General features: G+C 64.8%; 50 protein-coding genes, 12 pseudogenes and 3 riboswitches (1 of these 65 cut by a window edge). Of the genes and pseudogenes, 29 read left to right on the top strand and 33 right to left on the bottom strand.

The features are described from left to right. On the top strand, positions 1-873 hold the 3' portion of the coding sequence (locus tag ACG10_RS21580; protein WP_089169985.1) for an OprD family porin. It extends 402 nt beyond the left edge of the window; 873 of the gene's 1,275 nt are visible here — the last part of the coding sequence; the start codon falls outside the window, past its left edge; the stop codon is at positions 871-873. Between the two features lie 89 nt (positions 874-962). Here the strand turns inward: ACG10_RS21580 and ACG10_RS21575 are convergent, their stop codons facing one another. The 5 genes and pseudogenes from ACG10_RS21575 to ACG10_RS21555 form a co-directional block, all read right to left on the bottom strand. After that, positions 963-1,571, bottom strand: a complete 609-nt coding sequence (locus tag ACG10_RS21575) for a cupin domain-containing protein (RefSeq protein WP_089169984.1) — start codon at positions 1,569-1,571, stop codon at positions 963-965. Positions 1,572-1,848: 277 nt separating this feature from the next. After that, positions 1,849-2,118, bottom strand: a complete 270-nt coding sequence (locus tag ACG10_RS21570) for a hypothetical protein (RefSeq protein ID WP_227028919.1) — start codon at positions 2,116-2,118, stop codon at positions 1,849-1,851. A 115-nt stretch (positions 2,119-2,233) separates the two neighbouring features. After that, entirely contained in the window at positions 2,234-2,638 is a 405-nt protein-coding gene (locus tag ACG10_RS21565) for a type II toxin-antitoxin system HicB family antitoxin (protein WP_040107336.1), read from the bottom strand. 31 nt (positions 2,639-2,669) lie between these two features. Next, positions 2,670-2,853: pseudogene (locus ACG10_RS21560) on the bottom strand (type II toxin-antitoxin system HicA family toxin). A 113-nt stretch (positions 2,854-2,966) separates the two neighbouring features. Then, positions 2,967-3,353 (bottom strand): annotated as a pseudogene (locus ACG10_RS21555) (IS4 family transposase); the annotation flags it as partial. Between the two features lie 324 nt (positions 3,354-3,677). Here ACG10_RS21555 and tnpA point away from each other — a divergent pair. Both tnpA and ACG10_RS21545 read left to right on the top strand, forming a co-directional pair. Next, a complete protein-coding gene (gene tnpA / locus ACG10_RS21550) occupies positions 3,678-3,935 on the top strand; it encodes an IS66-like element accessory protein TnpA (protein WP_082045657.1) in 258 nt (85 codons plus the stop codon). 61 nt (positions 3,936-3,996) lie between these two features. Then, positions 3,997-4,134 (top strand): transposase, encoded by a 138-nt coding sequence (locus ACG10_RS21545; protein ID WP_052264081.1) that lies wholly within the window; start codon positions 3,997-3,999, stop codon positions 4,132-4,134. Between the two features lie 35 nt (positions 4,135-4,169). On the opposite strand, the gene ACG10_RS21540 is transcribed toward ACG10_RS21545, so the two are convergent. Next, on the bottom strand, positions 4,170-5,105 hold the full coding sequence (locus ACG10_RS21540) for a LysR family transcriptional regulator (RefSeq protein ID WP_040107334.1): 936 nt from the start codon (positions 5,103-5,105) through the stop codon (positions 4,170-4,172). Between the two features lie 98 nt (positions 5,106-5,203). Between ACG10_RS21540 and ACG10_RS21535 the strand changes: the two genes are divergently transcribed. The 7 genes and pseudogenes from ACG10_RS21535 to ACG10_RS21505 all read left to right on the top strand — a co-directional run bounded on the left by ACG10_RS21535 (position 5,204) and on the right by ACG10_RS21505 (position 10,704). Further along, complete coding sequence (locus ACG10_RS21535) at positions 5,204-5,917, top strand: type 1 glutamine amidotransferase domain-containing protein (protein WP_040107333.1); 714 nt, start codon at positions 5,204-5,206, stop codon at positions 5,915-5,917. Between the two features lie 87 nt (positions 5,918-6,004). Beyond that, a complete protein-coding gene (locus tag ACG10_RS21530; protein WP_089169983.1) occupies positions 6,005-6,799 on the top strand; it encodes an SDR family NAD(P)-dependent oxidoreductase in 795 nt (264 codons plus the stop codon). A gap of 13 nt (positions 6,800-6,812) precedes the next feature. After that, entirely contained in the window at positions 6,813-7,106 is a 294-nt protein-coding gene (locus tag ACG10_RS21525; RefSeq protein WP_040107331.1) for a putative quinol monooxygenase, read from the top strand. Positions 7,107-7,142: 36 nt separating this feature from the next. Continuing rightward, positions 7,143-8,357, top strand: coding sequence for an L-dopachrome tautomerase-related protein (locus ACG10_RS21520; RefSeq protein ID WP_040107330.1), 1,215 nt, complete (start codon positions 7,143-7,145; stop codon positions 8,355-8,357). Between the two features lie 29 nt (positions 8,358-8,386). Further along, positions 8,387-8,576, top strand: a pseudogene (locus ACG10_RS21515) (oxidoreductase); the annotation flags it as partial. Then, positions 8,569-8,928, top strand: a pseudogene (locus tag ACG10_RS21510) (MFS transporter); the annotation flags it as partial. The pseudogenes ACG10_RS21515 and ACG10_RS21510, both read left to right, overlap by 8 nt. Before the next feature lie 579 nt (positions 8,929-9,507). Beyond that, entirely contained in the window at positions 9,508-10,704 is a 1,197-nt protein-coding gene (locus ACG10_RS21505) for a Fic family protein (protein WP_232487291.1), read from the top strand. 50 nt (positions 10,705-10,754) lie between these two features. Here the strand turns inward: ACG10_RS21505 and ACG10_RS21500 are convergent, their stop codons facing one another. The 4 genes and pseudogenes from ACG10_RS21500 to cbiE form a co-directional block, all read right to left on the bottom strand. After that, complete coding sequence (locus ACG10_RS21500; RefSeq protein WP_040107329.1) at positions 10,755-10,994, bottom strand: hypothetical protein; 240 nt, start codon at positions 10,992-10,994, stop codon at positions 10,755-10,757. Positions 10,995-11,233: 239 nt separating this feature from the next. Next, a pseudogene (locus ACG10_RS21495) lies at positions 11,234-11,942 on the bottom strand (IS701 family transposase); the annotation flags it as partial. Positions 11,943-12,014: 72 nt separating this feature from the next. Beyond that, positions 12,015-12,740 carry a cobalt-precorrin-6A reductase gene (locus ACG10_RS21490; RefSeq protein WP_040107328.1) on the bottom strand — a complete coding sequence of 242 codons (726 nt, stop codon included), beginning with the start codon at positions 12,738-12,740 and terminating at the stop codon, positions 12,015-12,017. Next, a complete protein-coding gene (cbiE, locus tag ACG10_RS21485; protein WP_089169981.1) occupies positions 12,737-13,960 on the bottom strand; it encodes a precorrin-6y C5,15-methyltransferase (decarboxylating) subunit CbiE in 1,224 nt (407 codons plus the stop codon). The genes ACG10_RS21490 and cbiE overlap by 4 nt, the downstream gene beginning before the upstream one ends. An 83-nt stretch (positions 13,961-14,043) precedes the next feature. Next, a riboswitch (cobalamin riboswitch) is annotated at positions 14,044-14,257 on the top strand. A gap of 107 nt (positions 14,258-14,364) precedes the next feature. Here cbiE and cobG point away from each other — a divergent pair. Genes cobG through cobJ form a run of 4 tightly spaced genes read left to right on the top strand, consistent with a single transcriptional unit; the run spans position 14,365 to position 18,727 of the window. Beyond that, on the top strand, positions 14,365-15,681 hold the full coding sequence (cobG, locus tag ACG10_RS21480) for a precorrin-3B synthase (protein WP_232487290.1): 1,317 nt from the start codon (positions 14,365-14,367) through the stop codon (positions 15,679-15,681). A 9-nt stretch (positions 15,682-15,690) separates the two neighbouring features. Continuing rightward, positions 15,691-16,317: a precorrin-8X methylmutase gene (locus ACG10_RS21475; RefSeq protein WP_040107325.1), complete on the top strand. Its 627-nt coding sequence runs from the start codon at positions 15,691-15,693 to the stop codon at positions 16,315-16,317. After that, positions 16,317-17,063 carry a precorrin-2 C(20)-methyltransferase gene (locus tag ACG10_RS21470; protein ID WP_089169979.1) on the top strand — a complete coding sequence of 249 codons (747 nt, stop codon included), beginning with the start codon at positions 16,317-16,319 and terminating at the stop codon, positions 17,061-17,063. Before ACG10_RS21475 ends, ACG10_RS21470 begins: the two co-directional genes overlap by 1 nt. Further along, positions 17,063-18,727: a precorrin-3B C(17)-methyltransferase gene (gene cobJ / locus ACG10_RS21465; protein ID WP_082045653.1), complete on the top strand. Its 1,665-nt coding sequence runs from the start codon at positions 17,063-17,065 to the stop codon at positions 18,725-18,727. The genes ACG10_RS21470 and cobJ overlap by 1 nt, the downstream gene beginning before the upstream one ends. A gap of 115 nt (positions 18,728-18,842) precedes the next feature. Here the strand turns inward: cobJ and cobF are convergent, their stop codons facing one another. From cobF to cobW, 5 genes are all read right to left on the bottom strand, one after another. Continuing rightward, complete coding sequence (gene cobF, locus ACG10_RS21460) at positions 18,843-19,607, bottom strand: precorrin-6A synthase (deacetylating) (protein ID WP_040107322.1); 765 nt, start codon at positions 19,605-19,607, stop codon at positions 18,843-18,845. Positions 19,608-19,640: 33 nt separating this feature from the next. Continuing rightward, positions 19,641-20,324 (bottom strand): vWA domain-containing protein, encoded by a 684-nt coding sequence (locus ACG10_RS21455; protein ID WP_089169978.1) that lies wholly within the window; start codon positions 20,322-20,324, stop codon positions 19,641-19,643. After that, complete coding sequence (locus tag ACG10_RS21450) at positions 20,306-21,334, bottom strand: ATP-binding protein (protein WP_052264080.1); 1,029 nt, start codon at positions 21,332-21,334, stop codon at positions 20,306-20,308. The genes ACG10_RS21455 and ACG10_RS21450 overlap by 19 nt, the downstream gene beginning before the upstream one ends. A 1-nt stretch (position 21,335) precedes the next feature. Continuing rightward, positions 21,336-25,079 carry a cobaltochelatase subunit CobN gene (cobN, locus tag ACG10_RS21445; protein ID WP_089169977.1) on the bottom strand — a complete coding sequence of 1,248 codons (3,744 nt, stop codon included), beginning with the start codon at positions 25,077-25,079 and terminating at the stop codon, positions 21,336-21,338. A gap of 101 nt (positions 25,080-25,180) precedes the next feature. Beyond that, a complete protein-coding gene (gene cobW, locus ACG10_RS21440; protein WP_040107319.1) occupies positions 25,181-26,230 on the bottom strand; it encodes a cobalamin biosynthesis protein CobW in 1,050 nt (349 codons plus the stop codon). A 98-nt stretch (positions 26,231-26,328) separates the two neighbouring features. Continuing rightward, positions 26,329-26,520, bottom strand: a riboswitch (cobalamin riboswitch). A gap of 58 nt (positions 26,521-26,578) precedes the next feature. Beyond that, positions 26,579-26,822: riboswitch (cobalamin riboswitch) on the top strand. Between the two features lie 101 nt (positions 26,823-26,923). Here cobW and ACG10_RS21435 point away from each other — a divergent pair. The 4 genes from ACG10_RS21435 to cobM are packed head-to-tail and all read left to right on the top strand — an operon-like array spanning position 26,924 to position 28,982. Then, positions 26,924-27,106 carry a CbtB domain-containing protein gene (locus ACG10_RS21435; RefSeq protein ID WP_040107318.1) on the top strand — a complete coding sequence of 61 codons (183 nt, stop codon included), beginning with the start codon at positions 26,924-26,926 and terminating at the stop codon, positions 27,104-27,106. Between the two features lie 7 nt (positions 27,107-27,113). Further along, the gene (locus tag ACG10_RS21430) at positions 27,114-27,797 is read left to right on the top strand and encodes a CbtA family protein (protein WP_040107317.1); all 684 of its coding nucleotides are present in this window, start codon (positions 27,114-27,116) and stop codon (positions 27,795-27,797) included. Continuing rightward, a complete protein-coding gene (locus ACG10_RS21425) occupies positions 27,790-28,230 on the top strand; it encodes a cobalamin biosynthesis protein (protein ID WP_082045651.1) in 441 nt (146 codons plus the stop codon). The genes ACG10_RS21430 and ACG10_RS21425 overlap by 8 nt, the downstream gene beginning before the upstream one ends. Next, entirely contained in the window at positions 28,227-28,982 is a 756-nt protein-coding gene (cobM, locus tag ACG10_RS21420) for a precorrin-4 C(11)-methyltransferase (RefSeq protein ID WP_040107315.1), read from the top strand. The genes ACG10_RS21425 and cobM overlap by 4 nt, the downstream gene beginning before the upstream one ends. Before the next feature lie 185 nt (positions 28,983-29,167). Here the strand turns inward: cobM and ACG10_RS21415 are convergent, their stop codons facing one another. The 7 genes from ACG10_RS21415 to ACG10_RS21385 form a co-directional block, all read right to left on the bottom strand. After that, positions 29,168-29,467 (bottom strand): hypothetical protein, encoded by a 300-nt coding sequence (locus ACG10_RS21415; protein ID WP_040107314.1) that lies wholly within the window; start codon positions 29,465-29,467, stop codon positions 29,168-29,170. Positions 29,468-29,553: 86 nt separating this feature from the next. After that, positions 29,554-29,895 (bottom strand): type II toxin-antitoxin system RelE/ParE family toxin, encoded by a 342-nt coding sequence (locus ACG10_RS21410; RefSeq protein ID WP_157731506.1) that lies wholly within the window; start codon positions 29,893-29,895, stop codon positions 29,554-29,556. Then, the gene (locus ACG10_RS21405) at positions 29,892-30,152 is read right to left on the bottom strand and encodes a type II toxin-antitoxin system Phd/YefM family antitoxin (protein ID WP_040107312.1); all 261 of its coding nucleotides are present in this window, start codon (positions 30,150-30,152) and stop codon (positions 29,892-29,894) included. Before ACG10_RS21405 ends, ACG10_RS21410 begins: the two co-directional genes overlap by 4 nt. 381 nt (positions 30,153-30,533) lie before the next feature. After that, positions 30,534-32,726, bottom strand: coding sequence for a catalase/peroxidase HPI (gene katG / locus ACG10_RS21400; RefSeq protein ID WP_089169975.1), 2,193 nt, complete (start codon positions 32,724-32,726; stop codon positions 30,534-30,536). 499 nt (positions 32,727-33,225) lie between these two features. Then, positions 33,226-35,067 (bottom strand): amidohydrolase, encoded by a 1,842-nt coding sequence (locus tag ACG10_RS21395; protein WP_089169974.1) that lies wholly within the window; start codon positions 35,065-35,067, stop codon positions 33,226-33,228. Next, the gene (locus ACG10_RS21390) at positions 35,064-35,897 is read right to left on the bottom strand and encodes an alpha/beta fold hydrolase (RefSeq protein WP_040107309.1); all 834 of its coding nucleotides are present in this window, start codon (positions 35,895-35,897) and stop codon (positions 35,064-35,066) included. Before ACG10_RS21390 ends, ACG10_RS21395 begins: the two co-directional genes overlap by 4 nt. A 69-nt stretch (positions 35,898-35,966) precedes the next feature. Beyond that, positions 35,967-36,536, bottom strand: a complete 570-nt coding sequence (locus ACG10_RS21385) for an antibiotic biosynthesis monooxygenase (protein WP_040107308.1) — start codon at positions 36,534-36,536, stop codon at positions 35,967-35,969. 170 nt (positions 36,537-36,706) lie between these two features. On the opposite strand from ACG10_RS21385, the gene ACG10_RS21380 reads away from it, so the two are divergent. After that, entirely contained in the window at positions 36,707-37,069 is a 363-nt protein-coding gene (locus tag ACG10_RS21380; protein ID WP_089169973.1) for a helix-turn-helix domain-containing protein, read from the top strand. Here the strand turns inward: ACG10_RS21380 and ACG10_RS21375 are convergent. After that, positions 37,035-38,414, bottom strand: coding sequence for an ATP-binding protein (locus tag ACG10_RS21375; protein ID WP_089169972.1), 1,380 nt, complete (start codon positions 38,412-38,414; stop codon positions 37,035-37,037). The two genes, ACG10_RS21380 and ACG10_RS21375, sit on opposite strands and share 35 nt — an antisense overlap. A gap of 192 nt (positions 38,415-38,606) precedes the next feature. Continuing rightward, the gene (locus ACG10_RS21370; protein ID WP_040107487.1) at positions 38,607-39,548 is read right to left on the bottom strand and encodes a GlxA family transcriptional regulator; all 942 of its coding nucleotides are present in this window, start codon (positions 39,546-39,548) and stop codon (positions 38,607-38,609) included. Between the two features lie 266 nt (positions 39,549-39,814). On the opposite strand from ACG10_RS21370, the gene ACG10_RS21365 reads away from it, so the two are divergent. Continuing rightward, entirely contained in the window at positions 39,815-40,468 is a 654-nt protein-coding gene (locus tag ACG10_RS21365) for a hydrolase (protein ID WP_040107307.1), read from the top strand. 55 nt (positions 40,469-40,523) lie between these two features. Further along, positions 40,524-40,736: pseudogene (locus tag ACG10_RS21360) on the top strand (DoxX family protein); the annotation flags it as partial. A 462-nt stretch (positions 40,737-41,198) separates the two neighbouring features. Here the strand turns inward: ACG10_RS21360 and ACG10_RS21355 are convergent. The 6 genes and pseudogenes from ACG10_RS21355 to ACG10_RS21335 all read right to left on the bottom strand — a co-directional run bounded on the left by ACG10_RS21355 (position 41,199) and on the right by ACG10_RS21335 (position 45,415). Next, a complete protein-coding gene (locus ACG10_RS21355) occupies positions 41,199-42,104 on the bottom strand; it encodes a cyclase family protein (RefSeq protein WP_242672642.1) in 906 nt (301 codons plus the stop codon). Positions 42,105-42,488: 384 nt separating this feature from the next. Further along, positions 42,489-42,587, bottom strand: a pseudogene (locus ACG10_RS23910) (integrase core domain-containing protein); the annotation flags it as partial. A gap of 64 nt (positions 42,588-42,651) precedes the next feature. Next, positions 42,652-43,080 (bottom strand): annotated as a pseudogene (locus ACG10_RS21350) (oxidoreductase); the annotation flags it as partial. Beyond that, positions 43,077-43,520: an SRPBCC family protein gene (locus tag ACG10_RS21345; protein ID WP_227028917.1), complete on the bottom strand. Its 444-nt coding sequence runs from the start codon at positions 43,518-43,520 to the stop codon at positions 43,077-43,079. The gene ACG10_RS21345 and the pseudogene ACG10_RS21350, both read right to left, overlap by 4 nt. A gap of 82 nt (positions 43,521-43,602) precedes the next feature. Further along, a complete protein-coding gene (locus ACG10_RS21340) occupies positions 43,603-44,391 on the bottom strand; it encodes an SDR family oxidoreductase (protein WP_040107305.1) in 789 nt (262 codons plus the stop codon). Between the two features lie 13 nt (positions 44,392-44,404). Then, on the bottom strand, positions 44,405-45,415 hold the full coding sequence (locus ACG10_RS21335) for a zinc-binding dehydrogenase (protein ID WP_040107483.1): 1,011 nt from the start codon (positions 45,413-45,415) through the stop codon (positions 44,405-44,407). Between the two features lie 471 nt (positions 45,416-45,886). On the opposite strand from ACG10_RS21335, the gene ACG10_RS21330 reads away from it, so the two are divergent. The 4 genes from ACG10_RS21330 (at position 45,887) to ACG10_RS21315 (ending at position 50,690) form a co-directional block, all read left to right on the top strand. Further along, positions 45,887-47,248 (top strand): IS701 family transposase, encoded by a 1,362-nt coding sequence (locus ACG10_RS21330; RefSeq protein WP_089166638.1) that lies wholly within the window; start codon positions 45,887-45,889, stop codon positions 47,246-47,248. 289 nt (positions 47,249-47,537) lie between these two features. Further along, positions 47,538-48,725 carry an MFS transporter gene (locus ACG10_RS21325; RefSeq protein ID WP_040107304.1) on the top strand — a complete coding sequence of 396 codons (1,188 nt, stop codon included), beginning with the start codon at positions 47,538-47,540 and terminating at the stop codon, positions 48,723-48,725. Between the two features lie 83 nt (positions 48,726-48,808). Then, positions 48,809-49,603 carry an SDR family NAD(P)-dependent oxidoreductase gene (locus ACG10_RS21320; RefSeq protein WP_040107303.1) on the top strand — a complete coding sequence of 265 codons (795 nt, stop codon included), beginning with the start codon at positions 48,809-48,811 and terminating at the stop codon, positions 49,601-49,603. A 220-nt stretch (positions 49,604-49,823) separates the two neighbouring features. Beyond that, positions 49,824-50,690: a glycine betaine ABC transporter substrate-binding protein gene (locus tag ACG10_RS21315; protein ID WP_040107302.1), complete on the top strand. Its 867-nt coding sequence runs from the start codon at positions 49,824-49,826 to the stop codon at positions 50,688-50,690. Between the two features lie 12 nt (positions 50,691-50,702). Here the strand turns inward: ACG10_RS21315 and ACG10_RS21310 are convergent. Together ACG10_RS21310 and ACG10_RS24595 are read right to left on the bottom strand one after the other, a co-directional pair. Further along, positions 50,703-52,015, bottom strand: a pseudogene (locus ACG10_RS21310) (IS4 family transposase). A gap of 115 nt (positions 52,016-52,130) precedes the next feature. Then, a pseudogene (locus ACG10_RS24595) lies at positions 52,131-52,259 on the bottom strand (ISL3 family transposase); the annotation flags it as partial. A 205-nt stretch (positions 52,260-52,464) separates the two neighbouring features. Here ACG10_RS24595 and ACG10_RS21300 point away from each other — a divergent pair. The 3 genes and pseudogenes from ACG10_RS21300 to ACG10_RS21290 all read left to right on the top strand — a co-directional run bounded on the left by ACG10_RS21300 (position 52,465) and on the right by ACG10_RS21290 (position 54,833). Continuing rightward, positions 52,465-53,584: pseudogene (locus ACG10_RS21300) on the top strand (ISAs1 family transposase). A gap of 149 nt (positions 53,585-53,733) precedes the next feature. Beyond that, positions 53,734-54,252: a helix-turn-helix domain-containing protein gene (locus ACG10_RS21295; RefSeq protein WP_089168266.1), complete on the top strand. Its 519-nt coding sequence runs from the start codon at positions 53,734-53,736 to the stop codon at positions 54,250-54,252. A 29-nt stretch (positions 54,253-54,281) separates the two neighbouring features. Continuing rightward, on the top strand, positions 54,282-54,833 hold the full coding sequence (locus ACG10_RS21290; RefSeq protein ID WP_089168265.1) for a transposase: 552 nt from the start codon (positions 54,282-54,284) through the stop codon (positions 54,831-54,833). Positions 54,834-54,941: 108 nt separating this feature from the next. Here ACG10_RS21290 and ACG10_RS21285 read toward each other — a convergent pair. Further along, a pseudogene (locus ACG10_RS21285) lies at positions 54,942-55,388 on the bottom strand (TraV family lipoprotein); the annotation flags it as partial. Here ACG10_RS21285 and ACG10_RS24590 point away from each other — a divergent pair. Beyond that, the coding region (locus ACG10_RS24590; protein WP_232487313.1) for a hypothetical protein at positions 55,336-55,519 on the top strand (184 nt) is incomplete at its 3' end. The pseudogene ACG10_RS21285 and the gene ACG10_RS24590 sit on opposite strands and share 53 nt — an antisense overlap.

Here is a 55,519-nt window from a genome sequence, read left to right as displayed (position 1 = left end):
AGGACCGAGGTGAAGGCCGGCGAGTGGTCGCCGGCGCTGCCGATCCTGCGCTCCGACGACGGCCGCTCGCTGCCGCAGACCTTCCAGGGCGGCATGCTCACCTCGAAGGAGGTCAGGAACCTGACGGTCTACGGCGGACGCTTTCGCGGCAACAGCCCGCGCGACGACAGCAGCCTGAATGACATGAGCTGGGTCGGCAATTCCAGCGTCACCTCCGACCGCTTCAGCTTCGCCGGCGCCGAATACGCCTTCAACGACAACCGCACGCTGGTCGGTGCCTGGTTCGGCCAGCTCGAAGACATCTACAAGCAGCGCTACTTCCAGCTCACCCACACCCAGCCGCTGGGCAAGGACTGGAGCCTCGGCGCGAACCTTGGCTACTTCGACGGCGAGGAAGACGGCAGCGCCCAGGCCGGCGAGCTGGACAACAAGCTGCTCTCCGGGCTGTTCTCGCTGAAGCACGGCGCGCACGTCCTCTACCTCGGCCTGCAGCGGGTCACCGGCGACGACAAGTGGCTGCGGGTCAACGGCACCAGCGGCGGCACGGCGGCCAACGACACCTACAACGGCAGCTTCGACAACGCCCGCGAGCGCTCCTGGCAGCTGCGCTACGACTACGACTTCGCCACCCTGGGCATCCCTGGGCTGACGCTGATGACCCGCTACCTCAAGGGCACCAACGTGCACGTCGGCAACATCGACGACGGCGAGGAATGGAACCGCGAGACCCAGCTCAGCTACGTGGTGCAGAGCGGCCCGCTGAAGGCCCTGAGCCTGCGCTGGCGGAACTCGACAGTGCGCCGCGACTGGGGCGCCAACAACAAGTTCGACGACAACCGGCTGATCGTCAGCTATCCGCTCTCGCTGTTCTGAGATCGCGAAACAAGAGCTCTGCCTGCAGGCTCGGGCGAGTACCTGTCACCGAAAGAGTGGCGACTGCCAAGCACCTGTGTTGTATCACCTCAAGCCTGCTGCCAGAGGTGTGTCAGCGGGCCGTTTCTGCCGGCGACCGGATCGCTGTCCGGAAATGGCAGCTGGCGGATTTGTTGCAGGACCGCCGGCGAAGGCGCCTTGCGGCAGTTGTCCACCCGCTGATCCGGCGGGTAGCCACCGACGACCAGGAAATCGTCGGTCGAGGCGAGTTCGCAGTGCCCGGTGCCGGCAGGCAAGAGCACGACATCCCCGGCACTGATCTGCACAGTACGGCCTTCAGGACCGCCGAGCATCAGCTGCGCCGAGCCACTGGCGATGCCCAGTACCTCATGGGCGGTCGAATGGTAATGGTGATAGGCGTAGAGGCCAGCGTGCCAGCGCGGCGGCCAGCCTGTCCGCTCGAATAGCGCTTCGAAGTCCGCCGCCAGATCGCTACTGTTCGCGGCGAATACGCCACGGTACACCAGCACTGGCAGACGATCGTTGTTGGGGATCCAGTCATTGCGCGATAGCAGCAAGGTCTCGGGGGGCGTGCCGCCTGCGTGGCTGGTGGCGGCCGCGAACAGCGCTTGGCCGGGAATCATCAGGCCAAGACCGGAAAGCATTCGATTGAAATGTCGACGGGATAGGAAGGCCATGGGATTGCCTGCTTTTGATGAAAACGGTTTCAAAAAAACATAGACTCCAATGTCCGAAAAACAAACCAATGGAGCCATAGTTTCTGCTTGCCTGCGTTTAATGAGAAGCGGAGTCGAACCGCGTTCGAGGTCTTAGCCGAGCTTCGGCACCGGCGCGTTCTGCGCGATCAGCCGGCATCTTCTTAACCTTGTGATGCTTCGCAAATAGCGCCACGAGAAGTCAGGAAAACATGCGGAACTGTGCAGCCTGGGCCCGGCAAAGCCAACCTGCGTCCCGCTATCCCTTCGCAATATCCCTCAACCTGGCCCGTAGCCACTCTCTTTCCTGCTCGGCGTGCCGCACCAGCACCCTCCGCTGATACATGCTCAGGCGTCTCGTGCGCTCAGATGGCGAGAGCTCGTCCCAGCCAGAAAACAGGCCATTGTCGTCGACGGCATCCAGGCTGGCCTCAAGATCCTGCCGCCTCGAATCATCCCCCGGCCGCAGCAGAAACACCACAAGACAGCATGCTAGCACCACGACCACAGCAACGATCTCCATAACCATCGGCGCCCTCCTTGGCGTCTCGTTTTCTCGAAGGTAGCAGGCGCTCGGCACTATGGAATGGCCGCTCAAAGTGCAGTCTGGTTCACCCTCACTCCCTCGCTGGCGAGCTTTTCCTTCAAGCGTGCTGCAACACCCGCAGCGCCGCCTCAGCCAGAAATCCAGAGCGGCTCTTCTGCTCCGGATGGGCCTTCACGTAGGCATCGATCCGCGCCAGCAGGTGCTCCGGCAGCGTGGCGTTGAAGCGCACTGCCTTCCCCAGATAGGGCATCACATCGAAGTCGACCAGCGCCCACACGCCGCCGGCATAGTCCGGGTTCGCCGCGTGCACATCGATCTCCTGCGGCTGCGGCAGCGGCTCGCCATCGGCCAGCAGCCCCTCGAAATGCAACTCCAGCGCCTCACGGACATTCTCCAGCGCTTCGGTCATCGTCTCGCCGGCCGAGAAGCAGCCTGGCACGTCCGGTACGGTCACGCCGTAGTCGCTGCTCTGCTCTTTGTGGATGACGACGGGATATTTCATATGCGCCCCCTCTTGGGTGGTGTAATCGGCCTCACTTGAGGCCGGCTTGTTTCAGGATGCTCTGCCAGGTGCCTTTCGGCAGATCCGATTTCGGGTGCGGAACCGTCACCCTCCCCGGCTTGGTCGGATGCTTGAACTGGTGGTGGACTACCTTTCACCGCCACTTCGTACCAACCATCCGCCTCCAGCAGCTCGATCACTTCCCGACTTCGCATCATCGCCTCCTCGCGCTGCATAGTGTGCATTATACACACCGGCGCACGACGGGCACACACAATACACACCAAAGCACAGCTAACCACCGTGCGGGGCTTAAATGGCACCCCTTTCAAGGTCTTTTGCTTTTCGAGGCCTTGATGAGGCGGTCGGTGGAGACATGAGCGCGAGCCGTCGCGGCATCGACCCAGGTCTTGGGCTTATCCACCTTGGGGCCGCACTTGCTGGTGGCCACCTGGCTGGGCTTGATATGTCGTGCCAATTCCAACAGGCGCTGTGCCAGTGTGTTGGCCGAATCGTCGGCCCAGGCGGGCCAGTGCTCCACCGGCAGCGCGATGAGCATCCCCTCGTAACGGCTTCTGACCTGGACCGCCAGGTGGTAGGGAGAAGCCTCCCAGCCCTCGGGAAGCTGTTCACGATGTGCCTGTTCCACGCTGCGCTTGAGCACCGCCAAGATGTTGTAGGCCAGCACCGCCACGGCAAACCCCAGCAGCGCCGCCGGGAGCAACTGGGCAGCGGGCGTTTCCTGCCGGAGCACTGGGGCACCTTCAACCTGGCGATGCACTCATGGTCCCAGCCAGCGGACGTGCTGCTGGCGCACGCCTCGGGGGGCTGGTGATGCCACAGCCGGTCGAGCCGGCCCGGATCGAGGCGGTGGAGCCGTGGTGGCGTGGGGGGACCGAGGGCGACTGGCAAGACGCTGCGCCGCAGGAGACCGGGCGTAACCGTCCGGGCATCCCATCTGGCGTGACTCCGCGGGGCTAAGAGATGGTGCCCACCTATTTATGGTGGATACCATTTCAAGGCTTTCAAGCGGGGAATCATGCAGCGACGTTCTTATTCCAAGGCCTTCAAGGCGCAGGTCGTGCAGGAGTGCAGCCTGCCCGGCACCTCCGTCGCCAGCGTGGCATTGAGCCACGGCATCAACACCAATATTGTCCATAAATGGATACGCACGGCACGCAGCCAGGTTGAGACCCTGCCGGCGTTCATCCCGCTTGCACTGGATGCGCCCGTGCGGGCCGGATATGCCTCCCGCGCGGACATTCGCATCGATATCCCCATCGGCGCACAACCTTGACCGTTCACTGGCCTGCGGGCGATGCAGAGGGGTATGCCCGGTTCGTGCGCGAGATAGTGCAATGATCCGTGTTGATGCCATCTGGCTCGCCAGCGAACCGCTGGACATGCGGGCCGGTACGGAAACGGCGCTGGCCAGGGTGGTGGCCGTCTTTGGTGCGGCGAAGCCGCACAACGCCTACCTGTTCGCCAAGGCGTGAAATGGACTCATAGCGAGTCTTCCCGCAGGGGCTACCTATGAAAACATGCTTCCAGCACTATTCTCATCCGAAATCGCATTCGTCGTCAGCAGGTCGATCAAGGCCCGAGTCGCAGCGGATTGGCGACGATGTGGCGCATACACCACGGAGAAGGGTCGCGTACGTCCGCGTAGCTGCGGCAGCAGTTCCACCAGGCGACCGCGCTCCATCCGCTCGCGGACGATGAAGTCGTAGCTCTGGCAAATGCCGAGGCTCTGTTCGGCCAGCGAAACCACGCCCAGCACATCGTCCGAAATCTCGATGGACGAACTGGGCAGCCAGTCGATGTCCCGCTCGCCATCGCGGAATACCCAGGGGGCGAGGCGGCCGGTCCGCGGCATCACGAATGGCAGGCACACGTGCTGCCGCAATTCCTCCAGTGTCTGCGGCGTGCCGGCTCGCCGGACGTATTCGGGCGATGCGATTAGGAGCAGTGCCGCATCCTCCAACTTGCGCGCCACCAGACCGCTGTCGGGCAGATGACCGAGGCGGATGGCGAGATCGAAGCCTTCCGCAACCAGGTCAACATTGCGGTTGGTGATGTTCAGCTCCACCTGGACGCGCGGGTATTGCCGGGCGAAGCGCGCCAGCAACGGCGGCAGACGGTAGTGCCCGTAGGTGGTCGGCACGCTCAACCGCACGCGTCCGGCCAACTCGCCCTCCTGGCCCTGCACCTCGCGCTCGGCATCGTCGAGCAGGGTGAAGGCCGAACGCGCCTGCTCCAGGTACAGCCGCCCGGCCTCAGTCAGGCCAAGGCGGCGCGTGGTCCGTTGCAGCAATTGCCGTCCCAGGCGCGTTTCCAGGCGCGTGATGGCCCGGCTCAATACAGAGGGCGTGGTCGAGAGCGCCACGGCGCCGGCGGTGAAAGAGCCGTGTTCGACCACGGCAATGAAGGCTTCCACGTCCCCCAGGTAATCGAATTTTCGGCCCATCTTGTCCTCAAAAGAACAGAATTTTTTCTGCTCTGGCAGTTTATCGCCTGAAAAGTGCCGAATAAAGTAGCCACACTCCTCTCCACAGGGTTACTGCCATGAGCCAGACCTCCACTCATCACCCCGCGAAGCCCGTGCTGTTCGTGTTGACAAGCCACGGCACCAAGGGCAGCACTGGTCAGCCGACCGGCTATTATCTCGGGGAAGTCACCCACCCCCTGGCTGTACTGCAAGCCGCCGGCATCCCGGTCGAGTTCGCCTCGATCCAGGGCGGCGAACCGCCGGTCGACGGCCTGAACCTGGACGACACAATCAACGCGCGCTACTGGAACGACAGCGCCTTCCGCGACGCCATCCGCCACACCCAGCGCTTGGGCGAGGTCGATCCGTCGAAGTACTCGGCCATCTTCTTCGCCGGCGGCCACGGCGCGATGTGGGACTTCCCCGACAGCCCCGATGTAGCGCGGGTGACCCGCGAGATCTACGAAGCCGGCGGCGTGGTCGGGGCGGTGTGCCACGGCCCCGCGGCCCTGGTCAACGTCACCCTGAGCAACGGCGCCTACCTGGTGGCCGGCAAGAACCTCAGTGCCTTCACAGACGATGAGGAACGCGCGGTCAAGCTCGACCAGGTCGTACCCTTCCTGCTCACCAGCACCCTGACCCAGCGCGGCGCGCAGCACCACCCGGCCGCGGACTGGACGGCCAAAGTCGTCGTCGATGGCCGCCTGGTCACCGGCCAGAACCCGCAGTCGGCCTCCGGCGTCGGCGCGGCGATCCGCGACCTGCTGCTCGGCCAGCCGGCGCAGGCTTGATCCGGCACCAAAGCCCCTGACCTGAAGCAACGCCACGACAGCGCCCGCACCGAGGGCGCTTGGGCAAACACATCCCGAGGAAATCCCATGGACCTGCAACTGAACGGCAAAACCGCCATCGTCACCGGCGCCACCGCCGGCATAGGCCTGGCCATTGCCCGCACTCTGGCCAGCGAAGGCGCAGCGGTCACCATTACCGGACGCAGCCGCGACAAGCTGGATGCCGCCGTGGCGGAAATCGCCGCGGCCGCCCCTGGCAGCCGCATCACCGCTATCGTGTCCGACCAGAGCAACGTCCAGGGCGCGGCCCAACTGATCGCAGCGCAGCCGGACACCGACATCCTCATCAACAACCTCGGCTATTACGAGGCCAAGCCCTTCGCCGAAATCAGCGACGAAGACTGGCTGCGCATGCTCGACGTCAACGTGATGTCGGGCGTGCGCCTGTCGCGCCACTACTTCCCGCGCATGCTGGAGAAGAACTGGGGCCGGGTGATCTTCGTCTCCAGCGAAGTCGGCGCGTTCACGCCGCCGGACATGGTGCATTACGGCGTCAGCAAGTCGGCGCAGCTGGCCGTCTCGCGCGGCATGGCCGAGCTGACCAAGGGCACCGGCGTCACCGTCAACAGCGTGCTGCCGGCCGCCACCCGCTCCGAGGGCATCGTCGAGTACCTGCGCCAGACGGCGCCGCGCCCGGGCATGAGCGATGCGGAAATCGAGTCGCACTTCTTCCAGACCTACCGCCCCAGTTCGCTGATCGCCCGGATGATCGAGTCCGACGAGATCGCGGCGATGGTCGCGCTGCTGGCCAGCCCGCTCGGCGCCGCCTCCAACGGTGCGGCGGTGCGCGTCGAAGGCGGCACCTTCCGCTCCATCCTCTGATCCGGAGAACGCCATGTCGTCACCTCTCGTCGTCGTTGCGCTCGTGCAGGCCAAGCCCGGCCACGAAACCGCCCTAGTCAAGGCCCAGGCGGAACTGGTCGCCATCGCCCGCGTACAGCCCGGCTGCCTCAGCTACGAACTGCATGAATCGATCAGCGAGCCGGGCAAGGTCGTGTTCTTTGAACGCTGGCGCGACCGCGTCTCCTGGGAGCGCCACATGCGAAGCCCGCACATGGACGCCTTCCGCGCCAACGCGGGGCATTTGATCGGCGCCTTCGAACTGCTGCACCTGCATCAGGTGGCCTGAGCGCGCCCCCCTTCATCCATGACATCGGACACCATCATGTTCAATCGCAGCCATCGATTCGCCGCCCTCGCGCTGGCGACCCTCGTCACCCTGTCGAACAGCGCAAGCGCCGCGGACACCCTGCCGCTGCAACGCTGGCGCAGCTATGCCGGCGTGAGCTGGGATGCGCCGAACAACGGCGCGGACCCGGCGCCGTTCGCCGCATCGGTGAGCGCGCCGATCGCCGGCCTGCACTTCGACGCCCAGGGCACGGCCTACGTGAGCACGCCGCGCCTGGTCTCCGCTGGTGCGCCGGCGACGCTGAGCATCCTCGACACCAGCGCCAAGACCGGCCCGGCGCGACTGACCGCGTTCCCGTCCACGCAGGGCAACGCCGTGACGGCCGCGCCGGAGCAGAGCCTGCGCAACGTGCTCGGCTTCCACGTGGACCGCAGGAACGGCTGGCTGTGGGCGCTGGACATGGGCGTCGTCGCCGGCGAAGCCGAGGCGCCGGCCGGTTCGCAGAAGGTGCTGGTGCTGGACCTGAAGTCCGGACGCACGGTCAAGCGCATCGCGCTGGACGGCGTGGCCGACCGCAAGGGCAGCTTCCTCAACGACATCGTCGTCGATGAGCGCCGCCGCGTGGCCTACATCTCCGACAGCGGTTCGCGCAGCGCCCCGAACAACCGGGTGGGCCTGATCGTGGCGGATTTCGCTTCGGGCAAGACCCGGCGCGTGCTGGACCGGCATCCGAGCCTGCAAGTCGAACCCGGCGTGAAAGTCGTTTCCCACGGCGCCGAGGTGTGGCCGGGCAAACCTCTGCTGATCGGCATCAACGGCATCGGCCTGTCGCCGGACGGCAGCACCCTGTACTGGACAGTGACGACCGGAACGCGCGCCCATTCGCTGCCGACCGCGATCCTGCGCAAGGCCGATGCCAGCGACGCGCAGATCGCCGAAGCCGTGCAGGATCTCGGTGCCGTGGGCGGCAATACTGACGGCATCGTCACCGACGCCCAGGGCGGGCTCTACATCACCGACGTCACCCGCAACGGCATCGTCAAGTACGAACCGCGCACCAAGACGATGTCGCTGATCGCCTCAGACGAGGGCGTGCACTGGCCGGATACGCCCGCGTTTCTACCCGATGGCGACCTGGTCTTCACCTCCAGCAGCCTGAACCAGCACTTCGCCGGCGCGGTCAAGCGCGGCGAGGAGCGTTACGAGTTGTGGCGCCTGTCGTTGAGCGGCCATCCGGCGAAGACCCCCTGACGGCTATTGAACAGGAACCTGTGCATCCCATGAGCATCTTGTTCGATACCCTACGACCTCGGCCCGTTGCGCCTGCGTAATCGCATCGTGATGGCGCCGATGACCCGTGCGCGCAATCCGGACGGCATTCCGAATGCGCTGAATGTCCTCTACCACAGCCAGCGCGCCAGTGCCGGGCTCATTGTCACCGAGGGCACGCCGATCTCCCGCACTGCTCGTCACTCTGGTCGCACTGGCGTTGCTGATGCCCTATAAGCTGCCGATGGTGGCGCTGCTGTTCGTCTGGGGCGCGCTCGCCTTCGGCATGTCACCGGGCTTCCAGGCCGGCATGCTCGCCACCGCCGAGCGCGACGCACCCCGGGCGGTGGACTTCGCCTCGGCGCTGAACATCTCGGCGTTCAACCTGGGCATTACTCTGGGCGAGACGCTGGGCAGCGCCATGGTGGCACGTGACCACATGGCGCTGACGCCCTGGGCAGGCGTCGCGCTGGTGGTACTCGCACAAGCACCGCTGGCATGGCTGGTTCGCAGGAGCAGTCGGCGGAGCATACCCGTGCCTGCGGCCGGGTGATGGGGACACGTCATGGGATCGCACTTCAGGCGTTCGCCAACCATGAATGCCCGTGGGCCAAGGATTCGTTCGAGCATTTGAGACGGTGGATCGCTTGCAACCCGGCCTACTTCGTAGAGCCGCGCGCCAGGCCGGGTTCGTCTAGCCGGCGACTGCAAGCAGGAGAAGCCCGCCCCGTGCGGGCCTTTTGCGAACTACGCTCGAGCAGGCCCGGTGGGCGGGCCGCCGGGGAGGATCTTTTCTCCCGTGGTTCCCAGCAGCTCGATAGTTCCTCCATCAGGGAGATCCTCCGTGAGGAGGCGGAACAGGCCTGGACCTCTGTAGGAAGGGTACCTGTGGTGGCCTTTCCTTTCCCTCTCCCTACCCGCTGCGGCAGCACTGAGCCGCCTGATCCCTGCAAGGAAGGCCACTCAGCCCATCCCCCAAAAAACGGGCCAAAACTTCGCAGAAATATCCGCAATAATTTCCGCATACAGCAGTAATCTTCCGACCCATTATTTGTAAATAAATGCTTAAATTACACGTCTTTTAGAGCTTTTTAATTTCTGCAAAAATATCCGCAAAAAGAGGTGCCATATCATGCAGCTGGTGACCGGGACGCATTGGCTTGAGCCGCTGCTGCCGTCCGATTTCCCGTCCGAGATCCTGAGCATGGCCGAGCATCTTCCCTACCAAGCGGGCAAGCTGGCAGGGATGCTTCCTCCTGAGACCACTACCTGCGTGGGTGGCCTGCTGCGGGTGACCAGCAGCTTCTACAGCAACCTAATCGAGGGCCAATTCACCGAGCCGGTCAGCCTGGCGCCTCACGCGCCAAAGCGCAGTCGCAAAGAGCTGACGGAGCTGGCGGTGGCACACATCGGAGCCCAGGAGGCATTCGAACGCGCCATCTCACGGCACAGCACAGTACCGTGGAGAGAGTTTTTCTCCCCCAGTTTCGCAGCTCGAATACACCGCCGGCTGTTCGAGTCGGCCACCGAGGAACAGCTACGCCTTGCCGATGGTGACCGCCTCGTCCCCGGCCAACTGCGCGATGCCGCCGAGCGGGATGTGATGGTCGGCCAGCATGCGGCTCCGGCCTGGGCGGCGGTCACGCCGATGCTCAACCGGATGCAGCAGGTCTATGGCAGCCCGGCGGACGCTCGCACACGTCTCCTGGCGGCCATGGCGTATCACCACCGGCTGGCATGGGTTCACCCCTTCGCCGACGGCAACGGGCGCGTGGTGCGCCTCCTGACGTATCTCCAGTTGCACAAGCTGAATCTCTCCTCGCCGCTATGGTCGCTCTCCCGCGGCTTGGCCCGCCAGCAGGAGCAGTATTACGCCCGACTCGCCAATGCCGATCAGCCGCGCCGGGGCGATCTGGATGGGCGAGGCCAGCTCACCCAGGCCGGCCTGTTCGAGTTCGTGGGTTTCATGTTGGACACTTGCCTCGATCAGATGCGCTACATCGAGGCCGCGATGCGGGTCGGCCAGATGCGCGAACGCCTGGAGAAGATTTTCGCCTGGGAACCCCGGATCAGCTCGGCGGGAGTCAAGCCGGAGGTCGCCCGTGCGCTGCATGTCCTGCTCACCCAAGGCAAGGTCGGCCGAGCCGACTTCAAGGTTTTCACCGGCCTTGGCGAGCGGACGGCGACCGATCAGCTCAGGAAACTCGTCGAGCTGGGGCTGGTCGACAGCCCTACGCCCAAAGCGAGGGAGATTTTTCCCGCTCTGCCGGTATGGTTCGCACAGCAACTTTTCCCCGACCTGCACCAGAGGCTTGGGCCGGCATTGTAGATGCCCTCTGCCCCTCGACTTGGGATTCTCGGGGTGCCCGGGCTTCAGGCTTATTCGGAAACCTGGCGCACATCCAGCACGGCCCAGACTTCCCAGCCCTTCTTGCGCACGATCTTTTCGGCCTCGAGCTGGGCCTCCAGCGTGCTGAGCGAGCGGGACTTGTGCTCGAAACGAAAGGCAGGACCGCCGTTGCGCTTGCGAACGCTCAGCTCCACCCAGATGTAGGACGGGCACTGTTTGGATTTTTCGGGAGCTGGTTTTGCGGGCGCAAGCCCCAAGGCTTCGCGCATTTCGGCTTCGAGAAGCTGTTCGTATCCAAGCGGGCGTATCCGTTACGGCTTCCTTGAAGGCATGCATTATCCCGCAGGCCATCTCGGACGCCAAGGCGTCTCGGCAGCGGATTTGCACGAACCCCGGCGCGATTATCGCCGGAAAAATGCCCCGCAGGAATCATCCTCACGTATCTCTATTTCCCCAGACCAACTTAGCACTACAGTTGCATTTTTGAAGTGAGATGAGCCCACCTGGCCCAGGCCTTGACGGTATGGGCGCCCTTGACACCCAGCACGTAGCCTCTCCCGGCACATCGCAGGGCGGTCTCGAGATGACTCACGCCATAGACGCTGTCGGCAGCCACCCAGGCAAAAGGCGTGTTCGCCTCGATGGCCCGCTCGATCATGTCCTGGGCCATCCGGGGTTTGGTTAAAAATCCGATGCCCTCCGGTACATGGGCGGCTGCCAGGCGCTCAGGGTCATCCGTCCAGACCTTGGGCAGATACAGCGCCCGGTCGATGAAGGCATGCCCGTGACGCGAGACATAGGCCGCGAAGACACCGATCTGGCAGTTGGTGATCTTGCCGACCGACCCGGTGTACTGGCGGGCCACGCCGCAGGAGGCGTGGCCCTGCTTGAGAAAGCCGGTCTCGTCCAGAACCAGGACGGCCTCGTCGTCGGCCAGATGCTCCAGCACGTAGTCACGCACCAGATCACGCAAGGCATCGGCCTCCCAGCGGCCGCGGCCGAGAATGGCCTGCTGACGCCAGGGGCCCGGATCACCGGGCGGCCTCGGCACGCATCCAGCCGGTCTTGCGGGGCTCGTTGCCCAGCAGGCCATCGAGGAACAAGCCGACAGAGGCCGCCACTCGCTCCTGGGTAAACAGAGGGCGCATACGCGCCTTGACTTCGCGTAGCGATGAAGCCCATAGCTCCAGGGTTGTCTCGATCGATGCACTGGTCATCCGCTCTCTCCCAGGCAAGGGAATACATCAAGCAAGGCATATGAAGGCTAAATATGCAACTGTAGTGCTAAGTCAAAGTAGCAACGGTGCAAGTGCCTTCCACAAGGCCTCGGCGGAATCAAACTGTCGCTCCACCTCCGGCAGGCTCGGCCGGGCCAACAACAGTACTGGAAGGCCGTACTCGCGAGCCACCTGCAGCTTGGGCTCGGTAGCGATGCTCCCGCTATTCTTGCTGATCAGTACGTCGAAACTTTCAGCGGCGAACAGCGCGCGCTCCTCTTCCAGAAGGAATGGCCCGCGTGCGCCGATGACCCGGGCACGAGGAGCGTCGGGATACGCGTCGAGTACACGCACCGTCCAGAACTGTCCGTCCGGTACCGCGTCCAGATGCGCCAGCACCTCGCGCCCCAGGGTGAAGAAGGGACGGCGGAATCCGCTCAGGGCAACCATCAACCCAGCCCAGTCTGTCACTTCGCGCCAGTCGTCTCCCGGACCCGCTTGCCATCCGGGCCGTCTTAGAGCCCAGCAGGGAATACCGGCAATGCGTGCAGCCAGGGCGGCATTGTGGCTGATCTGCGCGGCATAGGGATGGGTCATGTCCAGCAGCCGGTCGATGCGCTCCTGACGCAGGAAGTCGGCCAGCCCCTCGGCACCACCGAAACCACCGACACGCACCTGACAGGTGAGATCCTGCGGAACCTTGCCGAGACCCGCCAGGCTGTAGATGTGGGACGAGCCAAGCCGACGGGCGATGGCCAGCGCCTCGCCGATGCCGCCAAGCAGCAGCAGGCGGGTCATAGCGCACCCTCTTGCACCAATGGTTTCACCGCGTCCAACAGCGTGACCGGCAATGCCGAACGCCAGGTGTCGAAGTTGCCGAGCGGCTTTGCCTGGGCAATGACGATGCGAGTCAGCTCGCCGCCGTGCCGTTCGCGCCAGCCGACCAGCAGCGCTTCGCTCTGAATCGTCACGGCATTGGCCACCAGCCGACCGCCGGGCTTGAGCCGTTCCCAGCATTGCTCCAGTACACCGGGAACAGTCACCCCACCACCGATGAAGATTGCATCCGGACTTTCCAGGCCGTCCAACGCTTGGGGAGCAGCGCCAGCGACCAGATGCAGCGCCGGCACGCCGAGAGCTTCGCGGTTGTGTAGGATCATCTCTTGGCGCCCCTCATCCGCCTCGATGGCAATGGCGCGGCAGTTCGGGTGAGCGCGCATCCACTCGATGCCGATGGAACCGCAACCGGCGCCGACATCCCATAGCAGTTGTCCTGGTAAGGGGGCTAGGCGCGCCAAGGTGATGGCGCGCATGTCGCGCTTGGTCAGTTGGCCATCGTGCCGGTAAGTATCGTCTGGCAGACCAGAGGTTTGTGGCAGATGACGCGGCTGCTTACCTGGAACGCATTCCACCGCGACCAGGTTGAGCGCAGCGGTTTCCTCGACCGACCAGCTCCCGGCCAGCCCATCGATACGTCGCTCGGATTCGCTGCCCAAATGCTCCAGCACGCTCAGGCGGCTGGCCTCGAAGCCTCGCTCGCGGAGCAGCGCGGCAATGGCCGCCGGGCTCTTGCCATCATTGCTCAGGATCAGCAGTCGTGCGCCAGCATGCACATGGTGGTTCAGCACCGCGACCGGACGGGCCACCACTGACAGCTGGGTCAGCTCCTGCAAGGCCCAGCCGAGCCTGGCTGCCGCCAGCGAACAGGACGAGGGCGCCGGCAACACGCACATCTCGGCGGGGTCGAGCACGCGCGCCAAACTCGCACCGACACCGAATAGCATGGGGTCGCCGCTGGCCAGCACGCACAGCGGCGTGCCGCGCCGTTCCAGCACCGGGACCAGGGAGAACGGTCGTGGCCATTCCAGCCGGTCGGCGCGGATACACGGCGGCAGCAGCGCCAGCTGGCGTGGCGCGCCGACGATCAGGCCGGTCTCCAGCAGGGCCCGGCGGGCACGCTTGCCGAGCCCGGCGTAGCCGTCCTCACCGATGCCGATCACGGCTAGCCAGGGCGTCATGGATGTTTCCTCGCAATGAAAGGCCGCTGCGCCTCCTGCCGGAAGCTTGTCATCGAGCCGGACAAAACCGGCATAATACCGCCTTCGTCGGTGCCCTGACGGGTGCTTCGAGTTGCAGGCGGCCGCCTCGAACCGAACTCCCCCAACGGGCCATTGAGGGAACACGGAAGGACAAAGCGTCCCAACCGTGGCTGCCCCCGCAACTGTAAGCAGCGAGTCCGTCGCGCCGAAGCCACTGGGATGACCGGGAAGGCAGCGCCAGACCCTGACCTGCAAGCCAGGAGACCTGCCGACGAACGCTGGTCGCGAGTGCCAACATCGGGCGGGGTGTACCGATGCCATAGTGTCTTCAAGGGAGGATGCTAGAGGTCTGGTCACCGCGTCTTTTTGCAAGGTGTGACCTCGTGGACGATACCCTTGGCAGTGTTCTTTCCCCTGCCCCGCGCCCTTCAGCATGCCCTGGGCTTTTGCGCATCGTGCCGGCGCTAGACGGCGGCATCTGCCGCATCAAGCTGGCCTGCGGATGCCTCGAGGCCGATCAGGCCCACGCCATCGGCGAGGCCGCCAGCCGCCATGCCAGCGGCGTGATCGAACTGACCAATCGAAGCAATCTGCAGCTGCGAGGCGTCCGTACTGGGCATGAAGCGCCGCTGATCGCCGCCCTGCTCGCCGCCGGCCTCGGCCCCTCCACGCCGGGCGCCGACGACGTGCGCAACCTGCTGGTGAGCCCTGCCATGGGTCTCGACGCGAACAGCGAGGCGGACGTTGCAGCGGTGGCCAAGGCGATCCTCGAACTGCTGCAGGCACGTCCCGCTTTCCATTCCCTGTCGCCGAAGTTCGCCTTGCAACTGGACGGTGGAGAACGCTTGGCGATGCTCGACCACCCCCATGATCTCTGGCTCGCGCTGATGCCCGGCGGCACGAGGCTGGCCTTCGGCTTGGCAGGCTGCCCGACCGATGCACCTCTGGCCGCCGTGCCGTTGGAGCAGGCGCCTGCGCTGGTGGAAGCCGCGTTGGCGCTGTTCCTGGAGCTGGCGCAACCGGAGCAGACCCGCATGCGCCATCTACTGGCGAATCTACCAAAGGAGACCTTTCTAGACTGCCTCCAGTCCCAGCTGGCCTTTGCACTGCCCCGCGACCCGGCGGTGCTGAACTGGCGCCGCGCCCGGACGATGACAACCGCGCCGCTGGGCATCCTGGCGCAGCACCAGCCCGGCCTTTTCCTACTCGGCGCCATGCCCACACTCAGCCGCCTGGATTCTTCGCAGTTGCACGCACTCGCTGAGCTAGCCCGCAGCCGGGGCGACGGCACCCTGCGCTTCACGCCCTGGCAAAGCCTGATGCTGCCGAACGTGGCCCAAGCGCATGCCGCCAAAGCCTTGCGACAACTCGGTATGATCGGTCTGCATATCGACGACAGCGAGCCCCTGACCGGCCTGATCGCCTGCACTGGCTCCGCAGGCTGCGCCAAGGGCCTGGCCGACACCAAGGCCGATGCGCTGCGCCTGGCCCATCGACTGCATCAGGGCACAGCAAGGCCACAGGTACATCTGAGCGGTTGCCCGCGCTCCTGCGCCGCCGCTCATGTCGCGCCCCTTACCCTGCTGGCCCGGCCCGGCGGGCGCTACCAGCTCTATCAACGTACTGCCAGCGGAGCTGGTCTCGGCCGGCTGCTGGCTGACTCACTCAGCATCGACGAAGCCGCCGACCGGCTTACCTAAGGACAAGCGATGATCGATTACATCCGCGATGGCCAGGAAATCTATCGCAACTCCTTTGCCATCATCCGCGCCGAAGCGCGGCTCGACGCCATTCCGGCAGATTTGGAAAAGCTCGCCGTGCGGGTGATCCATGCCTGCGGCATGGTCGATGTCGTCGACGAGCTACGTTTCTCCCTCGGTGCCGGTGCCTCCGGAAGGGCCGCACTGGCCACCGGAGCGCCGATCCTCTGCGACGCGCGCATGGTCGCAGAAGGTATCACCCGCGCGCGCCTACCGGCGAACAACCAAGTGATCTGCACCCTGCACGACGAAGGCGTGCCAGAGCTGGCTCGCGAACGGGGCAACACCCGCTCGGCGATAGCCCTGGAGCGCTGGCGCCCACACCTCGCCGGTAGCGTGGTGGTGATCGGCAACGCACCAACTGCACTGTTCTACTTATTGGAAATGCTCGACGCTGGCGCACCGAAGCCGGCACTGATCATTGGCATGCCAGTCGGCTTCGTCGGCGCCGCGGAGTCCAAGGACCTGCTCGCCGCTGACAGCCGTGGCGTGCCTTATGTGATCGTGCGCGGCCGGCGCGGCGGCAGCGCTATGGCCGCCGCCGCGGTCAATGCACTGGCCACGGAGGTGGAGTGATGGACAGGAAAGGCCGATTGTACGGGCTTGGTGTCGGTCCAGGCGATCCCGAGCTGATTACCCTGAAGGCGCTGCGCCTGCTGCGCGCCGCCCCGGTGGTGGGCTACTTCGTGGCCAAGGCCAAGGCCAGCAAGGGCCTCGGCGGCAATGCCTTCGGCATCATCGAGGAACACCTGCACGAGTCTCAGCTTCGCATGCCACTGGTCTACCCGGTCACCACCGAGAGGCTGGAACCACCCTTGTCCTACGAGACGGTGATCAGCGACTTCTACGACACGGCGGCCGTGCAAATCGCCGAGCATCTGGACGCCGGTCGTGACGTGGCGGTGATCTGCGAGGGCGACCCCTTCTTCTACGGCTCCTACATGTATCTGCACGACCGCTTGGCCGAGCGTTACGAGGCGGAGGTGATACCCGGGGTGTGCTCCATGCTCGGCGGCGTCTCGGCGCTGGGCGTGCCGCTGGTGTACCGCAACCAGAGCCTGATGGTGCTCTCCGGCGTGCTGCCGGAAGAGGAGCTGAAGCGGCGCCTGGGCGATGCCGAGGCGGCAGTAGTGATGAAGCTCGGGCGCAACTTCGACAAGGTGCGTCGCGTGCTCGACGAGCTGGACCTGGCCAAGTGCGCTCTATACATCGAGCGAGCTACCATGGCCAACCAGCGCATCGTGCCGCTGGACGAGGTCGAGCCAATGGCCTCGCCATACTTTTCCCTGATCGTGGTACCTGGACGGAAATGGTCAGCCTGATGCAAAAGCCCCCGGCCCTGGTCATCCTCAACGCCGCCAGCCTGGAAACCGCACGCCGGGTCCAAACCTGTTACCCCGGCTCGCGGATTCACGGCCTGAGCGGCCGCGTCGAGGACGCCGACCAGCCTTATGAGGCCTTTGGCGAGACCCTGCGCGAGCTCTACGCCAGCGATACCCCGATCATTGCCTTCTGCGCCGCCGGCATCGTCATTCGTACCCTGGCGCCGCTGCTGGTGGCCAAGGGTGCGGAGCCACCGGTATTGGCGCTGGCCGAAGACGGCAGCGCCGTGGTGCCGCTGCTCGGCGGCCTGGGCGGTGTCAACCGAATGGCCCGCGAGATCGCCGAGGCGCTGGATGTGGCCCCGGCGATCACCACCAGCGGCGAATTGCGCTTCGGCACCTGCCTCCTCAACCCGCCGCCTGGTTATGTACTGGCCGATCTGGAGCAGGGCAAACGCTTCGTCAGCGACCTGCTGGGCGGCGAGCCGGTGACCATCGAAGGCGACGCACCCTGGCTGGACGAGGCGCAGCTGCCTTTGGACGAGCAGGCCCGTCGACGCATTCGCGTCACGCCGGAGCGTGCCAGCGGCGACGCGGCCGAGCTGCTGATTCATCCGCGCCTGCTCTTGGTTCATGTCCAGGGCGAGGCATCGGCCGATCTGGCGGAAAGGATCCGAGCCCTGCTGGCCGAGGCGGGACTGGCTGAGCGCGCGCTGGCTGCTGTACTGGCCGGACGTGGCCGGACAGGCGATGCGGCGCTGGCCGAGGCCGCTAAGGTGCTGGGTATGCCCCTGCGCTTCATCGATGACCGTTTACTGCTCCCTGAACCGCAGGTGCGACACGAAGGCCTGAGCCTGTACCGCTGCGCCACGCCCCGGGAAGCCGCGCGTCTCGGGCAACCGCGCGGACGCCTGACGGTGGTCGGCCTCGGCCCCGGCGCTGCCGATCTGATGGTGCCAGCGGTACGCCGCGCGCTGGACGAGGCCGAGGACGTACTCGGCTACGAGACCTATGTCAGCATGGCCGGGCCGTTCCACGCAGAACAACGACTGCATTGCAGCGACAACCGCGAGGAGTTGCAGCGCGCTGCCCATGCCTTCGACCTGGCCGCGCAGGGCCGGCGCGTGGTGGTGGTGTCCTCCGGCGATCCCGGCGTATTCGCCATGGCCGCCGCCGTTCTGGAAGCGCTGGAAGCTTCCCGCGATCCACACTGGCATGCCGTCGAGCTGGAGGTGCTGCCGGGCGTCTCCGCCGCCCTCGCCACCGCCGCCCGTGCCGGCGCACCGCTGGGCCATGACTTCTGCATGTTGTCGCTGTCGGACAACCTCAAGCCTTGGCGCGTGATCGAAAAGCGCCTGGATCAGGCGAGCGCCGCCGACCTGGCCATGGCCTTCTACAACCCGATCTCCAAGGCGCGCCCTTGGCAGCTCGGCCGCGCGCTGGAAATCGTCGCCCGCCATCGCGCCCCGGAAACCGTCGTGGTCCTCGGACGCGACATCGGACGACCGGCGGAACGCCTGCGCGTCACGACTCTCGGCGAGCTGACGCCCGAGCAGGTGGACATGCGGACCCTGGTGATCATCGGCTCGTCCACCACGCGGCGTTTCCCCCGTGGGGATGGTGGAGAATGGGTGTATACGCCGCGGTGGTATCCCGGCTCGTAGCATCCGGAGCGTACCTCCCGTCGCCAGGTGGATAACGGCGAAGCCTTATCCACCAATCCAAAGGAAGGCTCCACGGCACGCTGGAGGGAAACGCTGCGCGGTTTTCCTCCCTGGCCTACTCCCCCACTCGCCTGCGCAACAGATACGTATCCATGATCCACCCATGGCGGCTGCGTGCCTCGGCACGGACCTGTTCGATCTCGTCGGCCACCTCGGCGAGCCGGCCGCCGATCAGGATCTCGTCCGGCGTGCCGACGTAGGCGCCCCAGAAGATGTCCATGTCCTCGCCGACGAAGCGCTTGTAGGTGTTCTTCGCGTCCAGCATCACCAGCACGCTGTCCAGGCGCTCCGGAAAGCCTTCGGCAAGGCGGCGGGCCGGAGTGATTTCCAACGCCTGACCGATGCTGTTCAGCGTGGTCCGGTGCTTCGCCACCAGCGCCTGGATGCTGCTGATGCCGGGAATTACCTCGAAATCCAACACATGCCGCCCACTCCGCGCGATGGCCTCGACAATGCGGATGGTGCTGTCGTACAGAGCCGGATCGCCCCAAACCAGAAAAGCCCCGCATTCGCCGTCGGCCAGTTCCTCGGCGATCAGCCGCTCGAACACGGCCTGCTTGTCGGCGTTCAGGTCGTCGACGCTGGCGCGGTAGTCGGACACATCCCTGACCCGCTCCGGGCAGGTGGCCTCGACGATGCGGTAATCGTCGTCCTCGATGTAGCGACGGCAGATTTCCTTGCGCAGTGCCACCAGCTTCTCCTTGGCCGGCCCCTTGTCCATGACGAAGAACACATCGGCCCGGTTGAGGGCCTTGATGGCCTGCACGGTGAGGTAGTCGGGATCGCCCGCACCGATACCGATGATCAGGATGTGCTTCACGAGATACGACTCCGTATTGGGTTACGCGATGCCTCACAGGCTCGCCAGTTGTTCGATATGCCGATATTCGGCGCTCAGCTGCTCGGCCAGCAAGCAGGCTCGGCCGAGCCGGATAGGCGTGCATTCGATGTCCACCAGCAGTGCCGGGCAGGCACTGGCGGCCAGCGGGGGCCAGTCGCGTAGGCGGCCGTCGGTGACCACCAGCAACCATCGTCGCTCGGCCGGATGCAAGCGCTGCCGCCGCGCCAGCCAGCTGGCCGCTTCGCCCAGTGCCTCGATCAGGGGGGTGCCGCCGCCCGCGCCGAGCCCTTCGAGCCACTTTCGCGCAGCTCTAGAAGCCTTGCGTCCCTGCCACACCCATTGCGGTCGGGTGCCGTTAGCATGCAACAGCGCCAGGCGCGCACGCTGACGGTAAGCCTGCTCGAACAGCTGCGCCAGCAGACCCTTGGCCTGCGACAAGGCGCCTTGGCGGCGAGTCGAGGCGGAAGCGTCCACCACCACCAGCCACAGCTCGCCAGGCCTGGCACTGCGGGGCTTGCGATGCAGCTCCCGAGGCTGGCGCGGCCGCCCGCGCCGCAAGCTGGCGGGCCAATCGACGGGCCCTCCCTCCCCACCACGGCGGGCACCACTGCGCCCACCCGCGAGATTGCCTGCTCCCGGTCTGGCATCCGCGCTCCCGGCACCGGCCGGGCGGATGCTCAGGGCTTTTTTGGCCAGCGCGGGAGCTCCCGCCTCGCCCCCATGGTTTGTGGCTGTGCCGGCAGCTCACCCCACTGGCCTTCGCCCTGTTCGACTTTCGATGAAGCGGATCCACCCTGCGAAGGCCTTGCTGAAGATTGGGGGGGCATCAAATGACGGCGATGGCGCAGGACGAAGGGCTCCACCCGGTCGATGTCCCCTGCCTCGATGGCGAAGCTGCCTCGCCAGGCGGCATGCGCACGGGCGGCCCGTAGCCAGACCAGGTCGGCGCGCATGCCGTCCACGCCCGCTTCGAAGCAGCGGCGGGTGATCGCCTCCAGGCTCGCCTCGTCCAGTTCGATCGCGGCCAGACGCTCTCGGGCGACCCGGCACCGCTCGTGGAGGGCGCTCTGCGCCGCAGCCCAGCGCTGGGTGAAAGCCACCGGGTCGCTATCGAAGGCCAGGCGGCGGCGAACGATCTCGGCGCGCTCTGCCGGTTGCGGCTGGCCTTCCAGCGCCAGGTTGAAGCCGAAGCGGTCGAGCAGCTGCGGGCGCAGTTCTCCTTCCTCCGGATTCATGGTGCCGACCAGCACGAAGCGCGCCCGGTGGCGGTGGGAAATGCCGTCCCGCTCCACGTGGTTGACCCCGCTGGCGGCGGCATCCAACAGCAGGTCCACCAGGTGGTCCGGCAGCAGGTTGACCTCGTCCACATAAAGCACGCCGCCATCGGCCCGGGCCAGAAGCCCCGGCGAGAAGCGCGTGCGGCCTTCGCCCAGCGCGGCATCAAGGTCCAGCGTGCCGACGATGCGCTCCTCGCTGGCCCCCAGCGGCAGGTCGACGAAGGCACCGCCAGGCAGCAGCTCGGCGACGCCACGCGCCAGGGTCGACTTGGCCATGCCGCGCGGTCCCTCGATCAGCACCCCGCCGATGGCCGGGTCGATGACCAGCAGGCAGAGCGCGAGCTTGAGATCGTCGGCGCTGACCACGGCGGCCAGGGGAAAGGACTGGCGGGGCGCTCGCCTGGGAAAGTCGGGTTTCGGCGTGTCCATCTCAGGATTCCTCGTTGTCCAGCAGCAGGTTTTCCAGCAGCTCGCGGTATTCGCCGGGCGACTGCCAGAGGCCGCGCTGCTGGGCTTCCAGCAAGCGCTCGACGATGTCCTGCAAGGCGCCCGGGTTGTGCTGCTGGATGAAGTCGCGGGTATCGCGATCCAGCAGGTAGGCATCGGTGAGCAGGGCGTACTGGTGATCGTCGATCAGCTCGCTGGTGGCATCGAAGCCGAACAGGTAGTCGACCGTGGCGGCCAGTTCGAAGGCGCCCTTGTAGCCGTGGCGCTTCATTCCGGCGATCCACTTGGGATTGGCGGCACGGGCGCGGACCACGCGGTTGAGTTCCTGCTTCAGGGTGCGGATGCGCGGGGTGTCCGGCTGGCTGTTGTCGCCGTGGTAGCTGGCGATGCGCTCCCCGCGCAGGGTTTCCACGGCGGCCAGCATGCCGCCCTGGAACTGGTAGTAGTCGTTGGAGTCCAGCAGATCGTGCTCGCGGTTGTCCTGGTTGTGCAACACCGCCTGCAAGCGCTCCAGGCGTTCGGCGAAGCGCTCGCGGGCCGGTGCGCCCTCGCTGCCGGCGCCATAGGCGTAGCCGCCCCAGTTCAGGTACACCTCGGCCAGATCGGCGCGACTCTCCCAGGCACGCTCCTCGATGGCATTCTGGATGCCCGCACCATAGGCGCCAGGCTTGGCGCCGAAGATCCGCCAGCCGGCCTGGCGACGGGCCTCGGCCTCGCTCATGCCGCTGTCCTGCAGGATCAGCACCTCTTGCCAGACCCGTGCCGACAGGGGATTCCAGGCCTCCTCCTCGTCCAACTCGGCCACCACCTGCACGGCGTCGTCGAACAGGCGAATCAGGTTGGCGAAGGCATCGCGAAAGAAACCGGATACCCGCAGGGTGACGTCCACCCGAGGCCTGCCCAACTGCTCCAGGGAGAGCACCTCGAAGCACTCGACGCGCTGGCTGCCGGGCTGCCAGACTGGACGCACGCCAAGCAGCGCCAGGGCCTGGGCGATGTCGTCGCCGCCGGTGCGCATGGTCGCCGTGCCCCATACCGAGAGGCCGAGCTGACGCAGGTGGTCGCCGTGGTCCTGGAGATGCCGCTCCAGCAGGCGGTCGGCCGATTGCACGCCGATGCGCCAGGCGGTGGGCGTGGGTAGGTTGCGCACATCCACCGTGAAGAAGTTGCGGCCGGTGGGCAGCACATCGAGACGACCACGGCTGGGCGCGCCACTTGGACCGGCCGGCACGAAGCGGCCCTCCAGCGCGGCGAGCAGGCCGGCTATTTCCGCCGGTCCGCAGCCATCCAGCAACGGCGCCAGATGCTCGCGCAAACCATTCAGGACGGGCTCGGCCTCGCCCCTCACCTTGATCGCCTCCCCGCTCAGGCAGGACTCGATCAACCGCAGAGCGAAGTGCTCCAGCCGTTCGCGAGTATCGCCCGTCGTGCGCCAGGGATCGCTGCCGCAGACCAGCAGTTCGGTCGGACGCGCTCCCTTCCAGAGTTCAGCCATGTCGCAGTCCAGCGGATCGAAGCCCAGCGCCAGGTCCCGCGCCAAGGCGCGCAACAGGCTGGCATTCGCGCCCTGCCCGTCGCCACGGGGAATGCGCAGCAAGGCCAGCAGCGTGTCGCGGCGCAGCGTGCCGCTCGGCGACTGGCCGAACACATGCAGACCGTCGCGGATCTGCGACTCCTTCAGGTCACAGAGGTAAGCGTCCAGCTGTGGCAGCCAGCTGTCCGGGTCGCCGTTGAGTTGCAGGCCGAGTTCGCTGTCAAGCCGGGTCGCGCGCACCAGCGCGAGGATCTCGCCACGCAGCTCGATGGCGCGGCGCACGTCCAACTGGCTGGCGTCATAGTACTCGTCGGCCAGGCGCTCCAGATCACGTAGCGGCCCGTAGCTTTCGGCGCGGGTCAGCGGTGGCATTAGGTGGTCGATGATCACCGCCTGGGTGCGACGCTTGGCTTGGGCACCCTCGCCGGGATCGTTGACGATGAAGGGATAGATGTTCGGCAGCGGGCCGAGCAGTGCGGTGGGCCAGCAGGATGGCGACAGGCCCACGCTCTTGCCCGGCAGCCATTCCAGGTTGCCGTGCTTGCCGACATGGATGACGGCGTCGGCCGCATAGACCCGCCGCAGCCAGAAGTAGAACGCCAGGTAGCCATGGGGGGGCACCAAGTCCGGATCGTGGTACACGGCGCTGGGGTCGATGCCATAGCCGCGTGCCGGCTGGATACCGACGAAGGTCAGCCCGAAGCGCAATCCGGCGATCATCATCCGCCCGGAGCGGGACATCGGGTCCTGTTCGGGCGCGCCCCAGCGCGCCAGCACGGCCGTGCGATTGGCCTCGGGCAGCTCCGCGAAACAACGCCAGTAATCGTCCAGCGCCAGGCTCTGGGCGCAGGGGCGCAGATCCAGGGTGTCGAGATCGTTGGTCACGCCGCCGAGCAACTGGTGGATTAGTGCCGTGCCATTCTCCGGTAGATTTTCGATCGGATAACCCTGCCGCTGCAAGGCTTGCAGGATATTCAGAGCCGCCGCCGGAGTGTCCAGACCGACGCCGTTGCCGATACGACCGTCGCGGGTCGGATAGTTGGCCAGCACCAGAGCGATGCGCTTGTCGCCATTCGGCTTGCGGGCCAGCTCGCACCAACGGTGCGCCAGTTCGGCGACGAAATCCATCCCAGGCAGATGCGGGCGATAGCAGACCACATCGCTCTGGCTGCGTTCGCTGTGCCAGGCCAGCCCCTTGAAACTGATCGGCCTGGTGACCAGGCGCCCGTCCAGCTCCGGCAGCGCGATATGCATGGCCAGATCGCGTGATCCGAGGCCTTGGGCGCTATCCTGCCATTGCTCTTCGCTGTCCACTGCGCAAAGCGCCTGGAGCACTGGCACATCGCGGCGGAACGGCCGGAGACTGGGCGCCTCTGGGTTGGATTGGGCGAAGCCGGTAGTGTTGAGAATGACCGCCGCCACGCTCTCGTCCAGCCAGTGTTCGACCTGCGCCAGACAAGCCGATTCCTTCAGGCTGGCCACAGCGATCGGCAGCGGGTTCAACCCCTGGGCCTGCAGGCGCTCGCAGAAGACGTCGACAAAGGCGGTGTTCGCCGCCTGAACATGGGTGCGGTAGAACAGCAGCGCCGCCACCGGCCGCCCCGGTTGCCAGCGGGCCTGCCACTGCGCCAGCGTGGCTTCGCCCTGCGTCGGGTGATAGAGCACGGTACGCGGCAGAGCCCTGGGCTCGTCCCAGCGGTAGTCGCGGTCCAGCCAGCGACTGGCGATGCAGTGGAACAGCTGCCGCGCATTGTCGCGGCCGCCTTGGCGCAGGTACTGCCAGAGCCGTTCGCTGTCCCCGGCGGAGACGTTGCCCAGGCCGCTCAGCTCCGGATCGGGGCTGTCGTCGCCGGGCACCAGGATCAGCCGGGCGCCGTTTTCGGCCAGCTCGACCAGACGCTCGATTCCATAGCGCCAGTAGCTCACGCCGCCGTGCACCGAGATCAGGATCACCCGGGCGTGGCGCAGCACCTGCTCGACGTAGAAATCCACCGAGGCATGGTTGGGCAGTTGCGCCGGACTGGCCAGGCGCAGGCTGGGATAGTCGTCCGGCAACGTGCGGGCCACCTCGGCAAGCAGCGACAGGTGCGAGTCGCCGGTGCAGAGGATCACCAGCTCGGCGGGCGTCTGCTCGAGGTCGGCGATGCTGTCGGCCGGCAGCTGGACGCCGGGCTGGGCGCGGAGCAGGTGCATCAGTCAGCACCTGCCCGTTCGTAGGAGCGAGCTTGCTCGCGAAGCTTTTAGTGCTCTGTTGTCCGCGAGCAAGCTCGCTCCTACAGGGTGGGTTCTCATCCTCACATCAGCGCCGCCCGAAGCTCGCCAATGATCGCGGCCCGGTCCAGCTGCTGGCCGATCATCACCAACCGTGTAGCCCGCGCCTCGCCGGGCTGCCAGGCACGATCGAAATGCCTGTCGAAGCGCTGCCCCACGCCTTGCACCACCAGCCGCATCGGCTTGCCGGGAATGGCGGCGAAGCCCTTGATCCGCAATATCCCATACCGCGCCACCGTATTCCTCAGCGTGGCGAGCAGATGCTCCTCCGCCACTTCCGGCAGGGAAAGGTCGAAAGAGTCGAATTCGTCGTGGTCGTGATCCTCGTCTTCCAGGTCATGGTGGGTCTGGCGGCCGTCGATGTGCAGCTCAGTCTCGCTGCTCAGTCCCAGCAGCACGTTCAAGGGCAGCTCGCCGCCATGGGCCTCGATCACCTTGACTGCTGGCGGCAGTTCCTCGGCGACCTCGGCGCGTACCCTTTCCAGCGCGGCGGCATCGAGCAGGTCGGTCTTGTTCAGCACCACCAGGTCGGCGCTGGCCAGTTGGTCGGCGAACAGTTCGTGCAGCGGAGACTCGTGATCCAGGTTCGGGTCCTGCCGGCGCTGCGCGTCCACCTGCTCGGGGAAGGCGGCGAAGGTGTCGGCCGCCACGGCCGGGCTGTCGACCACGGTGATCACCGCGTCCACGGTGCAGGCATTGCGGATTTCCGGCCAGTTGAAGGCCTGCACCAGCGGCTTGGGCAGGGCCAGACCGCTGGTCTCGATCAGGATGTGGTCAAAGTCGCCGCGACGGGCCACCAGTTCACGCATCACCGGGAAGAACTCTTCCTGCACCGTGCAGCACAGGCAGCCGTTGGCCAGTTCGAAGACACGCCCGTTGGCCTCTTCCTCAGTACAGCCGATGGAGCATTGCCGGAGAATTTCGCCGTCGATGCCGAGTTCGCCGAACTCGTTGACGATCACAGCGATACGCCGGCCCTCGGCATGCGCCAGCATATGCCGCAGCAGGGTGGTCTTTCCGGCGCCGAGAAAGCCGGTGACGATAGTTACGGGAAGCTTGGCGAGCGATTTCATGGTTGGCCCTGCGTGGATCGTTGCGGATCAGCGGGCAGGCGAGAACGGACAGGCGCATGGAAAAGCACCGGCCAGCACCACCGGATCACCCCGCCCAGTTGTCATGGATGTTCGAGGCAGGTCTCCTGGCTGACGGCCTGCGCAATGCGCATACCTCTTCGCCTTCCCGCTTGGCGCAGTGGCATATCGAAGGGTTTGAGGCCGTATACAGTTGCGGGGGCAGCCACGGCTCGACCGTGTTCCCTCTTAGCTCCGCGCAATGGCGGAGAACCTCGAAGCCGGAAAGGCTACGCAGAGTCTCCGGGCGGGTCAATCGCCACGGTTGACGCTCGCGCCGGCCCGTGCTCAGCTAGAAAGACGGTTTCAGGTGTCTCATGCCGCCGAGCGCGAGGTGAAACGGGAAGCCGGTTCAAGTCCGGCGCTGCCCCCGCAACGGTAAGTGTACGAAGGGTCGATGTAGCCACTGTGCCGTCGGTTCGCCGAAGATCAGCTGCGCAAGATCTCGCGGACCGGGAGGCATGGGAAGGCCGTCCCGACCGTCTCCATGACGGACGTCACAAGCCCGGAGACCGGCCTGAGGCCCTGTTGGCAACCCGCGGAGGGCGGGCGTAGGCCGGAACCCAGGCGCTTCAGTGGCCCGGACCCATGTCGCGCACTCCTTCCGCCTCACTCACAGTCACGGAAGGTCATACCATGTCCGCTACCCTCTCCTCCTCCGCCTCAGCGGCGCTCTCCCGGCCGAAACGTATCACCCTCGCTCTGGGCAGTTGCCTGCTCGGTGCGGTGTTGATCTTCTTTGCCGGCTTTTCGCCCATAGAGGCGCTGCACAATGCGGCCCACGACACCCGCCACAGCGCAGCCTTCCCCTGCCACTGAGGACTCCATGATCAAGCGCATCGCACGAACCGCAGGGTTTGCCGGGCTGCTCGCCGCCCTCCTGCTGACCCTGCTGCAGAGCCTCTGGGTGACGCCCCTGATCCTCGAGGCGGAAACCTACGAAAACGGCGTCGAACACAGCCATGCCGAAGAGCACGACTATGCGGACGGGCATGTCCATGAAAGCTGGGCACCCGAGGATGGCTGGCAGCGGACCCTGGCCACGGGGCTGAGCAATCTCGTCGTAGCGGTTGGTTTCGCCCTGATGCTGGCCGGCCTGTTCACCCTCCACGCACCGGGAAAAACCTGGAATGGGTTGTTATGGGGACTCGGTGGCTTCACCACCTTCAGTCTGGCGCCTTCGCTCGGCCTGCCGCCGGAACTGCCAGGTACCGAGGCGGCCGATCTGCTACTGCGCCAGTACTGGTGGATCGGCACCGCCGTAGCCACCTCCATCGGCCTGGTTCTCATTGCCTTCGCACGATCCTGGAGCCTGCGCATCTCTGGTGCTGTGCTGCTGGCGATTCCGCACCTGATTGGCGCACCGCAACCAGAAGTGCATACGAATCTGGCCCCCGAGACGCTGGCCAACCAGTTCATCCTCGCCTCGCTGGTAACCAACGCGCTGTTCTGGGCAGCACTGGGACTCTCGGCAGCTTGGCTGTTCGGTCGCAACAGCCGCAATGCCTGAGCCCGATAAAGCAGCATGGATGCATATCGCCGGACTCGGCTGCCGCCGGGGCTGCCCGCTGGAATCACTTTTGGCGCTGCTGCATGCAGCGCTGGACGAAGCAGGCCTGCGGCCCGGCGATCTCGCCGGACTGGCCAGCAGCGTGCACAAGCGTGACGAGCCCGGGCTGCTGCGCCTGGCCGATCATCTGCGCCTGCCACTGGCCTTTTTATCCGCCGAACGTCTGAGCGCTTACCACGACCGCCTGACCCGGAAATCGCCGCTGGCCCTCAGCATCACCGGCAGCTCCGGCGTCGCGGAAGCCAGCGCCATGGCCCAGGCTGAAATCCTAGGGGCCGGACCGGCACGCCTGCTACTGCCCAAGCGTACCAACACCGTGGCCAGCCTCGCGCTGGCCACGGCGCCCCTTCACACCCTTCTGGATCATCCATGACCATCTATTTCATTGGTGCCGGCCCCGGCGATCCGGAGCTGATCACCGTCAAGGGCCAGCGTCTGCTACGGGCCTGCCCGGTCATCCTGTACGCTGGGTCGCTGGTGCCCGAGGCAGTGCTCGAAGGCCATTGTGCGGAGCGTGTGATCAACACCGCCGAGCTGCGTCTGGAACAGATCATCACACTGATCCGCGAAGCTCATGCCAAGGGGCAGGACGTGGCCCGCGTGCATTCCGGCGACCCCTCTCTGTACGGCGCCATCGGCGAGCAGATCCGCCACCTGCGCGCACTGGACATTCCCTTCAAGATCATCCCTGGGGTAACCGCCACCTCTGCCTGTGCCGCCCTGCTGGAAGCCGAGCTGACCCTGCCTGGTGTGTCGCAGACGGTGATTTTGACGCGCTACGCTAGCAGCTCGGAAATGCCCGAGGGCGAAGCCCTTGAAGACTTGGCGCGGCATCATGCGACTCTGGCCATCCACTTGGCGGTGAAACACCTGGAACGCATCGTCGAAACGCTGCTGCCGCATTACGGCAGCGACTGCCCCATCGCAGTGGTCCATCGTGCCAGTTGGCCCGACCAGGAACAGGTCAGTGGTACCTTGGCGGATATCCTGGACAAGGTCCGCGGCAAAGGCTTTCGCCGCACGGCCCTGATCCTGGTCGGTCAAGTGCTAGCGGCCGAGCACTTTGCCGACTCGAGGCTCTACCACAAAAACACTCTGCACCTGTTCAGGCCGCAACAGGCCTGAAGCAATAGACGCTTGTACTCACCTTGCCGCAGTGAAGCGCTGTTCCATCCGTTCTCTCGTGAATCAAATCGACTGTTAGGATGAACGTATTCTCCCTGATCTCTCATGACACAGTAATGTTTTGGTCTCGATGCTCATTTTCCAGTCTCGGTTGTATGCGAGGCCTTTGTGGTGCAGACGGCGGGTCACACCTTGCGCCGATCCCACTCGCCCTCAATGGCTACCACCAAGGCAGAAGCGGCACCGTGCAGGTCGTTCAACGCCTGGTTGTCCTGCCCGCGCATATTGATGGCCTTGAGGGTGTCGGCCATGTCGGGGGCGCCACTGTGCACACCGGTCAAAATGTCCACGAATGTCCCATAAATCTCTCTCAGCTCAGCAGCGCGGCCATCGTCTTCTTCATCCTTGATGAACTCCGAGAGGGCGCGGCAATTGGCGGCGAGTTCGTCTAGTTCGGTCTGGTCGAGGGTGTATTTATTGCTCATTGCCCTTCGCTCTTTCTTCGTTCGTTGTAAATGCCGGTGCCGGTATCGGCCGGCCTGGCGGATAGTTTTCCCACGCTTTTGGCCACTTAGCGATCAAACATCAGGCAGTAGTGGATCAGCTGCTGCTCGATGCTCTGTCGCTGCCCCAGGATAAGCAGGACCACCACGAGACGCTTTTCTTCATCGCACTCATAGAAGACGCGGTAGCCGTTGAGATTGAGCTCCCGGTAATGGGCGATCCCAAGCTCGCTGACTTGTGCACTGATGGGGTAGCCCAACGGGTGATCGGCCAAGCGGCGTATAACTTCTACCACCAAGGTGGAGAGCTTTTCATAGGCCCCGTCATAGCTGTGGTACGGCTCTAGGTGGGCGATCTGGGAAAACAGGCTGGTTTCGGCAGTAGTAGCAAACTGAACGTCGAAGCTCATGAAGTTCCTTTGGGTTGCTGGCATCGTTGTGCCAACCGATCCAGGAGCGTGTCACCCGACACCAGCTTGCCTTGCTCTTTGTCGCGGGAACCCAATGCCAGGAGCTTGACGAGCGCAATCGTCTCATCACGCTGCTTGCGTTCGGCATAGGACTCGATGACATAGGCGGGCAGACCATTCTGGGTGATCACCATGGGCTCGCTCAGATCCAACGATGCGGCGTGCTTCTTCAAGAAGCTGATCGTCTCGATTTTCATAGCAATGTCCTGCGCTCAAGAAGTCTATTTATAGACTAAATTTAGATCAGCGTCGACAAAAAACGCGCCATCTGCCTTACCCAGTGAGTACGCTCCGCGGGGCCGCTCAGCGGCCCCAGCGTCATCAAGCCAACTCGATCACGACCTTGCGCTGGCTAATCGCCCAGCGGCTGGCGAGTCGTCTTGATCGCTGTCCGTGCTGCGGACGGAAAAATAGCGAGCAGATGAACGTCTAGCTTTATGACACAGTAAGATTAAGCGGCCCAGTCTGCCGTCGGCCGATGAAGGTCTTGCGACTGCCAGCAACGTTCTCCTCGGAACAGGAACGACAAGGCCCGCGAACGATCGCTCGTTCGCGGGCCTTTGCTCTTCCCTTGCCGATCAGCGCGGCAGGTCGAAGCGGTCTAGGTTCATCACCTTGGTCCAGGCCTTGACGAAGTCATGGACGAACTTATGTTCGCCGTCCGAGCAACCATAGACCTCCGACAACGCCCGCAGCTGAGAGTTTGAACCCAGCAACAGGTCGATGCGGCTGGCGCTCCACTTCGCCTCGCCGGTCTTGCGGGCCCGGCCCTCGAACTGCTCGTTCTCCGCCGAGGTCGGCTTCCACACCGTGCCCATGTCCAGCAGGTTGACGAAGAAATCGTTGCTGAGGGTGCCGGGCCTTTCGGTGAACACGCCATTCTGCGAGCCGCCGGTGTTGGCGCCGAGCACACGCAGACCGCCGATCAGCACGGTCAGCTCCGGCGCGGTCAGGGTCAGCAGCTGGGCCTTGTCGACCAGCAGCGCCTCGGCGGGCACGGCGAACTTCGACTTGAGGAAGTTGCGGAAGGCATCAGCCACCGGCTCCAGCATGCCCACCGAGTGTACGTCGGTCTGCTCCTGGCTGGCGTCCATGCGACCCGGCGCAAAGGGCACGGTGACCTGGTGGCCGCCCTTGCGCGCAGCCTCCTCCACACCGGCACCGCCAGCCAGGACGATCAGGTCGGCCAGGGAGATCTTCTTGCCACCGGAGCTCGATGCGTTGAACTCGGCCTGGATTTCCTCCAGCACGCCGAGCACCCTGGCCAACTGTTCGGGCTGGTTCACCGGCCAGTCCTTCTGCGGCGCCAGGCGGATGCGCGCGCCATTGGCGCCGCCGCGCTTGTCGGAACCGCGGAAGATCGAGGCCGAGGCCCAGGCGGTGGAAACCAGTTCGGAAACGGAGAGCCCCGAGGCGAGGACCCTGGCCTTGAGCGCGGCGACGTCCTGCTCGTCCACCAGCGGGTGGTTCACTGCCGGGATCGGGTCCTGCCAGATCAGCTCCTCGGCCGGCACTTCCGGGCCCAGGTAGCGGGCGCGCGGCCCCATGTCGCGGTGGGTCAGCTTGAACCAGGCGCGGGCGAAGGCGTCGGCGAACTGGTCCGGGTTCTCGTAGAAGCGCCGGGAGATCTTCTCGTAGGCCGGGTCGACGCGCAGGGAGATGTCGGTGGTCAGCATCGACGGTGCGCGGCGCTTTTCTTTGTCGTGGGCATCGGGAATGCTGCCGGCGCCCGCGCCATGCTTGGGCTGCCACTGGTGGGCGCCCGCCGGGCTCCTGGTCAGTTCCCACTCGTAGCCGAACAGGTTCCAGAAGAAGTTGTTGCTCCAGCGCGTCGGGGTGGAGGTCCAGGTCACTTCCAGGCCGCTGGTGATGGCGTCGCCGCCGGCGCCGCTGCCGAACGAGCTGCCCCAGCCCAGGCCCTGGTTCTCCAGGCCGGCGGCTTCCGGGTCGGCGCCGACATGGGAGGCCGGCCCGGCGCCATGGGTCTTGCCGAAGGTGTGCCCGCCGGCGATCAGGGCGACGGTTTCCTCGTCGTCCATGGCCATGCGCGCGAAGGTCTCGCGGATGTCACGGGCCGCCGCGAGCGGGTCGGGATTGCCGTCCGGGCCTTCCGGGTTCACGTAAATCAGGCCCATCTGCACCGCGGCCAGCGGGTTCTCCAGCTCGCGGTCGCCGGAGTAGCGCTTGTCGCCGCCCAGCCAGGTGGTTTCCTTGCCCCAGTAGACGTCCAGGTCCGGTTCCCACACGTCCTCGCGGCCGCCGGCGAAGCCGAAGGTCTTGAAGCCCATGGATTCCAGGGCCACGTTGCCGGTGAGGACGATCAGGTCGGCCCAGGAAATTTTCCGCCCGTACTTCTGCTTGACCGGCCAGATCAGCCGCCGCGCCTTGTCCAGGCTGACGTTGTCCGGCCAGCTGTTGAGCGGTGCGAAGCGCTGCTGGCCGCGCCCCGCGCCGCCACGGCCGTCGCCGATGCGGTAGGTGCCGGCGGCGTGCCAGGCCATGCGGATGAACAGCGGGCCGTAGTGGCCGAAGTCGGCCGGCCACCAGTCCTGGGAGTCGGTCATCACCGCGCGCAGGTCGGCCTTCACCGCCTCCAGGTCGAGGGATTTGAATTCTTCCGCGTAGTTGAACGTCTCACCCATAGGGTCGGACTTGGAAGAGTGCTGGTGCAGCAGGTCCAGTCTCAGATGGTTGGGCCACCAGTCACGGCTCGACATACCGCCACCGGCCGTCTGGTGGAACGGGCAGCTGGCTTTCTTTTCGTCACTCATTGCAGGCTCCTTTGTCAGCGCTCATGCACCGGCGCTCTGTCTTCGCACATCCCATCAGAGGGACGCACTGCTATTGCGGTTATTGATCGGTTCAGGGGGTAAAAAGGCTATGAGCGAAAAATGGCTCAAGGTGTTGTCAAGGACGAGCCCTGGGGATCGAGGGGCTCGGGTTCGCTGGCATTGCCCCGGCCACAAGAGCCCTCTCCCCAGCTCGCTCCCTGAAGGGAGAGGGCGCTTTCCATGCGGCCTACAGGTTTCTCTTCCCCCCATGGCCGCAGCATCAAGCGAACACCTGCCGCACACCGCGCGCCGACCAGGTCCCCTCTCCCTTCAGGTTGAGGGAGCGCCCCGTGACCGCTAGCACCACGGCATCAACCGGCACGAACGATGTAGGAGCGAGCTGGCTCGCGAACCGTCCCAGCGCCGGAGAAGCCAGTGAATCCGTTCGCTCGCTCCTGTGAAGGGCGCCATCACGTAGCGCGGTGGCGATTCCGCCTCGTCAGAACGCGAAGCAGGAACAGCCGAATGCCCCCCAGAACCCGGCGAAGTCGCTCACCGGCACGTCCCTGGTGCGCGCCCGCTCGTGGGCGTGGCCATGCACGCCACAGGAACCGACACACTGGTGCACGGCCTTCTGCAGCGGCGCCTGCGGGCGCCAGTGGCCCGGCACCTTGGCCACCGGCGACCACTCCGGGACCACCGGGATACTCGGCGGGGCCAGCTTGTCGAACTCGCGGTCGGCATGGACGATCTTGCCGCCCACCACGGTGAGCACCGACTCGATGGTCTTGATCGCCTCTTCCTCGACGCTGAAGAAGTCCTCGGAAAGCACCGCCAAGTCGGCCAGCTGGCCGGCCTTGAGCATGCCCTTCTTGCCTTGCTCGCTGGAGAACCATGCGCTGCCGTGGGTGAACAGCTGAATCGCCACCTCGCGGGACAGGCCCTCCGGGGACAGGCTCAGGCCACCCACGGTCTTGCCGCTGACCATCCAGTACAGCGAGGTCCAGGGGTTGTAGCTGGACACACGGGTGGCGTCGGTGCCGGCGCCCACCGGCACGCCTTCGGCCAGCATGCGCTTGATCGGCGGTGTGGCTTCGGCGGCCTTGTTGCCATAGCGGTCGACGAAATACTCGCCCTGGAAGGCCATGCGGTCCTGGATGGCGATGCCACCGCCCAGGGCGCGAACACGCTCGATGTTCTTCGGCGAGATGGTCTCGGCATGGTCGAAGAACCACGGCAGGCCGTTGAACGGAATGTCGCGGTCGACCTTCTCGAACACGTCGAGCATGCGCGAGATGGACTCGTCATAGGTGGCGTGCAGGCGGAACGGCCAGCGCTGTTCGACCAGGTGGCGAACCACCGGCTCCAACTCGGCTTCCATGGTGCCGGGCAGGTCCGGGCGCGGTTCGAGGAAGTCCTCGAAGTCGGCGGCGGAGAACACAAGCATCTCGCCGGCGCCGTTGTGGCGCAGGAAATCGGTGCCCTGGCCGTAGGTCACGCTGGAAGTCCAGTTCCTGAAGTCGGCCAGCTCTTCCTTGGGCTTCTGGGTGAACAGGTTGTAGGCGATGCGCACGGTGAGCTGGTCGGCGTCGGCCAGTTGCTGGATCACCTGGTAGTCGTCCGGGTAGTTCTGGAAGCCGCCGCCGGCGTCGATCACGCTGGTCAGACCCAGGCGGTTGAGCTCGCGCATGAACTGGCGGGTGGAGTTGACCTGGTACTCCAGCGGCAGCTTCGGTCCCTTGGCCAGGGTTGCGTAGAGGATCATCGCGTTGGGGCGGGCGATCAGCATGCCGGTGGGCTCACCGTTGCCGTCTCGGACGATCTCGCCGCCGGGCGGGTTCGGCGTGTCCTTGGTGTAGCCGACGACGCGCAGTGCGGCGCGGTTGAGCAGCGCGCGGTCATAGAGGTGCAGGACGAACACCGGGGTATCCGGCGCCGCCTTGTTCAATTCCTCGAGGGTCGGCATGCGGCGCTCGGCGAACTGGAATTCGTTCCAGCCGCCGACCACGCGCACCCACTGCGGCGAGGGTGTGCGCTGGGCCTGCAGGCGCAGCATCTCCAGCGCGTCGGACAGCGACGGCACGCCCTCCCAGCGCAGTTCCAGGTTGTAGTTCAGGCCGCCGCGGATCAGGTGCAGGTGCGAGTCGTTGAGGCCGGGGATGACGGTGCGGCGGTTGAGGTCCACCAGCCGGGTGGACCCGTCGCGGTAGGCCATCACTTCAGCGTCGCTGCCCACGGCGAGGAACTTGCCATCGGCGATGGCCACGGCGGTGGCCTGCGGGCGCTCGGAATCGACGGTGTGCAGCTTGCCGTTGAACAGGATCAGGTCAGCGTTGCTCATGCTCGGATTCCTCCGCGCTGCAGGAAGGCCAGCAGGTCTTCGTTGAGCTGCTGCGCGTGGGTGACGGCGAAGCCATGGGGCGCGCCGGCATACACCTTGAGCTCGGCGCCCGGGATCTGCTCGGCGGCCAGCTTGCCGGTGGTCTCGAAGGGCACGATCTGGTCATCGTCGCCGTGGATTACCAGGGTCGGCACGTCCACCTTGGCCAGGTCCGCGCGGAAGTCGGTTTCCGAGAACGCGGTGACGCAGTCTAGGGTGCCTTTGAGCGATGCCATCAGGGCGATGTTCAGAGTCTGGGTCAGCACGCCATCGGAGACGGTCTGGCCATGGTTGGTGCCGTAGAAGGGAGCGGCGAAGTTGGCGATGAACTGCGCGCGGTCCTTCAGCAGACTGGCCTTGATGCCGTCGAACACGGCGGTTTCCACGCCCTGCGGGAAGTCGGCGCTGCGACCGAAGATCGGTGTCACCGCGCCCAGCAGGACCAGCCCGGCCACGCGGGGGGTGCCATGGCGGCCGATGTAGCGGCTGACGTCGCCGCCGCCCATGGAGAAGCCGACCAGAGTCACGTCGCGCAGGTCCAGGTGCTCGATCAGGCGGGCGATGTCATCAGCGAAGGTGTCGTAGTCGTAGCCGCTCCACGGCTGGCTGGAACGGCCGAAGCCACGACGGTCGAAGGCGATGGTGCGGTAGCCGCGGCTGCTCAGGTACTCCATCTGGTATTCCCACATGTCGCCATCCAGCGGCCAGCCATGGCTGAACAGCACGGGTTTGCCGCTGCCCCAGTCCTTGTAGTAGATCTCGGTGCCGTCGCGGGTTACGAAAGTGCTCATGGACAACTCCTCTGCCTGCGCTGCAGGTCGCTGTGGGAAGGGGCGCCGGCATGGCGCCGCGGAGGGAAATCAGTCGGCGCTGAGCCAGCCCGCGCACAGGCGGGTGACCCAGGGCATGATCAGGAACACCACCGGCACCACGATGCACAGGGTGACCAGCAGGTTGCTCGGCACCACCCCGGCCAGTGCCGGGTAGCGCTCGAACACGGGCGCCCATAGGCGCGGGATGACCATGGTCAGCGGGCAGATCACCGCGTAGGTGAGCATCGCCTGCTTCCATTTCGGCGGCGGGCGAACGCCGCCACGCGCCGGGGTGAACCAGAACTCGGCGTCGTTGTGGATCAGCGGATGGTCGCCCTCCTCCAGCAACGGCGACACTTCACGGACCAGCGCCGCGCGCTCGGCGGAATCGATCCAGGCCTGCAATTGCGCGGCCTGGGCGAAGCGCACCACGGTGGTGAACATCGCGCCGCCGCTGTCCGGACGGATCACGTTGACGCCCAGGTGGCCGGGCTGCAGGCGCGCGGCCGCCACGGTGCGGCGCAGCCAGGCCTCGTAGCTGGCCAGGGCCTGGCGGCGCACCTTGTGGTGCACCACCAGGGTCACCACGCTGTTCAGATCGATGGCATCGGCGGCCATGGCGGCCTCGCGGCTGATGAGAGTCGCACCACTATGACGGTGCGCACCGGCAGTGCATTGGACGCATGTGCTGCATCACCGCCATTAACCAGGTTTAACCCGCTTTAACTCGCCGCCTCCGGCGCCTTTGCAGATGCTGGGTCCCCCACCGTCCGCCGGAGTGCCCAGCCGTGTCCCATGCCGACCTCGCCAGACCTGTCCGCCGGGGCCTTGCGTCCTGGCAGTTGGAACGCGCCCTGGCGCTGTTGCTGGAGCATCTGGACGCGGGCATCGAGGTGACCGTCCTCGCTCGGGCCTGCGCGCTCTCGCGCAGCGATTTCACCCGCAAGTTCAAGGTCAGCACCGGGGCGACGCCACAGGCCTGGTTGCGCCGCCAGCGGGTGGAGAAGGCCAAGCGGCTGCTGGCCGAGGCACGGTTGCCGCTGGCGGAGATCGGGCTGGAGTGCGGGTTCTGCGACCAGGCGCACTTCTGCCGCATCTTCACCCGCCTGGAAGGCGTCACGCCACTGGGCTGGCAGCGTCTGGCGGGCTGACCTGCTGCATGTAGGCGCGGACGGTGTGCGGCACCCGGTAGCTCACCCCGCGCTCGTCCTGCTCGATCCACAGCAGCGACTTGTCCGCCAACTGGTGCACAGCGGCGAAGATGCATTCACGACAAAGCCGGGTGCCGTGCAGCGAGTCCACCGCCGTGTCCAGGGTGAAGGCTTCCCCCAGGGATGCCAGCAGGCGCAGGCAGCGCTGTTCGGCGGCGCTGAGCAGGCCGAAGCTCCAGTCGTAGGTCGCCCGCAGGCTTTGCTGCCGCTCCGGGGCGGTGCGCCGCCCCGGCATGAGCAATTGCAGCGGCGTCTCCAGCAGCGCTGGCAGTCCGCTGAGGCCGAGGACGCCCACCTGCCGCGCGGCCATTTCGATGGCCAGGGGAATGCCGTCCAGGCGCCGGCAGATGGCGATGATGGCTCGCACCTGGTCGGGCTTGAGGTCGAAGCGGTCGCAGACCTCCCGCGCGCGCGTCACGAACAGCTGCACCGCCGAGCTGCACATGGCCAGCGCCAGGGGCGCGTCGTCGCGCTCGGGCACCTCCAGCGGCGGCAGGCGCAGCACGTGCTCGCCTTCGGCACGCAGCGGTTCGCGGCTGGTGGCGAGGATGTTCAGCCGCGGGTGCAGGCGCAACAGGTGCTCGGCGGCCTCGGCGCAGCGCTCGGTAAGGTGCTCGCAGTTGTCCAAGAGCAGCAGGGTCGGCTCGTCCACCGGCTCGCGCAGCAGCACGGCGAGGTTCTGGCTGAGGGAGATGCCGTCCGGATCGCTCGACAGGTCGAGGAAGCACATCCGCGGGAAGTGCGCGCCCGACTGCTCGGCGGCCTGGATTGCCAAGGAGGTCTTGCCGATACCGCCAGGCCCGGCCAGGGTCAGCAGGCGGGTGCGCGGCAGCTGGTTCACCACGCGCTGGATCAGCACCTGGCGGCCGATCAGCCCCATCAGCAGGACCGGCAGGTTGCTGGTGCGCATCGCACAGGGGGACGCCAGGGGTTGCCGCGGCGCGACCAGGGTCTCCACCACCTCGACGAAGCCGTAGCCGCGCAAGGGCACGTTGGCGATGTAGCGCTCGCCGGTGCGCCCCTCGCCCAGGGCGCGGCGCAGGGCGGCGATGTGCACGCGCAGGTTGACTTCCTCGACCACGGTATCGCCCCAGACCTGGGCGATGATCGCGTCCTTGCCGATGATTTCCCCGGGCTGGCGGATCAGCACGTGGAGGATGTCCAGCGCCCGGCTGCCGATGCGCACCGGGCGGTCGCCCTGCAACAGCTGGCGGCGGTATGGATGGAACTGGAAGCGGCCGAACTGCAGGATGGTCTCGGTGCCGGGCTCAGTGGTTGCGCTCATGTCCTGCTCACGTCATGGTTCAAACGGATCGCTCCACTACTGGGCCTTCAGGCGATCTGGTTCGAACCGAGGTGACGCGCCCCTGATGATGGATCGGGCTATTTTCCCGCGCCCGTGTGACAGTGCAATTCATCCGGGGGGAACGATCCGGCCAAGATGGGTGCGCCGGACGGTCAGAACCGCCCTTCGCGCTCAGGCGCAGCCGAACTGCTCGCGATACTGGCTCGGCGTCATGCCGATCCGCTCGCCGAACACCGAACGCATGTGCCGAGCGCTGCCGAAGCCGCTGCGGCAGGCCACCAGCTTCAACGGCAGGTCGCTGCTCTCCAGCAGCCTGCGCGCATGGTCGATGCGTGCGCTCTGTACGTACTGCATGGGCGTCAGCCTGGTCTCGCGCTGGAAGGCGCGGGAGAAGTTGCGCGGGCTCATGGCCACCAGCTCGGCGAGGCGATTGACCGTCAGGGGCTCGTCGATGTGGTCCACCACGTAGGCCTGGGCGCGGGCAATGGCCGAGCCGTCGCGCACCACCGACGCCAGCAGCGGACCGAACGGCGCCTGCCCGCCCTGGCGCTTGAGCACCACCAGCAGCACCTTGGCGACTTCCAGGGCGATGTCCTTGCCGTGATCCTCGGCGACCACCGCCAGGGCCATGTCGATGCCGGCCGTGACGCCTCCGGAAGTGATCAGGTTGCGGTCGATGACGTAGATGCGCTCGGCCTGTACCTGGGTGTGGGGGCAGCGCTGCGCCAGTCGCTCCAGGTAGTTCCAGTGGGTGGTGCAACGGTAGCCGTCGAGCAGCCCCGCCGCCCCCAGGATGAAGGCCCCGGTGCACACCGCTCCGTAGCGTTTCGCGCTGCGCGCCGCCTGCGCCAGCCAGGCGGACAACAGCGAGGTGTCGCCGTTGTACGCGCCCGGCCCGCCGGGCACCAGCAGCAGGTCCACGCCCGCCGGCAAGTCGTCGATGTGCAGGTCCGCCTCCAGCGCTAGCCCGCTGGAGGCGCGCACCCGGTCGCGCTCCGCCGCCACCGTGAGCAACCGATAGTGGTGCTCCGGCGGCAGGTAGCGGTTGGCCATGGAAAACACCTCCAGCGGCCCCGTCACATCCAGCGCCAGGACATCCTCGTAAAGCACCATGGCCACTGTCTTCTTCACTGCTGTCTCCTTCACTCAATCACGCGCGCGGGGCCGGTGGCAAGGCGCGCCCGTTTTCCAGGGGCGCCACTGTAGCCGCGCCGCTTCGTCGCGTATCGAACATTTGCATCAAAATGTCTGCTCCCACCGCGAGCACACAGGTCCAATAAACAGGAAGGCGCCGGCCCCATAGTCAGCCCATATCCGCCGGCCCCGTGCCGGTGTTCCTTGCGCAACCGCTGCGCACCCCACCTCAAGGAGACACTCCCATGGCGACCGCCTCGGCCGTTCCCGGCAAGACCCTGCTCAACCCCACCGACCACACCCTGATCATGATCGACCACCAGTCGCAGATGTCCTTCGCGACCAAGTCGATCGATGCGGTGACCCTGCGCAACAACGCCGCCCTGGTGTCCAAGGCGGCAAAGGAATTCGGCGTCTCCACCATCCTCACCACCGTCGCCGAGAAGAGCTTCTCCGGCCCGATCTTCGACGAGATCAAGTCGGTCTTCCCCGAGCACAAGGTCATCGACCGCACCAGCATGAACACTTGGGAAGACCCGCGCATCGCCGTGGAAGTGAACAAGTTCGGCAAGCAGAAGATCGCCCTGGCGGGCCTGTGGACCTCCGTCTGCATCGTCGGTCCGGCGCTGTCGGCCATCGACCAGGGCTTCGAGGTCTACGTCATCGCCGACGCCTGCGGCGACGTCTCCACCGAGGCCCACGAAATGGCCCTGCAACGAATGATCCAACTCGGCGCGCGCCCGATGACCTCCCTGCAGTACCTGCTGGAACTGCAGCGCGACTGGGCCCGTGGCGAGACCTACGACCAGACCGTGAAGACCTCCATCGAGCACGGCGGCGCCTACGGCCTGGGCCTGATCTACGCCAAGACCATGTTCAACGCCAGCGAAGGCCACTGAGCCCGAGCAAGGGAGCAGCGCCGCCGCTCCCTTTTCCTTTTCCGTGGTGCATCCCATGTCTCCGATCGACCGTTCCAGCGTCTGGGCATTACTGTTCATGCGCGTTGGCGCAGCCCTGCTGCTCCTCCAAGTGCACGGCCTGCCCAAGCTGCTGCACTGGCAAAGCGAACTGCAACGCATCGAAGATCCCTTTGGCCTTGGCGCCGCGCCGACCCTGGCGCTGGCCGTGTTCGCCGAAGTGCTCTGCCCGCTGCTGCTGATCCTGGGGTTTGGGGAGCAACGGAACCGAAACCGCACTTAGGCCCTGCGCCTGCCTTACAAGCCCTTGCTGTGTCTGGGATTTTCGGAAAACCATCGTTTTTGATGGTCTGTGGGACCTTAGTACTACTGTGTCATAAATGCGCTAACTTATTGATGTATCAAACAAATTTCTTGCTTGCTAGCGGTAGAAAATCTCTTTTAAGTCAAGAATTTGTCTATTTTTATGACACAGTAAGATTAGTATTACTGTGTCATAAAAATAGATAAGTCCCGGATTTAAAAGAGATTTTCTATCACCGGTAAGCAAGAGTTTTTCTCGATACATCAATAAGTTAGCGCATTTATGACACAGTAGGAGGGATGATCTAAAAAAGACTTTTTCTGAAAATCACAAGCCAGTAACCATCCGGCTTACAGGGCATGTGATCTCGTGAAAGTGGGGCTTTTTCAGTTCCTTATGCATGTGAGTTCATCGGATCGCCACTGGATTGATATTGACTTGGGTGGAGCCCACATAAAGCGGCTGTCCAAGTACGAATAAAAACTCCCATGCTTTGTCACGCACCAAGGCACGGCTGTCGATCAGCTCTAGATTGTAGATACCGCGTTTGGCCAGCATGAACTGGTTGACTGGGAATTCTTCATTTCCAGATGGATTAGGATAAACTTCCGAGGCCCAAGTATCACCGCCGAACGCAACGATGCCCTGGTCGGCTAGCCACTGGGCTGCTTCCATACCGATACCAGGTTCCACGGCGAGGAACTGTTTGTCGTCCTTGCCGATCAACTCCAGCCAGCCAGTGTTAAACAGCACTACATCGCCCTTGCGCAGGGAGACGCCCTGCTTCTCCAGCACCGCCTTGATATCGGCAACAGTGAATTCGGTGCCGCCCGGCACGATGCTTTTTCCGTAATGCGCAGTCATATCCAGAACTACACCACGGGTGACCAACGGCGGCACCTTCTCGATGCCAAGTTTTGTCACCCCTTCGACAGTGACGAAGTCAGCTGCCTTGTTGCCATTATAATAAACGTTGTCGATGCCGATATGGCCGATGCCATTGAGCTGGGTGCCGACACCTGTCCAGGCGTTGACCAGTTCGTCGTTTAAGCTGAATTTGTTCGGCCCGAGGGTCAGTCCAGCCTGCTCGCCCGGCTGGACATTGTAGAGTTTGAAACTACGGTGACGAAACGCCGGTAGGTCCTTGTTCACGGGAACGGCGAGAGGATAGGTTTTGCCGGTCTTCACTAGCTTGACTGCTTCCCTCACTACATCCGGGGTGAGTAGGTTCGCTGCACCGATTTCGTCGTTCGGGCCATAGGCCGATGGATACCAGTCGGCCGCAACGGCGGCATGGCTAGCCAGACCAATCATTGAGGCGAGCGCGAGGCGTTTAATGTGGTTCACAGATGTCACCTTCATTGCATGACTAGAGGCTGACTGGAGTCAGCGTCGGATAATCAGTAAGGCCTTTGGCATCGCCGCCAAACAGCGTTTCGCGATGATGCTCAGTCAGTACGGCGCCCACGCGTAGGCGTTCAGGTAAGTCCGGATTGGCCACGAATGGGTGACCAAAGCCAATCAGGTCAGCCCAACCCTAGTGGCCTGTTTGGTTAGTCCTTTATCTAATTGATATGTTGGGAACTTCGCCGGCAGGCGCGACAGCATGGCCTCGCCGCACACAAACCTACATTATAAATAAACGAACTACATAGACAGCCTGGACTTGTCCCTATCAAACCGGACACCGCAACCCCGTTAAGTTGATGTTGCGGTTATCCGCCTGAACTCCCGAGGCGAGCGGTAGTTCAAGGCGCTGTGCGGATGCTCCTCGTTGTAATGCTGGAAGGCAGCTGCTTCATCGGGAAACTCGGGCAAGGGATCGAGTGTATTTCAGCAGAATCGGGAAGTCTTTTTCAGGATTTCCTTGAACGAAACCGGGCTGGCCGTCCTTGTCGATGAACACCTTGACATCCTCAGCTTGGATCGCCAAAGAGGACACCGGTGTGCGGCCGCTTAGTAAGCTGGTGTGGCTGAGTCGCCCGACGTGCCAGAGCTGGGCGAACATGCGCCCACCGGTAGCGTGCATCGCGTCGGTGACCTTGAGCCAGCCGGCGATCTGGGCCTGGGTGTAGATGCCAGGGGTCAACGCATAGCCTTTGCCCATCGGCGAAATCCAGGTGCCCTCGCTGACGATCAGGCCGGCGCTTGCACGTTGTGCGTAATACTCTGCCATCAGTTCGTTTGCCTCATCGCCGGATTGGCTGGCCCGTGAGCGAGTCATCGGCGGCATGACAATGCGATTGGGCAACTTCCTCGACTTCATGGTCCCGCGCCTGCAGGCGTTCATGAAGCCCCCGTGACCGGCTGCTGCGCTTCGAACATCGCTTTCAGCCGCTCCAGGCCGGTGCGATAAAAGCTCTCGAGGTCTGTGGCTATCTCGACCTCGTTGGCCTTTTCGCTGCGAAAGCGGCTGGACCAAGTCGCCAGCGAGCGGCCCTCTCCATCGTCACGGACGGATACCCGGCCGAGATAGTCGGATACGGGGAGTGGGCCTTCGAGCAGGGCATAGCTGTAGTGGCGCTCGCTCTCGCTGAACTCCAGCAGGCGCTCGATGATAACCACCCCGTCAGCCATTTCCAGATAACGCAGGCGCCCGCCGTCGTCGAGCCGGCTGCTGGCGATGGAGTCGACCCAGCGGGGCAGAAGGTCGAATCCGCCGAGAAGCAACCAGACCTGTTCAGCTGGGCGGGCGATGCTTATGGAAACACTGACATCGATCGCTTTCAATTTTCGATTCCTTTTTGGACGAAGATAGCGGGATCTCCGGAAGGGGCCGACCCTGTGTGGCCAGCCACGATACCGGCTCGGCTCAGAAGGTGCCGGGATAATGGCCGCCGTCGAGCAACAGATTCTGGCCGGTCATGTAGCCGGCGTGGACGCTGCAGAGAAAGGCGCAGAAGGCGCCGAACTCGTCGGAGGACCCGAAGCGGCCAGCCGGAATGCCCCGGCGGCGCTGCTCGCCGATGGCCTCGGGGCTTTGCGCCGAGGCTTGAGCGGTGGTGCTCAGAGTCTGGCGCAAGCGCTCGGTGTCGAAGGCCCCAGGCAGCAGGTTGTTGAGCGTCACGTTGCGTCCGGCCAGGTTGGGCTGGCGGGCCAGGCCGGCGACGAAGCCGGTCAGACCGCTGCGCGCACCGTTAGAGAGGCCGAGGATGTCGATCGGCGCCTTCACCGCCGCCGAGGTGATGTTTACCACCCGGCCGAAGCCGCGTGCGGCCATGCCGTCCACCGTAGACCGGATCAGCTCGATTGGCGTGAGCATGTTGGCCTCCACGGCCCGCAGCCAGTCTTCGCGAGTCCAGTCGCGGAAGTCACCCGGCGGCGGCCCGCCGGCATTGTTGACCAGGATATCGACCTGTGGGCAGGCATCCAGCGCGGCCCGGCGCACCTCGTTGCGGCCGATGTCGCCGGCCACGCTGCGCACCTTGATCGCCGGATGCAGGGCGCGCAGTTCCGCCGCCGTCGCTTCCAGCGCCTCGCTGCCGCGGGCATTAACGACTAGGTTCACCCCTTCTCGGGCCAAGGCCATCGCGCAGCCCTTGCCGAGTCCTTTGCTGGAAGCGCAGACCAGCGCCCAGCGTCCGGCGATACCGAGATCCATAGCGATTTTCCTCTTACAGCTCATGTTGGGTGGTCGGCGCAGCTTGCAACTGCGCGACCCATTTTCCACCGCTCCCGCCTTTGAGCGCCCGCAGGGCATTTGGCAAGGCATCGAAAGCGAAGACACGGCGATCCGGAGCCAACAGGCTGCCGTCGGCCAACGCCTGCAGCAACCGTTCCCCGGCCTGACGCAGCTCCTGCCGGTCGATGCGGCTGCCATGCGCGTGAACGCTGTTCAGAGCGACCTCGTGCAGCGAGAGGGCGGTGCCGAAGGCCGGCAGGGGGGCCGTCTCCTGGCGGTCCTGGATGCAAACCAGATGTCCGTTGTAGCCCAGCAGCGGCGCGAGCGTCGCAGCATGCCGGCCGCTGACCGTGTCGAACAGCGCGTACAGCCGGCGCTCGCCCAGGCGCTCCCGCAGGACGGACACCCAGTCGCCTTGCCGATAGTCGAACACTCCCACGACGCCCAGCCCGAGCAGCCGCCGGTGATGACACGGCGCAGCAGTGGCCCAGACGCGCCAACCGCGTTGCAGGGCGAGCTGGACGAGGAACAGGCCGACCGCACCACCGGCCCCGACCACCAGCACGTCGCGCCCGGGCGCGGGTGGGACCTTTTCCAGCGCCTGCCAGGTGGTCAGGCCGGGACAGGGCAGGCAGGCGGCCGCGGCGTCATCGAGAGCGGCCGGCACCCGCAGAACGGTGGCGGCCTCGACGCGGCAGTATTCGGCGAAGCTACCGTCCCGCCCAAGCGCCTGGTGATAGGCGACGCGGGTTCCCGGAACGATATCGACACCATTGCCAGCGGCCGTCACCACGCCCACGCCATCGACGCCAGGTACCTGTCCCTCGCGCCAGGCCGGATGGCCCCACTCGATCATTTTCCAGTCGACCGGGTTCAGCGCCAGCGCCCGGTTGGCGATCAGGACCTCACCCGCGGCGGGGTGCGGCAGGGACCGGCGGACCCGCCGCAGGCCGTCGATCCCCAGGCCCGGCGTCCAGCTCCAGGCCACGTAATCAGTGTGCAGCATGTTCTTTCCCTTCCTCGTCAGTGGATAAAGACTGGCCGAGTACGAAGAGGAGCCAATCGGCGGCTGGGGTTGACTCCATTGCCTGTCCTAACACTAAGGCGGTGCAGAGGGTCATGCATAGCGAGGGAAAGGGTGCGTTTTTTGACATTTTGAAGGATGGCCAAGTGATGGGGTAACCGACAGGCAGCCCCGCAATATCGTTTGGTGAGGCCGGCAGTATCCCTGCGATGGCTGGTCGGAAAAATGAGTGACTCGTAACAATAGATTTGAATTCAACTCATGAGTTGACCCTGTTCGGCATTGCCTTCCGAGCATCTCATTCACACTGCAGCCCTCGGGGTAACCGTCAAGTTGGGCCGGTGGTATGCGGCTCACGGAGCAATGACATCACTGAGTTTGCCTAATCTTACTGTGTCACTAAATTGAGCTATCGTCAGTAGATCTTCGGCAGTTCGAAGGAGACCGACGATGGACTCGATGATCCGGTTCGACGAATACCTGGCGCATCTGGCGGCCGGCCTGGGACATGCCGACCGGGAAGCCGGGCTGCGCGGCTATTGCTCAGGCCTGATGCTGCCCTTGGCGCGCAAGAGCGTGGAGCCCATGGCGGCACACCTCGACCCCCTGCATGCCAGTGCCCGGCACCAGGCGTTGCATCATTTCGTGGCCAAGGCCGACTGGTCGGATACCGAAATGCTGCGCCGTGTGGCCCGGTGGGTCCTGCCGACAATGGATCTGTCCGCTGGCAGCTATTGGCTCGTGGACGACACCGGTTTCCCGAAGAAGGGACGGCACTCGGTGGGCGTGGCACGCCAGTACTGCGGGGTGCTGGGCAAGCAGGACAACTGCCAGGTGGCGGTCAGCGTCTCGTTGGCGTGCGAACAGGCCAGCCTGCCGGTAGCCTGGCGCTTGTACCTGCCCCGGGAGTGGGCCGAAGATGCCGGGCGGCGCCGCCAGGCCGGCGTACCCGAGGACGTCCGCTTTGCCACCAAGCCCCAGATAGCGCTTTCGCAGTTGCAGGCGTTGCTCGAAGCCGGGGAACCCCATCATTGGGTGGTGGCCGATGCCGGTTACGGCGTGGACAGCGCTTTTCGCCAGGGGTTGACGGCCATGGGGCTGCCCTATGTGGTTGGGATAACCTCGGTCGTGCGGGTATGGCCGCCCGGCCAGCAGCCGCTGCCGCCCAAGCCCTGGACGGGCAAGGGGCGCCCACCGGTAGCCACGCGGCGCTCGCCGGAGCATCGACCACTGTCGGTGAAGAAGCTGGCCCTGTCGCTGCCGCCCGAGCTCTTTACGGAACTCACCTGGCGCCAGGGAACCAACGAACCACTGAGCGGGCGTTTCGCTGCAGTACGGGTACGCCCTGCCGGCAGCGTGTCGGCAAAACAGCGGCTGCACCCGCAGCAATGGCTGCTGATCGAATGGCCCCTCACGCAGGCCGAGCCGACCCGTTACTGGTTGTCCACGCTCGAGGAGGACACGCCGCTATCGGAACTGGTGCGCATCGCCCACCTGCGTTGGCGTATCGAGCGCGACTATCAGGATCTCAAGCAGGACCTGGGGCTGGGACATTACGAGGGACGCGGTTGGCGGGGATTCCACCACCATGCCAGCCTGAGCATCGCCGCCTACGGTTTTCTGCTCGGGCAGCGCCTGCGCCGTGAGGCCCTGTCCGGACCGGATGGCCAAGGAAAAAAAAACCTCATGGGGTGCACGGTACCTGCGCTTCCCGCGGATTACCGCCCCCGCGGTCGGCCAGCGCGCACAGCGGCATGTGGCGGACTCGATCACGACGCTGCGTCATCAACTGGGTGTCTACCTGATGCTTGAGTATTGCCGGGACCTGTACGGCGGTTTGGGCTATCCACGTTTATGACACAGTAAGACTAAGCGGTTGAGAGCCGATTGGGAGCCAGGGGAGGAACAGCGAGCGAAAAATCAACAGCTCATTCCCGTCCTACTGCTCCTGATCGTGAACAGGCTATTGGCGCGAAGACCAGGGCGAAGACCTTCTCTTGAAATAGATTCACAACTTTTGTTCTTGAGGTCGGTCTACTGAGTAAGTTGATTCGAATTCATGATTCATCCATCTCACAGATGAATACATAGGATTCGTTTCATGCCTCTTGCTGTCTATGCACTGATGGCCGGTGCCTTCGGTATCGGTGTCACCGAATTTGTCATCATGGGGTTGTTGCTGGAGATCAGTGTCGATCTGGGCGTCTCCGTCCAAGCCGCCGGCCTCCTTATTTCCGGCTACGCGCTAGGTGTGGTGGTCGGCGCACCGCTGCTGACAGCTGCCACTTCCGGCTGGCCACGCAAGGTCGTGCTGCTCGGCCTGATGACGATCTTCACCTTCGGCAACGCCGCCTGCGCGCTGGCACCCGACTACGGCTCCCTGATGGCGGCACGCGTGCTGACCTCCTTCGCCCACGGCACCTTCTTCGGCGTCGGCTCGGTGGTCGCCACCAGCCTGGTTGCGGCGGACCGGCGCGCCTCGGCCATCGCGGCGATGTTCACCGGCCTGACGGTGGCCAACATCCTAGGCGTTCCCTTCGGCACTTGGCTGGGACAGGCTCTGGGCTGGCGTGCGACCTTCTGGGCCGTAACCTGGGTCGGCGTCGTGGCGCTGCTGGTACTGCAACTGTACGTGCCAGCGGATCGTCACCGGCCCGAAGCGGCCGATTGGCGCGGCGACCTGAAAGCGATGGCGCGCCGTCCGGTCTTGCTTGGCTTGCTGACGACTGTGTTGGGCTATGCGGGCGTGTTTGCCGTCTTCACTTATATCGCACCGCTCCTGATGCATGTCACCGGCTTCGACAAGGCGGCTGTGTCACCCATCCTGCTGGTCTTTGGTGCGGGCCTGGTAGTAGGCAATCTGCTAGGCGGCCGGCTAGCCGACTGTCATCTGCAGCCGACTCTGCTGGGCAGCCTGATGGCCCTAGTTGCCGTACTCGGCCTGATGACATGGGCGTTACACCAACAGGCTCTGGCCGTGATCTTCGTCGGACTGCTCGGTGCAAGCGCTTTTGCCACCGTGCCAGCACTGCAAATGTGGGTACTGGAGAAGGCGCAGGGTGCCGGCCAGAGCCTGGCATCAAGCTTCAACATTGCCGCCTTCAACCTCGGCAACGCCTTGGGGGCCTGGCTGGGAGGACTCGTGATTGTTCATGGCCCAGGATTGGCAGCTCTCACCTGGGTAGCCGCACTGATACCGCTCGCGGCCCTGATCGTGGCCCTGGTAGCACTGCGCCTGGAGGGCACCCGGCCGGCCGCTGGGGCGGCCGTCTATCCCGATACACCCTAACTATCCATCAGGCGCAGCCAGTACAGCGTCCAACCGCCCCCCTGAATGAGCTCCCAAACTCACAACCGATCAGGATGAATTGCATGAAAATCGATCTCTCCGGCAAGACTGCCATCGTTACCGGTTCCACCGCGGGCATCGGCTATGCCATCGCCCGAGGACTGGCGCAGGCCGGCGCCACGGTAGTAGTGAATGGCCGCAGCCCGGCCGGCGTTGAGTCCGCCGTGTCGCGGCTGCGCAGAGAGTTGGCGGATGCGAGCGTCCGCGGCGTGGCGGCGGACGTTGGTTGTATCGCGGGATGTGCTGCCCTGGTCGCAGCAGAGCCGGCAGCCGACATCCTGGTCAACAACGCCGGCATCTACGGGCCGCAGGATTTCTTCGAGATTGCGGATGAGGAGTGGACGCGCTTTTTCGAAGTGAACGTCATGTCCGGTGTCCGCCTGTCGCGTGCCTACTTGCCTGGCATGCTGCAACGCCGATGGGGGCGGGTGCTGTTCTTGTCCTCGGAGTCGGCCTTGAACATCCCCGTCGATATGATCCACTACGGCTTCAGCAAGACCGCCAACCTATCGGTTTCCCGAGGCCTGGCCAAACGGGTCGCCGGTAGCGGTGTGACCGTCAATGCCATATTGCCGGGCCCGACCCTATCCGATGGATTGGAGGCAATGTTGAAGGAGGAACAGGAGGCGTCGAGTCTATCCATGGAAGAGGTTGCGGCCAGCTTCGTGATGAAGCATCGTCCCGGCTCGCTCATCCAACGTGCCGCGCGTGTAGAAGAGGTGGCGAATCTGGTCGTTTACGCAGCCTCGCCTCAGGCCTCGGCCACCACCGGCGCGGCGCTGCGGGTGGACGGCGGTGTGCTTGATTCGATCGCCTGAACTGGGGCAGCGTTTCTGGACCAAGGGCGACGACGCTTTTGTTGTTGTGGGAAGCCGGCAAGAGTCGAAAGATGAGATTGGCCCATTCCCGGTCGGAACTTCATAGGCAATCGAAGCCTAACTCTTTCCTCGTCGCATCCTCAGGATACCCGCACTGGAAGGTGACGCCCCCATCGGATGCCTTTCTCTTTCTTCCAATCGATCGAACGAAGCCTCTGCCATGAAGAAACTCGCGTATGTCCTCGTGCTTTCCTTCGTAATTTGCAGTGCCCTCCTGGCCAAGGCCGAACCACGGGAACTCGTGGTAGGACAGGTCAATCTCAGTTTCTATACGGCGAGTGCCGCGGTGGTGAAGGAAGTTCTCAGCCGACTCGGCCACTCCTTGAAGATAGTTGAGGGCAACCATCCGGACATCTACGGCCGCTTGGGACATGGCGATGTCGACTTGCTGGTAGCCTCCTGGCTACCCCATGCGCACGGACCGCTGCAGGCGCCGCTTGCAGATCGCTTGGTAGAGGCGGCTACCCTTTATGAAGACGCTCGACTGTACTGGGCTGTGCCGGCTCACGTACCTGTAGAGATGGTTCGCTCCATCGACGATCTGAAGAAACCCGCGGTGACCTCGCGTATCGACCGTGAGATAGTCGGTGTGGGACCTGGCTCGGGATTGATGAATGGCTCCGAGCAGATCATGCGGCGCTACGGGCTGGAGCAAGCAGGCTATAGGCTAAAGGTGGCTCCGCCCGAGGAGTGGGCCCGGCACCTCGCCGAGGCCTCTGCTAGTGGCAGATGGATGGTGATGCCCCTGTGGCAGCCCCAATATCTGAATGCAGTCTACCCATTGCGGGTACTGGAGGATCCGCAAGGGATCTTCGGCGTCGATCGCGCCGTGGTGGTGGTACGCAAGGAGGTCTGGCAGCAGCTTCCCGAGCGTACTCGCAGGGTTCTCGGCCGTGTGCGGCTCGGGATTTCAGTAGCCACCGAATTAGAACGGCAAATGGTAGTGGAAAGTAAGCCGGCCGAGCAGGTGGCCCGCAGTTGGATGGCGGCAAACCCGGCAAAGGTGGATGTCTGGTTTGCCGACTGAAGATCAGCCCTTTCAAGGTCTCTTACCTTTCGAGGCCTCGATTACACGGGCCGTAGACACATGAGCGCGGGCTGCGGCGCTATCGACCCACTCCCGGGTCTTTTTCACCTTGGGCCGCGCTTGCTGGTGGCCACCTGGCTGGGCTTGATGTGCCGCGCCAATGCCAACAGGCGCTGTGCCAGTGTGCTGGCCGAGTCGTCGGCCCAGGCGGGCCAGTGCTCCACCGGCAGTGCGACGAGCATCCCCTCGTAACGGCTTCTGACCTGGACCGCCAGGTGGTAGGGGGACGCCTCCCAGCCCTCGGGAAGCTGTTCGCGATGGGCCTGCTCGACGCTGCGCTTGAGCACCGCCAGGAGGTTGCAGGCCAGCACCGCCACGGCAAATCCCAGCAGCGCCGCCCGGGGATGGCCCAGGCTGCGGATCTCGCTCTGCAGGACCGACTCCAGGCGCTGGAACATCCCCTCGATACGCCAGCGCCGACGGTACAGCTCGGCAACCTGCCGGGCGTCGATCGTCGCGGGCAGGTTGCTCCACAGCCAGAGCACGGACTCGCCCGACTCCGTCGGCCGATCCAGACGCAGCTCGATGCGGCGCCAGGGCGTCTGGCCCTCGTCTATGTGGATGTCCTGTTCGAGTACCCAGCCGGTTTCCACCCGGCCCCGGTCGTGCCAGGGCCCCTCGCGAACGATGCGCGGATGCTTGGCATCCTGGCGCACGATGAAATCGGCCCGGGCCTGCTGGAGCGACTGGAGAATCGCGCGCGTGCAGAAATGCCGGTCGGCCATCCACAGCTGCCCCGGCCGGGCACTGTCCAGTAGCGGCAGGACGCCGGTACGCTCGCTTTCATAGGCGTCCTCGCAGACCGCCAGATCGGTCACCAGGTCCAGGTCGGGGTCGTAGACCACCAGCGAATGCCCCGGCAGAGCGGCGGCGCGCTGGTTGCGCAGCGGCGCCAGGCGCTTCTCCGAGGCCGGCAGATGATTGCCGTCGACGATGCGCACCTGCCAGCCGGGCAGGCAGGGCGCTGTGCCCAGGGCCGAGACGATCGGCGCCAGGCGCTGGGCGCTGCCCTGTACCAGGGCCCGCAGCAAGGGCGGCTCGGTACGCCTGACCTTGTCGTACAGCGCCGCCAGCGATACGGGCAGGTGGTCCATCTGGCGCGCGGCGGCGTGCAGCGAAGGGCGCAACCCCAGGGAAACCAGCGACATCAGCTCGACCACCGTGGAAAACAGCAGCTCGCGTGGATACTGGCGCTGCCGGTGGGTCTCGAACACTTCGTCGATCCAGGCGGCCGGCATCGCCCGCTCCAGCGCCAGCCGTGCCATGACGCTGGCCGGTGCCTGCTTCTCGAAGCGCGCCAGAATCGCATCCCACATCGTCTTGCCCTCCCGCTTGATCATCGGGAGAGTTTACGCAAAGACCTTGAAAGGGCTGGTGCTGACAGCGACCACAGCGTGGCAGGTCGGCCGCTCGAGGTTCGAGGGTCAGCGTAAGGGTGTTTTCGGCGGAGTGGCTGCAGGCTACGACGTCGTAGCCTGGCCAGAAAGCAGCAAGATCAATAGGATGCACGATGACAGCAGGGGGCAGGCGTTGGTGTGTTTGGCGACTGCCAATTTACCTGCTTCCCTGTCTGTCAATCCGCTCTTCCCCACGATCCCGCGAAGAACCAAAAATCAGGGCAATCGCATGAACGGATGCGCCTGTCGCTTCAAGCGGCTTTAGCCCGAGCAGGTTTGGTGTAGCGTGTCTTCTCTTTGTCGAGGAGGGATACACGATGCAGCAAGCAGACAGACCGAGCCTGGCCGAAGTCTTTGTTTCGATCGACGATCCTCGGCAAGCGGGCAAGGTCGAACACGATCTGGTGGAGATGCTGGTAGTCGCTGTCAGCGCGGTGCTCTCGGGCGCGGATACGTTCGTGGAGATCGAGGCATGGGCCACGGAGAAGCTCGACTGGCTACGAAACTACCTGGAGCTGAAGCACGGATCGCCTCGCATGACACGTTTGGCCGTCTGTTCGGGCTGATCGATCCGGCACAGTTCGAGGCGGCGTTCAGGCGCTGGGTGGGATCGGTCGTGCCGGTGCTGGGGGCGCAGGTGGTCGCCATCGACGGCAAGACCAGCCGGCGCTCGGGCAAGGTCGATGCCACACCGCTGCACCTGGTCAGTGCCTTTGCGGCAGATGCCCGCCTGGTGTTGGGCCAACACTCGACCGAGGCGAAATCCAACGAGAAAACCGCGATCCCCCAGTTGCTGGAAGTACTGGCATTGCAAGGTTGTATCGTCACGCTCGACGCGATGGGCACCCAGGCCAGCATCGCCCAGGCGATCCGCCAGCGAGGCGCGGACTATGTCCTGGCGGTCAAGGACAACCAGCCTACCCTGGCCGAGGCCATCCGGGATTTCTTCGCGTGCTACCAGGCCTCGCCCGACAAGACCCCGCATACGGTCTTCGAGACGGTGGAAAAGGATCACGGGCGCCTGGAGATCCGTCGCTGCCATGCGTTCGATGCCCTGCAGTGCCTGCCTCGCCCCGAACGGCAGGACCTGAAGTCCTTTGCCGTCATCGAGTCCACGAGGCAGGTCAAGGGTCTGCAAACGACAGAATATCGCTGCTATATCAGCAGCTTGCCTGCCGATGCCCAGCGCCTGGCCCAAGCCATACGTGCGCACTGGAGCGTCGAGAACCAACTGCACTGGTGCATGGATGTCGCCTTCGCCGATGACCAGATGCGTGCCAGGACACAATACGCCGCACACAACCTGGCCGTGCTCAAACAGCTCGTCCTCAACCTGTTTCGGCTCGACCCACCGGCAAGAAGGGTGGCATCAAGGCCCGCCGCCTGGTTGCATCCACCTCCGATACCTATCGCGCTGCACTTCTCGGACTTGGGTAGCCTTCATGCGATTGCCCTTGGGCTCTGCGCCGAGCTACAGAAAAACCGCAAACTGCGGGAGACCTCTGAGCCTCATGTCGGGCAACTGAGCTAGTGCAGTTTCATAGATGAAGTTGTGGAAATTATGGCATCAGGCGATGCTATGCCCCATGAAAGCACCTCTATTCGTTCGCCCTTTGACTACCGAGGAACGGCAGGCCCTGCAGGTTGGCTTGCGTGCCCGGGAAGCCTTCACGCTGCGGCGCTGCCAGATCCTGCTGGCCAGCGCTGACGGCAAGACCGCCACGGAAATTGCCGCTCTGTTCGGCTGCGCCACGCAAACCGTACGCAACACCCTGCGGGCCTTTGCCGCCGAGGGGGTGTCTTGCCTGACGGAGAAGTCGCATCGGCCCAAACGTGTCCGTCCCTTGCTTGCGGGCACGCAGGCCGAGCGCTTGCGCTCTTTGCTGCACCGCAGCCCCCGCGATTTCGGCAAGCCCACCCGCTTGTGGACCTTGAGCCTGGCCGCCGAGGTGGCCTTCGAGCAGGGGCTGACCGAACGGCAACTGAGCTATGAGTCGATCCGCCAGACGCTGATACGCCTGGGCGTGGGCTGGAAGCGGGCCAAGACCTGGATTACCAGCCCGGATCCCCACTATGCGCGCAAAAAAAGCGACGCGACTGGCTGATCGAACTGGCCACAACGCACCCGGACTGGGTGCTGGGTTTTCAGGACGAGGTCTGGTGGAGTCGTTTTGCGCGCCCATCCCTGAAGGCCTGGAGCGCGGGTCAGGCCCTGCGCCTGCAGCAGTTGTCGGTGGATCCGCAGGATGCCGGACCCAAGGCGCTGAGCTGCTATGGCCTGCTGCGCGCCGACACGGGGCAGATGCTGCTGCGTTTCGTCAAGGGCCGCCCGGTCAGCCAGGTGACCGAGGACTTCCTGGAGTGGGTCTGCGAGCGCCTGGCGAGCGAGGGGAAGAAGGCGCTGCTGATGATCTGGGACAACGCCAGCTGGCATATCAGCCACCGGGTGCGGGCCTGGATCGGGGCGCACAACCGCCGGGCCAGGGCCGAGGGTGGCGTACGGATCGTAACCTGCCGCCTGCCGAGCAAGAGCCCCTGGCTGAACCGGATCGAGCCCCGCTGGGTGCATGGCAAGCGGGCGATCCATGAACCCGAACGCCCGCTGACCAGCGCTGAGGTGATGGAGCGAGTCTGCACCTATTACGGTTGTGAACAGCTCCCGCCACTTGAACAGGATGTTGGTTGAAAACTGCACTAGGGATAAACAAGTCCGCTTTTGGCCGCATCCAGCCTGTCACGACAGGCTGTTTTTGTGGGATGAAACGCAACTTTCATCCCACAATCTTCGAGGAGCTTACTTCTGGACGGTCAACGGTCGCAGTGACGGGATCACCTGGGGATTGCGCGTGCCGATCTCCCAGCGCCGCGGCTCGATCTCGGTATAGACGAAACCCGGCACGTACAGATCCCCGTTGTCGTCCTCCCACGGGTCGACGGCGATGCGCATGACCACCGCCTGGCTGCGGATCGGCAACGGCTGCGCACACGCATCGGCAGCGGCGTGTTGTCGGCGCCTTCGGCGACCAGCACGCGGGTTTCCGGCTCGCTCTCCTTGCCCTCCTTCTCCTTGTCCTTGCCTTTCTTCGCAGTGCCCTTGTCCTGCTCCTGGCGCAGCACCGTCTTGTAGGCACCGCCATCGGTGGCCGCATACACCTTCCCTGGCGGACATGCAGGTGGCGCCTTCCGGCATGCCCTTGCAGCTGTATTCCTCCTCGCCGATCTTGAGGCTGGAACAGCCGGTGATCGCGCCGACAAGCGCCAGCAGGACGAAAATTTTCCGGGTCATTTTGAATAGTCCTCACTTAACCGAACTGAGTTTCAGGGAGCTTTCGTCGAACTGGGCCGACAGGCCTTTCTTGACGATGAAGTTCA

This window comes from Azotobacter chroococcum (genome assembly GCF_002220155.1).
Taxonomy (GTDB): Bacteria; Pseudomonadota; Gammaproteobacteria; order Pseudomonadales; family Pseudomonadaceae; genus Azotobacter; species Azotobacter chroococcum.
Note: the sequence above shows the minus strand (reverse complement) of the source record. Positions and strands in the feature narration are given on the sequence as shown.

Bases quoted from the DNA above. Each gene is read 5' to 3' on its own strand.
- ACG10_RS21525 (WP_040107331.1), top strand. From the start codon at position 6,813: ATGTCGTCACCTCTCGTCGTCGTTGCGCTCGTGCAGGCCAAGCCCGGC.
- ACG10_RS21295 (WP_089168266.1), top strand. From the start codon at position 53,734: ATGAAAGCACCTCTATTCGTTCGCCCTTTGACTACCGAGGAACGGCAG.
- cbiE (WP_089169981.1), bottom strand. From the start codon at position 13,960: ATGACGCCCTGGCTAGCCGTGATCGGCATCGGTGAGGACGGCTACGCC.
- ACG10_RS21390 (WP_040107309.1), bottom strand. From the start codon at position 35,897: ATGAGCACTTTCGTAACCCGCGACGGCACCGAGATCTACTACAAGGAC.
- ACG10_RS21395 (WP_089169974.1), bottom strand. From the start codon at position 35,067: ATGAGCAACGCTGACCTGATCCTGTTCAACGGCAAGCTGCACACCGTC.
- ACG10_RS21435 (WP_040107318.1), top strand. From the start codon at position 26,924: ATGTCCGCTACCCTCTCCTCCTCCGCCTCAGCGGCGCTCTCCCGGCCG.
- ACG10_RS21315 (WP_040107302.1), top strand. From the start codon at position 49,824: ATGAAGAAACTCGCGTATGTCCTCGTGCTTTCCTTCGTAATTTGCAGT.
- ACG10_RS21470 (WP_089169979.1), top strand. From the start codon at position 16,317: ATGGACAGGAAAGGCCGATTGTACGGGCTTGGTGTCGGTCCAGGCGAT.
- ACG10_RS21325 (WP_040107304.1), top strand. From the start codon at position 47,538: ATGCCTCTTGCTGTCTATGCACTGATGGCCGGTGCCTTCGGTATCGGT.
- ACG10_RS21320 (WP_040107303.1), top strand. From the start codon at position 48,809: ATGAAAATCGATCTCTCCGGCAAGACTGCCATCGTTACCGGTTCCACC.
- ACG10_RS21430 (WP_040107317.1), top strand. From the start codon at position 27,114: ATGATCAAGCGCATCGCACGAACCGCAGGGTTTGCCGGGCTGCTCGCC.
- ACG10_RS21545 (WP_052264081.1), top strand. From the start codon at position 3,997: ATGATCCGTGTTGATGCCATCTGGCTCGCCAGCGAACCGCTGGACATG.
- ACG10_RS21570 (WP_227028919.1), bottom strand. From the start codon at position 2,118: ATGGTTATGGAGATCGTTGCTGTGGTCGTGGTGCTAGCATGCTGTCTT.
- ACG10_RS21530 (WP_089169983.1), top strand. From the start codon at position 6,005: ATGGACCTGCAACTGAACGGCAAAACCGCCATCGTCACCGGCGCCACC.
- katG (WP_089169975.1), bottom strand. From the start codon at position 32,726: ATGAGTGACGAAAAGAAAGCCAGCTGCCCGTTCCACCAGACGGCCGGT.
- ACG10_RS21450 (WP_052264080.1), bottom strand. From the start codon at position 21,334: ATGGACACGCCGAAACCCGACTTTCCCAGGCGAGCGCCCCGCCAGTCC.
- ACG10_RS21410 (WP_157731506.1), bottom strand. From the start codon at position 29,895: ATGAGCTTCGACGTTCAGTTTGCTACTACTGCCGAAACCAGCCTGTTT.
- cobW (WP_040107319.1), bottom strand. From the start codon at position 26,230: ATGAAATCGCTCGCCAAGCTTCCCGTAACTATCGTCACCGGCTTTCTC.
- ACG10_RS21565 (WP_040107336.1), bottom strand. From the start codon at position 2,638: ATGAAATATCCCGTCGTCATCCACAAAGAGCAGAGCAGCGACTACGGC.
- ACG10_RS21425 (WP_082045651.1), top strand. From the start codon at position 27,790: ATGCCTGAGCCCGATAAAGCAGCATGGATGCATATCGCCGGACTCGGC.
- ACG10_RS21415 (WP_040107314.1), bottom strand. From the start codon at position 29,467: ATGAGCAATAAATACACCCTCGACCAGACCGAACTAGACGAACTCGCC.
- cobM (WP_040107315.1), top strand. From the start codon at position 28,227: ATGACCATCTATTTCATTGGTGCCGGCCCCGGCGATCCGGAGCTGATC.
- ACG10_RS21520 (WP_040107330.1), top strand. From the start codon at position 7,143: ATGTTCAATCGCAGCCATCGATTCGCCGCCCTCGCGCTGGCGACCCTC.
- ACG10_RS21370 (WP_040107487.1), bottom strand. From the start codon at position 39,548: ATGGTGCTTTACGAGGATGTCCTGGCGCTGGATGTGACGGGGCCGCTG.
- ACG10_RS21500 (WP_040107329.1), bottom strand. From the start codon at position 10,994: ATGCGCGAAGCCTTGGGGCTTGCGCCCGCAAAACCAGCTCCCGAAAAA.
- ACG10_RS21355 (WP_242672642.1), bottom strand. From the start codon at position 42,104: ATGATTGGTCTGGCTAGCCATGCCGCCGTTGCGGCCGACTGGTATCCA.
- ACG10_RS21490 (WP_040107328.1), bottom strand. From the start codon at position 12,740: ATGACCCGCCTGCTGCTGCTTGGCGGCATCGGCGAGGCGCTGGCCATC.
- ACG10_RS21375 (WP_089169972.1), bottom strand. From the start codon at position 38,414: ATGAGCGCAACCACTGAGCCCGGCACCGAGACCATCCTGCAGTTCGGC.
- ACG10_RS21365 (WP_040107307.1), top strand. From the start codon at position 39,815: ATGGCGACCGCCTCGGCCGTTCCCGGCAAGACCCTGCTCAACCCCACC.
- cobN (WP_089169977.1), bottom strand. From the start codon at position 25,079: ATGCACCTGCTCCGCGCCCAGCCCGGCGTCCAGCTGCCGGCCGACAGC.
- ACG10_RS21475 (WP_040107325.1), top strand. From the start codon at position 15,691: ATGATCGATTACATCCGCGATGGCCAGGAAATCTATCGCAACTCCTTT.
- tnpA (WP_082045657.1), top strand. From the start codon at position 3,678: ATGCAGCGACGTTCTTATTCCAAGGCCTTCAAGGCGCAGGTCGTGCAG.
- ACG10_RS21540 (WP_040107334.1), bottom strand. From the start codon at position 5,105: ATGGGCCGAAAATTCGATTACCTGGGGGACGTGGAAGCCTTCATTGCC.
- ACG10_RS21385 (WP_040107308.1), bottom strand. From the start codon at position 36,536: ATGGCCGCCGATGCCATCGATCTGAACAGCGTGGTGACCCTGGTGGTG.
- ACG10_RS21505 (WP_232487291.1), top strand. From the start codon at position 9,508: ATGCAGCTGGTGACCGGGACGCATTGGCTTGAGCCGCTGCTGCCGTCC.
- cobJ (WP_082045653.1), top strand. From the start codon at position 17,063: ATGCAAAAGCCCCCGGCCCTGGTCATCCTCAACGCCGCCAGCCTGGAA.
- ACG10_RS21405 (WP_040107312.1), bottom strand. From the start codon at position 30,152: ATGAAAATCGAGACGATCAGCTTCTTGAAGAAGCACGCCGCATCGTTG.
- ACG10_RS21330 (WP_089166638.1), top strand. From the start codon at position 45,887: ATGGACTCGATGATCCGGTTCGACGAATACCTGGCGCATCTGGCGGCC.
- ACG10_RS21535 (WP_040107333.1), top strand. From the start codon at position 5,204: ATGAGCCAGACCTCCACTCATCACCCCGCGAAGCCCGTGCTGTTCGTG.
- ACG10_RS21340 (WP_040107305.1), bottom strand. From the start codon at position 44,391: ATGGATCTCGGTATCGCCGGACGCTGGGCGCTGGTCTGCGCTTCCAGC.
- ACG10_RS21575 (WP_089169984.1), bottom strand. From the start codon at position 1,571: ATGGCCTTCCTATCCCGTCGACATTTCAATCGAATGCTTTCCGGTCTT.